Origin of the sequence: Vibrio sp. B4-6 (genome assembly GCF_963888245.1) — a bacterium.
GTDB lineage: Bacteria > Pseudomonadota > Gammaproteobacteria > Enterobacterales > Vibrionaceae > Vibrio > Vibrio anguillarum.
Genome location: NZ_CAWPIM010000010.1, coordinates 1 through 46,897 on the forward strand (window position 1 = coordinate 1; position 46,897 = coordinate 46,897).

Below are 46,897 nucleotides of genomic sequence, written 5' to 3' on the forward strand. Positions count from 1 at the left end.
CATCAATCGACAGCGCGTAACCGCTCAGGTGCAATAAAGAGTAAATCAGCATTGAGCCGTGGCCGTTTGACAGCACAAAACGGTCGCGGTCAGCCCATTGTGGGTTTTGTGGGTTATGGTTTAAGTGGCTACGCCAAAGCACTTCAGCGATATCCGCCATACCCATCGGTGCACCAGGGTGACCAGAGTTAGCTTGTTGAACACCGTCCATACTAAGAGCACGGATGGCATTGGCGAGTTCTTTATTAGAAACAAGGTTACGGGAAGACATGTCTGCTCCTGAGTGCATTAAGCGAATTCAAATTAACGGAAATGGGCTGAAAATAGCGCGGCTATTCTCTCAAAGCACTTTTCTCACTGCAAACGTTTTACTGGAGAAATAGTGCTCTTTAGCGCTTATTTTTAGGATAAAAAACCAAACTCCAATTTTTCATCTAAATTTAAGCAAACGTTTGGTTTACAGACAGGCGTAAAAATAACTTGTAATTCGACCATTCAAAACTAGAATAGACGTCTAGATGTAGAAACACCTACATAAACTAATGAATAACGATGGTGAGCGAAGCTTGCCATAGTCCAACGATTAAAAGTGGAGCTCTCATGGTTAAGCACCTGTTTACTTCTGAATCCGTTTCAGAAGGCCATCCAGATAAAATTGCAGACCAAATTTCTGATGCAGTTTTGGATGCGATTCTAGAACAAGACATCAAAGCGCGCGTTGCTTGTGAAACTTACGTGAAAACCGGCATGGTCATGGTTGGTGGTGAAATCACTACCTCTGCATGGGTGGACATTGAAGAGCTTACTCGCCAAACCGTTCGTGAAATTGGTTACGTCAACTCAGAGATGGGTTTCGATGCCAATTCTTGCGCCGTTTTGAATACCATTGGTAAACAGTCACCTGATATCAACCAAGGTGTTGATAAGGCCGATCCTAAAGAACAAGGCGCCGGTGACCAAGGTATTATGTTCGGTTACGCGACCAACGAAACTGAAATCCTGATGCCAGCACCGATCACCTACGCTCACCGCTTGATGCAAAAACAAGCAGAAGTGCGTAAAAATGGCACGCTTTCTTGGCTACGTCCTGATGCAAAATCTCAAGTTACCTTCCAATATGACCAAGGTAAAATTGTCGGAATTGATGCAGTCGTTCTTTCAACGCAACATTGCGACTCTATCTCGACAGCTGACCTACGCGAAGGCGTCATGGAAGAGATCATTAAGCCTGTGTTGCCAGCCGAGTGGCTTAGCAAAGAGACCAAATTCTTCATCAACCCAACCGGTCGTTTTGTGATTGGCGGCCCAATGGGTGACTGTGGTTTAACTGGTCGTAAGATCATTGTTGATACCTACGGCGGCGCAGCGCGTCACGGTGGTGGTGCATTCTCTGGTAAAGATCCATCAAAAGTAGACCGTAGTGCAGCCTACGCGGCGCGTTATGTAGCGAAAAACATCGTGGCGGCTGGCCTTGCTGACCGTTGTGAAATTCAGTTGTCATACGCCATTGGTATCGCAGATCCAACCTCAATCATGGTCGAAACCTTTGGTACTGAAAAAGTATCACAAGAGATCATCATTGAAGCGGTACGCCAGCACTTCGACCTACGCCCATACGGCTTACAAGAAATGCTCAATTTACTGCAACCGATCTACAAGAAAACCGCCGCTTACGGTCACTTCGGCCGTGAAGAGTTTCCTTGGGAAGCGACTGACAAAGCCGCCATCCTGCGTGACTTTGCTGGCTTGAAGTAATTTTCAACCTAGTTTAAATTTGTAAGCCCTTGCTCATTCGCAAGGGCTTTTTTCTAGGAATGAATCTGTGCCTAATTTTGAGCTACATTACCGTGCGCAAGTAAAAGCAAAACAGTGCATCACAACCGCTCGTCACTATTTTCAACACGACTTCCCTATGCCGAGTATCAGCTATCAGTTACGGGGAAAGGCGGCAGGTAAGGCTTATTTACAACGTTGGGAAATCAGACTGAATCCAGTGCTGTTTGCTGAAAATCAACGCGCCTTTCTCGATGAAGTGATCCCACATGAAATCGCCCACCTAATTACCTACCAGCGCTATGGTCGCGTTCGTCCACACGGTAAAGAGTGGCAGGGTGTGATGAATCAAGTGTTTCATTTACCAGCCAATACCACTCATCGCTTTGAAGTCTCTTCTGTGCAAGGCAAAACCTTTGAATATCACTGCGCTTGTGCGCATTATCCGCTCACTGTCCGTCGTCACAATAAAGTGATGCGCAATCAAGCCACCTACCGCTGTCAACACTGTGCACAAACGCTCCATTTTACTGGCGTGCAGCTTTCATAAATAAACTTTGGTTGCTGCTACTTGAATCCACAGCGGTGTGGTTACACCCATCTACAATTAACAACAAAAACATCATTTATTATTCTTTAATCTGAGTGTTAGACTAATAAAAACCATACTTATATCAGTCTAAATGATGTCCTATTTTCGCTTATTGCTTGTGAATAGCAGCTTAGCTTTGTTCTCGTTTTGTGCCCTAGCTGCGCCTCCCGCTTCCTTTTCTCAAGCTAAAAAAGAAGCATTGAAAATCTATCATGATCATCCAGTGAGCTTTTACTGCGGTTGTGACATTGCATGGCAAGGTAAGAAAGGCACGCCCGACTTACAAACTTGTGGTTACCAAGTTCGCAAACAACAAACTCGCGCCAGCCGTATTGAATGGGAACACGTCGTCCCTGCTTGGCAATTTGGCCACCAGCGTCAGTGCTGGCAACAAGGTGGGCGTAAAAATTGCACCAAAAATGATACTATTTTTCGTTCGATGGAAGCTGACCTCCACAACCTGACGCCGGCGATTGGCGAAGTCAACGGTGACCGTTCAAACTACAATTTCAGTCAGTGGAATGGCGTAGAGGGTGAAAGCTATGGCCGTTGTGAAATGCAGGTCGATTTTAAACAACGCAAAGTCATGCCACCCGATAGAGCACGTGGCTCAATTGCTCGTACCTATCTGTACATGAGCCAAAACTATGGCTTTCAGTTATCCAAGTCCCAAACACAACTAATGCGAGCTTGGAATCGCCAATACCCAGCCGATGAGTGGGAATGCAAACGCGATCAGCGAATTGCCAAAGTTCAAGGCAATCACAACCCATTTGTGCAGCAACAGTGCCGTTCATGAGGTACTTTTTGTGGGCCATTTTCGTGATTGAAACTCGCCCTTGCCCCTTGTTTTTTCAGTGTAAAGCATCCATGTTAATGGCTATTCAACGTCAGGTAGGAACTATCCATGCGTATCCCTAGAATTTATCATCCGACTCCTCTTCAACCCTCAAGCATTATTGCTCTCAATGATGATGCGGCTGGGCATATTGGCCGGGTGTTACGCATGCAAGCGGGCCAAGAAGTACTGCTTTTTGATGGCAGTGGCGCGGAATTCCCAGCGGAAATTACCGAGGTCAGCAAAAAAAATGTGCTGGTCAATGTGTTGAAAAGAGTCGAAAGCAGCTGTGAGTCGCCTCTTAATTTACACCTTGGGCAGGTGATCTCGCGTGGAGACAAAATGGAGTTCACCATTCAAAAATCGGTCGAACTTGGCGTCAATACCATCACGCCTTTGATTTCTGAACGTTGCGGCGTGAAATTAGATGCCAAACGTTTTGAGAAAAAACTGGAACAGTGGCAAAAAATTGCAATCAGCGCTTGTGAGCAGTGCGGCCGCAATATAGTGCCGCTGATCCGCCCAATTATGCAGTTGGAAGAGTGGTGTGCCGAACCCAGTGATGCGCTCAAGCTCAACTTACATCCACGTGCGAAGTATTCGATTAATACCCTGCCTCAGCCCATCAATAAAGTCCGTTTGTTGATTGGCCCTGAAGGGGGCTTATCAGAATCAGAAATTAGCATGACTGAACAGTACCATTTTGAAGAAACCTTGCTAGGCCCACGCGTACTGCGTACTGAAACTGCGGCCTTAACGGCTATTACTGCTCTTCAAGTTCGCTTTGGCGATCTTGGCTAACCGGAGAAAAACAATGATTAAACTTGGTATCGTCATGGACCCTATCTCGTCCATTAACATCAAAAAAGATTCCAGCTTTGCCATGTTGCTAGAAGCGCAGCGTCGTGGTTATGAAATCCACTATATGGAGATGAATGATCTACACTTAGATCAAGGTGTCGCTTTTGCCGATACCAAAGTGGTGACATTGAAAGAAGATCCGAACGGTTGGTATGAGTTTTTATCTGAGCAAACAATTCCACTGGCTGATCTCGATGCAGTGTTGATGCGTAAAGATCCGCCGTTTGACACTGAATATATCTACGCAACCTACATTCTAGAACGAGCAGAAGAAGCAGGAACATTAATCGTCAATAAGCCGCAAAGCTTACGTGACTGCAATGAGAAACTGTTTACGGCATGGTTCCCTGAACTAACGCCAACCACCATAGTGACGCGTAAAGCGGAAAAAATTAAAGCCTTCCGCGCGCAACATGGTGATGTGATTTTAAAACCGTTAGACGGTATGGGCGGGGCATCTATCTTCCGCGTTAAAGAGGGTGATCCAAACGTATCTGTCATTATCGAAACATTAACTAACCACGGCCAAAACTACTGTATGGCGCAAACTTTTGTACCTGACATCAGCAACGGTGATAAACGTATTTTAGTGGTCGATGGTGAACCAATGCCTTACTGCCTAGCGCGAATTCCGGCACAAGGTGAAACCCGTGGCAATTTGGCAGCTGGTGGCCGTGGTGAAGCGCGTCCGCTAAGCGAAACCGATAAAAAAATTGCTCAAACTATTGCTCCAACATTGAAAGAAAAAGGCTTAATCTTTGTCGGACTCGACGTTATTGGCGACAAGCTCACTGAGATCAACGTGACGAGCCCTACGTGTATTCGTGAAATAGAGGCCGCCTTTGATATCTCAATTACCGGTAAGTTGATGGACGCGATTGAGCGTCGAATCAACAAGTCATGCTGAACTGGGCAAACTCTTGCCCAGTAATTTGCGATAGGTTGGAGGCAGTATGAATCTTACAAATCATTTTTTAGTCGCCATGCCAAGTATGAGAGACCCTTACTTCAAGCACAGTGTTATTTACATCTGTGAGCACAATGAGGAGGGGGCGATGGGCTTGATGATTAATGTGCCGATTGATATCACCGTGGGCGGCATGTTAAACCAAGTCGATGTTGAGCCAAGCTACCCGAAGCTTCAACTTGATAGCCTAAAAAGGCCTGTATTGAATGGCGGCCCTGTTTCTGAAGATCGCGGTTTTATCCTACATCGACCGAAAGATCATTATGAATCCAGCATCCGTATGAGCGATGACATTGCCGTCACCACATCGAAAGATATTTTAGCGGTACTGGGCACGGATGCCGAACCAAGTCACTATCTTGTGGCTCTGGGTTATTCAGGCTGGGAGCCGGGTCAGCTTGAGTTAGAGCTGGCTGAAAATTCTTGGTTAACCATTGAGGCCGATCCAGATGTTATCTTTAATACGCCCATTCACGATAAGTGGAATCAGGCGATTAAAAAACTCGGCATTGACCCCATCCAACTCTCAGCACAAGCTGGGCATGCTTAACTTTTACGGCTCTAACCTTTACGGCTCTAACTAGGTAACGCGCCTTTTTAGAGCCTTCGTTGCACCATTCAAGATACTGATTATGACATCCAGAACCATTATGGCTTTTGACTTTGGCACCAAAAGCATCGGCAGTGCGATTGGCCAAGAAGTTACAGGCACCGCATCGCCACTTAAAGCCTTTAAAGCCAATGACGGAATTCCACATTGGGAAGAGATCGAAAAGCAGATCAAAGAGTGGCAACCCCATTTATTGGTGGTAGGGCTACCAACAGATTTGCACGGCAAAGCATTAGAAACCATTACCCCACGAGCCAAAAAATTTGCGCAGCGTTTACACGGGCGCTTTGGCTTAGCCGTCGAGATGCATGACGAACGGCTTTCAACCCGGGAAGCCCGCGCCGACTTGTTTGCCATGGGCGGCTATAAGGCGCTGAGCAAAGGCAATGTCGATTGCCAATCAGCTGTAGTGATCTTAGAGAGCTGGTTTGAAGCGCAATGGGGCGCGTAACTTAACCTCGTGTAACTTAACTTTAATACAGCGGTGCAGCACAATCCCGAATCGAGTTCGGGATTGTTCGTCTTAAACTGCGACTATTCCATATCAATCTGCACGTTATCCAATGTGCCACTGCTGATCCCTTCGCCACGCTTTGTTTTTAACATTAAACGTAAATCGTTAGCCGAGTCAGCGCTGTGCAGTGCATCTTGTTCACTGATTTTGTCCTCAACGACCAGTTGATATAGTGCTTGGTCAAAAGTCTGCATCCCCACTTCTTTTGATTTGCCCATCGTCGCTTTCAATTCGTGCAGATCACCGCGGCGGATCAAATCGGAAATTCGAGGGCTGTTGAGTAAAATCTCAAACACACCATGTCGTCCCTTGCCATTTTTATCGCGGATCAACTGCTGCCCCACGACGCCTTTGAGGTTCATCGACAGATCAAACAAAAACTGCTCTTTTTGCTCTTTAGGAACCAAATGCAAAATTCGCTCAAGCGCTTGGTTGGCATTGTTAGCATGTAACGTTGCCATACATAAATGACCGGTCTCGGCAAAGGTCATCGCATATTCCATCGTTTCACGTGAACGGATCTCACCAATTAAAATCATATCAGGGGCTTGGCGCAGAGAGTTTTTCAGAGCCACTTCGTAACTCTCGGTATCCAACCCTACTTCTCGCTGGGTCACAATGCAACGCTGATGCTCGTGCACAAACTCAATCGGATCTTCCACTGTTAAAATATGCCCAGTTCGGTGCGAGTTACGATAACCCGTCATGGCCGCCATGGTGGTCGATTTGCCCGACCCCGTCGCGCCGACCACCAGCACCAGCCCACGCTTTGCAATCGAGAGATCTTGCAACACGCCCGGTAACTTTAATTCTTCAAAAGTGGGGATATGAGTTTCAATACGGCGGATCACCGCACCGGGCAGCTCACGCTGAAAAAAAGCACTGACACGAAAACGGCCAATCTCTCTCACCACTGCAAAATTGGCTTCACGTGTGCGTTGAAATTCACGGCGGCGATCCTCATCCATCATGGCATCTAACAACGCCATCACCTGCGTTTGGGATAACTTTTCGCCATGAGCTCTTAACTCTCCATCGACGCGAAATAACACTGGCGCTCCTACGGTGAGGTACAAGTCGGAAGCTTTTTGAGTCAACATACCCTCAAGACATTGGTTCAGTTCCATGAGCTCTCTCTTAAAATGGTGATGAATTGACTTCCAGTTTTTTCTGCACTTCTTCTTGATCGACAATACCTTGCGCAATCAACTGTTTGGAATTCTGTTCCATGGTTTGCATGCCATGCGCCGCACCCGTTTGGATAATGGAGTACATCTGCGCAACCTTATCCTCGCGGATCAAGTTACGAATCGCTGGAGTGGCAAGCATAATTTCATGACATGCGACGCGGCCCCCACCTAAACGTTTTAGCAACTTTTGCGCAATCACGGCTCGCAATGATTCAGAGAGCATTGAACGAACCATCTCTTTATCACTACCGGGAAACACATCAATGATCCGGTCGATGGTTTTCGCCGCAGAGCTGGTATGTAACGTGCCAAACACTAAATGCCCGGTTTCAGCCGCGGTTAACGCTAAGCTGATGGTTTCTTGATCGCGCAGCTCACCGACCAAGATTACATCCGGATCTTCGCGCAGCGCCGAGCGTAGCGCCGCTTTAAAACTGTGGGTATCTCGGTGTACTTCACGTTGGTTAACCAAACATTTATTGTTGCTATGCACAAACTCAATGGGGTCTTCAATGGTTAAAATGTGTTTGTTGTGATGAGAATTAATGTAATCAACCATTGCTGCCAGTGTGGTCGACTTACCCGACCCTGTTGGCCCAGTCACCAGCACCAATCCTTTCTCATAATTGGCGATTTTATTAAAAATGTCAGGCGCTTGTAGTTCTTCCAAGGTTGGGATCACCGTAGGAATCGTCCGGAAAACCGCAGAGCAGCCACGAGATTGATGGAAAGCATTGACACGAAAACGCCCTACATTAGGCAGCTCAAATGAGAAATCCACTTCCAGTTTCTCTTCAAATTCACTACGCTGAGCATCGTTCATGATCTCAAAAATCAAACGATGCACGTCAGCATGAGTAAAAGCAGGCACTCCGAGCTTTCTTACTTCACCATCTATCCGTACCATAGGTGGAACACCTGCAGATAGGTGTAGATCCGAAGCGTTGTGCTTTACACTAAAATCCAGTAGCTCAGCGATATCCATTTAATTTCCTTAGTAAAGTCAGGCTATGAGTAGTATTCAACAAAACATTGAACAGATCACTTCACAAATTGAAAGTGCACAACAAAAGTGTGGACGCGCTCGAGAGAGAGTGCAACTTTTAGCGGTCAGTAAGACCAAACCTGTCGAGGCGATTCTAGAAGCAGCGCGCGCTGGGCAACGTTTATTTGGTGAAAACTATGTGCAAGAGGGCGCGGATAAAGTTCAATACTTCAATACCTTGCACCCCGAACTGGATTTAGAATGGCACTTTATCGGCCCAATTCAGTCCAATAAATCGCGCATTGTGGCCGAGAACTTTGCTTGGGTGCATACGGTGGATCGAAGTAAAATTGCCCAGCGTTTAAATGATCAACGCCCAGCGGGCATGCCACCACTACAGGTCTTGATTCAAGTCAACACCAGCGGCGAAAGCTCGAAATCGGGCATTGGTGAACACGAAATAGTTGAGTTGGCAGAGTTGATATCCGCGTTACCCAACCTCACGTTAAGAGGACTGATGTCTATTCCTGAGAATGTCCCCGATTACGCTGCGCAACTTGCCGCATTTCAAAAACTGGCGAGCTTACAAGCGCAATTGTCTGAACGGTTTTCAGGGTTAGATACGCTCTCAATGGGCATGAGTGGCGACATGCAAGCGGCGATTGAAGCTGGTAGCACTATGGTGAGGATCGGCACCGCTATTTTTGGTGCGCGTGATTACGCTTAGCACTGGCTTATCTATCAACCACATAATAATCAATCAGCGACAAGCAATTAGAGGTCAGCAGATGCAGCAGAGAAACATCACTTTTATCGGTGCAGGCAATATGGCCAAAGCAATTATTGCAGGCTTAGTCGCCAGCGGTTATCCAGCTGATAGAATTACCGTGACCGCACCGTCAGAAACAAGACGCAAACCACTGGAAAGTGCTTATGGCATTCACACCACCAGCGATAATCTTGCCGCAGCGCAGCAAGCCGATGTGGTGGTACTGGCGGTCAAACCGCAGTTGATGGCCAGTGTCTGTCAACCTTTGCAATCCATTGATTTTAGAAATAAGTTGGTGATCTCCATTGCAGCAGGTGTTTCTGCGGCGCGCCTTAATGAGATGCTGGCAACCGAACTACAACTAGTACGCGCCATGCCCAATACACCTTCGCTGATCAATCGAGGCATGAGCGGTCTATTTGCCGCTCCAAGCGTATCAGAGCAAGACAAACGCTTTACCGCACAATTGCTACAAGCCGTTGGTGAAGTATGCTGGGTTGAAAACGAGTCCGCCATTAATGGCATCATCGCCGCCGCAGGCAGTGCGCCTGCCTACTTCTTTTTGTTTATGGAAGCGATGCAAAATGAAGCCATCGCTCAAGGCTTTGATAAAGAAACGGCCCGTTTGTTAGTACAACAAGCAGCGTTAGGCGCAGCCGAAATGGTGGTGGCAAACCCTGAGATTGAGCTCTCGACATTGCGTGAACAAGTGACCTCCAAAGGCGGCACCACCGCCGAGGCGATTCGCACCTTTAACGAGCATCAGCTTGCCAATATCGTTGCACAAGCGATGCAAGCGGCCGTAACTCGCGCACAAGAAATGGAAAAACTGTTTTAATCCTAGTGGCGTTTCACTAAGCTATAGCGCAAAAGCGCAAACGACACTCTACTCATATTAAGGGCTAGCTATGAATTCAATGAGTTTTTTGATCTCCACCCTGTTTGATCTGTACATCATGGTCGTAATTTTACGTATCTGGTTACAAGCAGCGCGTGCCGATTTCTATAACCCATTCTCCCAGTTTATCGTCAAAGCAACACAACCTGTGGTTGGCCCACTGCGCCGAGCGATTCCATCCATTGGCAGCCTAGATTTGGCCACGGTTCTCTTTGCGTACGTGCTGTGCGTATTGAAATTTATTGCCTTAATGCTGGTGGCATCAGGTGGTGCGGTTAGTTTTAGCGTCTACTTTTTATTCTTAGGCTTACTCTCGTTAGTCAAAGCCGCTGGCGGTTTACTGTTCTGGGTACTGTTGATCCGCGCCATTCTCAGTTGGGTTAGCCAAGGCCGAAGCCCGATTGAATACGTATTTCATCAATTAACCGAGCCGATGCTTGCGCCGATCCGTCGTATTCTACCAGCGATGGGTGGTTTTGATTTAAGTGTATTGGTGCTGTTTATTGTGCTGCAGTTTGCGAACTTCCTAATGGGCGATTTTATTGGCCCAGTATGGTATCAGTTGTAATGTCATCTGCTGTTTGGCAAGAGGGAGAGGATCTAATCCTCAAGCTCTACATCCAACCCAAAGCAAGCCGCGATAGTATCGTCGGCTTGCATGGTGAAGAGCTCAAAATTGCCATCACCGCACCGCCTGTTGATGGCAAAGCCAACGCGCATTTAACCAAATTCTTGGCTAAACAATTTAAAGTCGCCAAAGGTTTAATCGAGATAGAAAAAGGGGAATTGGGACGTCATAAACAAGTCCGAATTCATTCACCTCAAGTGATACCACAGCCGATTGAAGCCATCTTGTGATGGCTTTTTATTTAGCCCACTCTGTTTTGTAAGGAGCACCACATGCGTAAATGGATGATAGCGTTTGTTATAGCCTTTATTTCGCTACCCACACTCGCCGAGCAGTTTCAAACCATCAAGAATGTTGAAGTTCACTACTCAGCTTTCAACTCAACATTTTTAACGCCACAAGTGGCGCGCAGTTATCAGTTAAAACGTAATGGTTACTCGGCTATTTTAAACATCAGCGTATTAGATAACTCGGCCTTAGGTAAACCAGCTATGGAAGCGACACTCAAAGGCAATGCGAAAAACCTAATCGGTCAGGTACGTGAACTTGAATTTAAACAATTCAAAGAGGGCAACGCGATTTATTACCTCGCTGAATTCCCCATTACTAATGAAGGGAATTTGAGTTTTGACATTGAGGTTGATGCGGGCTTAAAAGGTACCGGTAAGCTTAAATTCACCCAAAAATTCTACGTCGAAGAATAGAGAAATAGTGCAATGAAAAAAATAGTATTAGCCACAGGAAACAAAGGCAAAGTGCGCGAAATGGCTGATCTGCTGGTTGATTTCGGTTTTGATGTGGTGGCGCAAACAGAATTAAACGTCCCAGAAGCCGAAGAGACTGGCACCACCTTTATTGAAAATGCGATCATCAAAGCACGACATGCTGCCAAAATCACTGGCTTACCTGCGATTGCCGATGACTCCGGCTTAGAAGTGGATTATCTGCAAGGTGCTCCGGGAATTTACTCGGCGCGCTACGCTGGTGAAAATGCCAGTGACCAACAAAACCTAGAAAAATTATTAGCGGCAATGGAAGGCGTACCAGACGAACAACGCACCGCTCGTTTTCATTGCGTGCTGGTTTTCATGCGTCACGAAAATGACCCAACACCATTGGTCTGCCATGGTACGTGGCAAGGTCGCATCTTGCACCAAGCTCACGGCTGTAACGGTTTTGGTTATGATCCGATCTTCTTTGTCCCTGAAGATAACTGCGCTTCAGCTGAACTGCTACCTGCACGTAAAAAGCAGCTTTCACATCGTGGCAAAGCGCTAAAAATGCTATTTAAAACCTTAAGCGAGCAAAATTCATAATGTTGCAACCACCCGCGCTGAGTTTGTACGTGCACATCCCGTGGTGTGTACAAAAATGCCCCTATTGTGATTTTAACTCTCACGCGCTAAAGCACGATATTCCTGAACGTGAATACATTGATGCGCTATTGGAGGATCTCGATACCGATATCGCCAAATACCGCCTTGTAGACCATCCTCGCCCATTGCATTCCATTTTTATTGGCGGTGGTACACCGAGTCTTTTTTCTGCTGAAGGTATTGCTCGCCTGCTGCAAGGCATTGAAGCGCGTATTGCGTTTAAGCCTGGGATTGAAATCACCATGGAAGCTAACCCGGGCACGGTAGAGGCTGACCGTTTTGTTGGATATCGACAAGCAGGGGTGACGCGCATCTCGATTGGTGTACAAAGTTTTGAGCCACAAAAACTGGCACGTTTAGGGCGAATTCATGGTCAGCAAGAAGCGGTTAATGCCGCTCAATTAGCTCATCAAATTGGCTTAAACAGCTTCAACTTAGATTTGATGCATGGCTTACCCGATCAAAACTGTGAACAAGCGCTGGCCGATTTAGACAAAGCGATTGCACTAAACCCACCTCATCTTTCTTGGTATCAACTGACCATTGAACCTAATACGGTTTTCTACTTTAAACCGCCTACTTTGCCAGATGATGACGCACTGTGGGATATTTTTGAGCTGGGTCACCAAAAATTGGCCGCCGCTGGGTACGTGCAGTATGAAATTTCTGGCTATAGCAAACCCGGCTATCAATGCCAACACAACTTAAATTACTGGCGCTTTGGTGATTATCTGGGGATTGGTTGTGGCGCGCATGGCAAGCTCAGCTTTAACGACGGGCGTATTGTACGCACCACTAAGGTGAAGCATCCGCGTGGCTATCTCAATTTACTCAAACCTTACTTGGATGACGAATTTGAAGTCGCCGCTGCGGATCGCCCTTTTGAATTCTTCATGAACCGCTTTCGCTTGATGGAACCTTGTCCGAAACAAGATTTTGTTGAAACAACGGGATTAAGTTTAAGCGTGATTCAGCCAACGATAGATTGGGCACTAGCCGAACACTATTTAACGCAAACCGAAAGTCACTGGCAAGTCACAGAAAAAGGAAAACTGTTTCTTAATGACTTGCTCGAAGCCTTTATGGCTGACGACTAAAAAGATAAACCCAAGAGATTGGCTAACCTAATCGGTAGCCAATCTTTTGCCAAAAACACGGGCTGTCAGAGAATATTAAACTTAAAAGATAGAGCGACCAATACGCTCAGCCAAGAGTTCTAACATCTTAGTGCCCGCTAAAGAATTACCTGACGCATCAAGCTCTGGCGACCAAACCGCAATCGTCATCTCCCCAGGAACAACAGCAATAATACCGCCACCTACGCCCGATTTACCCGGCATGCCAACACGATAAGCGAACTCTCCTGCGCCATCATACAAACCGCAAGTCGCCAATAAGGCATTGATCTGCTTACTTTGTGTCGGCGTTACTATCGCTTCCTTGGTATGCACGGACACCCCTTTATTCGCCAGATAACTGAAGGTTTTCGCTAATTGAACACAGCTCATTTTAAGTGAACAAGCGTGAAAATAGTTGTGCAGCACCGGGATAACGTCATTATCAAAATTACCAAACGATCGCATCAAATAGGCGATGGCAGCATTGCGATCGCTGTGCATCATTTCTGAAGCCGCTACCACTTTGTCGTACACGATGCCCTCTTCACCCGACAACTGACGTACAAACTCCAGTAAGCGCTGCCGAGGGGCTGATAAACGGCTATGCAGCATATCCGCCACCACAATAGCTCCAGCATTGATAAAAGGGTTACGCGGAATGCCCTGCTCCATTTCAAGCTGGATCATCGAATTAAACGCTTGGCCTGAGGGTTCTTTTCCGACACGAAGCCATAGCTCTTCTGGTTTATAAAGCATCATAGCAAGCGTTAAGCTCAAAGCTTTAGAGATGGATTGAATTGAGAATCCTTCCGTGGCATCTCCAGCCGAAATCACTTCACCTTGATTGGTGTAAACCGCGATCGCCAGCTTGTTATTCGGTACTTTAGCTAAAGCAGGAATGTAATCGGCGACTTTTCCTTTGCCGATCAGTGGGCGAACCTCACACAAAATATCAGCAAGTAGATTGGGTGTTAGCTTCATGGGTGACCTTACCTCGGGTGAGAAATGTTTTTCTCTATTTTTATAATGATTTTCGTAGGGCGCTAAGGCCGAAAAAGCCAACATTACAACAATGTTGGCTTTTCTTTAATCGCTAATTTTGTTGCAGCAACAAAAGTGAGTCGTTACGCGGTGCGTTTGTATTTTATATCCCACACACCATGACCTAAACGGTGACCACGCGCTTCAAATTTAGTCAAAGGACGCTCTTCTGGACGAGGAATATAGTCACCTTCTGCGGCAATATTGGCAAAGCCCGGCGCTTGATTCATCACTTCAATCATATGCTCAGCGTAGTTTTCCCAATCGGTCGCCATATGAAAGATACCCTCTTCCATTTTTAGTTTTTGACGCACCATTTCCGCAAATTCTAACTGCACAATACGGCGCTTATGGTGACGTTTTTTGTGCCAAGGATCAGGGAAGAACAGTTGCAGTGTATGCAGGCTACCATCAGGGATCATGTGTTCAAATACTTCCACTGCATCATGGCACATCACGCGTAAATTAGTCACGCCAGCATCACGAGCGGCTGACAAACAGGCGCCAACACCTGGGCTATGCACTTCAATACCAAAGAAGTTTTTTTGCGGTGCATTTTTAGCCATTTCAACTAATGAAGCGCCCATACCAAAACCGATTTCTAAAACCACCGGGTTATCGTTACCAAAAACCGCCGCCCAATCGAGCAATTGTGGCTGGAAATCAATACCCATTGTTGGCCAACATTCATTCATTGCCGCTTCTTGGCCTTTGGTTAATCGACCCTCACGACGAACGAAACTACGGATTCGACGCAGTATTTTGCCTTCTTCGGTATATTCGTTGGTGGTTACTTCACTCATTGATCTTGCCTGCACATTGATTAATCAAAGCGGGGATTATCCAAAGAATTATTCTCGGTGCAAGTGTTATCGAAATAAACTTGTTGGATAAATCCACACAATTTGTCCGTTTTACAACGTCACATTTATGTGGTGCAATTTTGCTCCACTAAAACTATAAACCAAAGAGCCTGTCGTGACACCTTTCGCTAACGCCATTTTAAAATGGTATGACGCCTATGGGCGCAAACATTTGCCGTGGCAACAAAACAAAACGGCCTACAGCGTTTGGCTGTCGGAAATTATGCTCCAACAAACTCAAGTCGCAACGGTAATCCCTTATTTCGAACGCTTCATGCAACGTTTTCCAACCGTGATTGATTTGGCCAATGCAGAACAAGACGAGGTACTGCACCTATGGACCGGCCTTGGTTATTACGCACGTGCGCGCAATCTACACAAAGCAGCCAAAATAGTGGCCAGCGAATATGGCGGTGAGTTTCCCCTTGATATCGAACAGATGAATGCTCTACCGGGTATTGGCCGATCAACCGCTGCGGCGGTGCTTTCTTCGGTTTATAAGCAGCCGCACGCCATTTTAGATGGTAACGTAAAGCGTACTTTAGCCCGCTGTTTTGCTGTCGAAGGCTGGCCGGGGCAAAAAAAAGTTGAAACTCAATTGTGGCAACATGCCGAACAAAATACGCCAGCGCAAGATGTTGATAAATATAACCAAGCCATGATGGATATGGGGGCGATGGTCTGCACACGCAGCAAACCGAAATGTACGCTCTGCCCAGTTGAATCTTTTTGCATTGCCAATAAACAAAATAACCCACTCGATTATCCGGGTAAAAAACCAAAAACAGACAAACCAACCAAACAAACCTGGTTTGTGATGCTGCACCATAACCATCAAGTATGGTTAGAACAACGCCCTCAAAGTGGAATTTGGGGTGGATTATTTTGCTTCCCTGAAAACCCCAATAGCGCCATCGAAGATCAACTTGATCACAGAGCCATCAAAGAGAGCGCTATCCGCTCTATTCGCCCACTCATCGCTTTTCGCCACACGTTTAGCCATTATCATTTAGAGATCACACCGATCTTGGTGGAGTTATCTCAACAACCGAACATCATCATGGAAGCAAGCAAAGGTCTTTGGTATAACTTAGCCCAACCGGAACAAATCGGCTTAGCCGCTCCTGTAAAACAGTTGCTAGAAAGCCTTCCATTTGAAATTAACCCTTAAAACACCGAAGAGGAAGTGACCATGAGCCGCACTGTATTTTGTGCTCGACTAAATAAAGAAGCCGACGGTTTGGATTTTCAACTGTACCCAGGTGAATTGGGTAAACGTATTTTTGACAACATCTCAAAAGAGGCTTGGGCACAATGGCAGCATAAGCAAACCATGCTGATCAACGAGAAAAAACTCAATATGATGGACCCTGAACATCGTAAATTGCTGGAAACCGAAATGACCAACTTCCTATTTGAAGGAAAAGAGGTCCATATCGAAGGCTACACGCCACCAAGCAAATAAGAGATACCTTATTTATTTCGAGGATAATCAATGACATCATGGTAAACGCTCTGATGTCATTTTTGTATTGGGAAGATAATGAGAAAGCTGACTTACTTTTTTATTGCAATGCTACTGGCCGGTTGTAGCCGAGAATTAGTTGAACGCATATACAGCGTCGACTATGAGCCGACCAACCGTTTTGCCAAAAACTTAGCGCAATTACCCGGGCAATTTGTCAAAGATACCGCCGCCTTAGATGCACTGATCAGCAGTTTTTCTGGCAACATTGAGAAACGTTGGGGCAGTAAAGAGATCAAAGTGGCCGGTAAAAGCAACTATGTAAAATACATCGATAATTACCTGAGTCGTTCCGAAGTCAATTTCTCCACGGGAACCATTATTATCGAAACAGTTTCCCCAACTGACCCCAAAAAACATCTGCGCAATGCCATTATTACCACCTTGCTCACGCCTGATGATCCCGCACACGTTGACCTTTTCTCTTCACAAAATATCGAATTGAATGGTCAGCCATTTTTGTACAACCAAGTGCTTGATCAAGATAAACAACCGATCCAGTGGGGTTGGCGCGCGAATCGATTTGCTGATTATCTTATTGAAAATAAATTAAAAGTTAAGAACGTTGATTTCAAAAAAGCCTACTATGTGGAAATTCCTATGGTAGCGGATCATGCCTCTAAACGAGGTTATAAATACGCCGACATCGTGCACCGAGCCTCGAAAAAATATAACATTCCCGAAGATCTGATCTACGCGATCATAAAAACTGAAAGTAGCTTTAACCCCTACGCCGTCAGTTGGGCCAATGCGTATGGCCTGATGCAAGTGGTTCCTAAAACCGCAGGTCGAGATGTCTTTAAACTGGTCAAAAATAAATCTGGTGAGCCCAGTCCTGAATATCTGTTTGATCCCGAAAAAAATATTGATACGGGAACGGCCTATTTTTATATTCTGAAAAACCGCTACCTCAAAGAGGTCAGCCATCCAACGTCACTCGAATACAGTATGATTTCGGCCTACAACGGCGGCACAGGAGGAGTACTGAATACCTTTAGCAAAGATAGGAAACGAGCGATGAGGGACTTAAATTCACTGCAACCCAATCAAGTCTATTGGGCGCTGACCCAAAAACACCCTAATGCTGAATCGAGAAGGTACTTAGAAAAAGTAACAAAATTCAAAAAGGAATTTAACGCAGGTGGATAAAAAAGCGCAGCTTTGTCTAAATTCGCAGCAAACAAACCGTTTTTTCAAAATATTTCCAAAAAGCAGTTGACGATTGAAGGGAAAATCCGTTTAATAGCGCTCCGTTGCCCGGATAGCTCAGTCGGTAGAGCAGAGGATTGAAAATCCTCGTGTCGGTGGTTCGATTCCGCCTCCGGGCACCACAAATTAAATTGTTGGTGCTTTTGTTAAAGTAGCAGCAAGCAATAAATAAAGTGCGCCGACTTAGCTCAGTAGGTAGAGCAACTGACTTGTAATCAGTAGGTCACCAGTTCGATTCCGGTAGTCGGCACCATTTATTGCCTCGATAGCTCAGTCGGTAGAGCAGAGGATTGAAAATCCTCGTGTCGGTGGTTCGATTCCGCCTCGAGGCACCATTATTTGGTGCGAAGTCTTAGACTTACACAGATAATTCCCCCTTAGTTCAGTCGGTAGAACGGCGGACTGTTAATCCGTATGTCGCAAGTTCAAGTCTTGCAGGGGGAGCCACTTTTAAAGCCAAGTCTAACGACTTGGCTTTTTTATTGTCCGTCATATTTATCCAATCCCCTCTACCTCTACAACGATTGAATTATGGGTCAGTCCATTTTCCGTCGAAAACTAAAACCAGTCTGGTGAGTTTGCTCCTTTAGTGTAACCAAGCGGATAAACGTGTGTTTTTCAACGCGCTTTTATTCGCTATTTGCTCCATTCAAAGCTCCTATTTTCTTTTCAACACCTCTTTCCCTATCTAATCTGACACTAATTTTTAACGAAAATGGGCAAAAACGAGTCACTAAGTATAGAAAAACAACAAACGACATTTTTTTTGCATTTTACTGTTGACGTTAAATGCGAAAAACCTTTTAATACACCCCGTCGCCCGGATAGCTCAGTCGGTAGAGCAGAGGATTGAAAATCCTCGTGTCGGTGGTTCGATTCCGCCTCCGGGCACCACAATTTCTAAATTGTTGGTGCCTAGCACAGACAATAAATTTAAAGATAAAAATGTGCCGACTTAGCTCAGTAGGTAGAGCAACTGACTTGTAATCAGTAGGTCACCAGTTCGACTCCGGTAGTCGGCACCATTCTTTAAAACCTGTTCCCCCTTAGTTCAGTCGGTAGAACGGCGGACTGTTAATCCGTATGTCGCAAGTTCAAGTCTTGCAGGGGGAGCCACTTTTCATCAATGAGCACTGCTTATTGATTCGGCGCCGACTTAGCTCAGTAGGTAGAGCAACTGACTTGTAATCAGTAGGTCACCAGTTCGATTCCGGTAGTCGGCACCATTTATCTGCATAAGATAAGCAAACATTCTGTTCCCCCTTAGTTCAGTCGGTAGAACGGCGGACTGTTAATCCGTATGTCGCAAGTTCAAGTCTTGCAGGGGGAGCCACTTTCTAAAGCCAAGTTTTCAAACTTGGCTTTTTTTGTGTCTTGCGTATGCTCATAATAAAAAGAGCCAGTTTGCACCAGCTCAATCGATTGGAACGTTCGCGGTAATTCACGATAGCCGGTTACTTAAAACCCTTCTCTTTCTTAATCAAATCGTACGCATTTTGGATCTCTTGCGATTTTTCTTTCGCAACGTTCATCATCTCTGGTGGTAAGCCTTTGGCCATCAATTTATCTGGGTGATGCTCATTCATCAATTTGCGATAGGCACGTTTAATCTCTTTAGCATCCGCATCTTCACTCACGCCTAACACATCATAAGCATCAGTTAGGCGTTCAGCTTGCGCGGCTTGTTGCCACTGCCCAGATTGCTGGTAGCCTTGCTGTTGGCCACCAAAATTTCCGCCTTGTTGAAAACGAAAGGCCGCTTCTTGCATACGTAAGCGTCTTTCCAGTTGATCGGATGAGAAACCTAAACTACGAGCGATTTTGTGCAGTACATTGCGCTCGCTAGGGTGAACATCCCCATCGGCAAACGCGGCTGATATTTGCAATTCGAGGAAAAATTGCAACAAGTCAAAGCGTCCACCCGTCGAAAGGCGCACACGCTCCAACACTTCCTCTAAAGGAAAGCCACTCTCTTTCCCCTCACGAAACGCATCTTGAGCCGCTTTACGTTGCTCACCATGTAAGTTCATACGCTCCATCATGATGGTAGCTAGCTGGATCTCTTCTTTGGTAACTTGCCCTTTCGCTTTAGCAACATGGCCCATGACCGCGAAAGCGGCTTTAAAAAATTCGTCTTGTCGCTCAGTTTGGCTTGGCCCAGAACCAAATGAGCTAGTTTTAAACCCCGCTTGATTCAAACGACGAGCTTTATCAAATTGATGCCCGAGAAACAAACCAAAAAATGCGCCAAACGGTCCTCCAAATAAGAAGCCAAAAAAAGCGCCAAGAATTTTGCCAAAAATATGCATTATGTGCTCTCAATCTATGAATTTTTCAGGAGTAAAGCGGTCTGATAGTGCCGGGAGCTTCAATTTCCTTTATGATAAGAAACGTTTTATTTTACATTCGGCCATCCATCTTCCGAATCAATCAAGTTCAAACAGGATAGTACAACTCGATGTCATGTTTTTCCCGCACCTTGTTAGCCGCTTCAATTAGCGCAGCTCTTTTTGTGCCACAGACTCAAGCAGAAGCTATGTTAGACAATAGTGTGCAGGAAATGCCCGCTATAGATCAATGTTTGATCAACGAACCTGAAGCAGAAAACTCAAGTCAGCAACCGATTAATGTCGAGGCTGATACGCTAGAAGCCGTGAACGGTGAACGCGCAAACTACTCAGGCAATGTGGTCGTTGTTCAAGGTAAAAAACGCATTCTAGCGGATACCGTTACCCTGCATCAGAAAGATAATATTGTGGTTGCGCAAGGTAATGTCAACTTCAGTGACGGTGAAGTAAGGACCATTTCTGACAAAGCCACCAACAATCTTAATACGGATTTAATGACATTAGAGAACACAAAATATCAATTTTTGTGTGAACCCGGCCGTGGTGAAGCTGTGTATATTTCCAAAACGGGTAAGGCTATTTATGAGATAGAAGATGGTTCGATTACCTCTTGCCCTGAAGGTAATAATGCATGGCGATTGAAAGCATCCAGCATTGATATTGACCAAAATGAAGAGCAAGCCACTTTTTATAATCCGCGCTTCGAGATTCAAAATATTCCGATTTTTTATCTGCCATTTCTTACGGTGCCGATTGGCGACACACGTAAAACGGGATTTTTATACCCTACCGTTTCTTACGGTTCTAGCGATGGTTTTGAAGCCCAAATCCCTATTTATTGGAACTTAGCGCCAAACTATGACCTAGAAACGACCTTTAAATATATGCAAGAACGCGGTACGCAATTAAACAGTGAATTCCGTTATCTGAATGATTTTGGTACAGGTAACATTAAATCTGAATATTTACCTGATGATCAAAAACATCCGGAAAAGGGCAGCCGCTGGGGCTTCCAATACCAACACAGTGGTATTTTCAACCAAGCTTGGAAGTTTGAAATTGACTACTCTCAAGTCAGTGACATTAGCTACTTTAGTGATTTAGACTCAGGTATCGGTAACCGAGAAGATGGTCAGCTTATCCAAGAAGGTAAAGCCACCTACCGGACCCACAATTGGGATTCATCGATACTGGTTCGCGACTTTCAGCTGCTTACAGAAGACAAAACTAGCACCAACCAACCCTATCGCTTGATGCCACAGATTGCGTTTAATTACTATGCGCCCGAATTATTACCGTATTTGAACTTTGATATGGTGAGCCATCTGTCGCGTTTTGAAACCGATGCAAGAGGAAAACCTGCAGCCACCCGAGCGCACATTGAACCGGGCTTTACTATTCCTCTCAGTAACACCTGGGGCACTTGGACAACCGAAGCGCGAGTGCTTGGTACTTATTACCAACAAGATCTCAGCGGTGTTGACCTCAATTCGGATAATTATAAAGACCTAAAAGAGAGCGTTTCACGCATCATTCCGGAATTTAGAACTCATGCGGGATTAGTACTGGAAAGAGATACGGTTCTGTTTGATGATTATACGCAGACACTTGAGCCGCAGATTCAGTACCTGTACGTACCGAGAGAAGATCAGCGCAATATCGGGCTGTACGATACAACGCTACTGCAAACCGATTATTATGGTTTATTCCGCAGCCGTAAATACAGTGGTGTCGATTATATTGCCCCAGCAAATCAGATCAGCTACGGTGCCTCTTCACGGTTTTTCGACGATCAGTATAAAGAACGTTTAAATATCTCTTTTGGCCAGATTTTTTACCTCAAAAAAGATCTCAAGAATTCCTCCCCTAATGAGGGAGATAATTCAGCCAACACTTCCAACTATTCGGCTTGGGCCGTCGAAATGGACTTCAACTATGATGATTTACTCTTCTATCATGGCGGGGTTCAGTACGACATTGACAGCAGTACGATGCAGCTCGCCAATAGTACTCTAGAGTACAGAGTGGGTTCTGGATACATTCAAACTAACTATCGTTACGTCACCAAAGAGTATATTGATAATACCGTTGGCGATACAATTACCAATATCAATGCCATTACCAAAGATGGCATTTCACAAGCCGGTTTACTGGCTGGGTATCAGATCTCCAAAAAGTGGAATGCTAGCGGACAGTACTTCTACGATTTAACCACGGAAAAGAGCCTGGAGTGGCTGGCTAACCTAAGCTACACCTCAGATTGTTGGTATATTGGTTTTACTTATAGTAATCAACTGCGGAAATGGGATGGTGATTTTGTTACTGACCCTAATGCTACGCCACTCTACGAAAATAACTTTAGTTTGAACTTTGGTATTGTCGGTTTTGGCACCACGATTGGTGCAGGTTCCGGAATGACGGGCGTAGACAGCGCTGGAAATTCATTAAGTTATGGTCGTCCATTTTTCCTAAACAACTAATTTATTCGGCCTTTGCTTAAGCGTAAAGGCCCTTGCTCATTTTGATAGGACTACAAATGAAATTGTGGAAACACACACTGATTGGATTGATGGCAACATTAAGCCTAAACACCGCATACGCTGCTCCTGTTGAGCTCGATCGCGTCGCCGTCATCGTCAATAGTGGCGTTATTTTACAGAGTGACATTGATGGTGCATTAAAAACCTTGACCATTAATGCAAAGAAAAATGGTCAAACGCTACCCGAAGACACAGTGCTACGTGAGCAAGTGGTTGAAAAATTGATTATTGATACCATTCAGCAACAAGAAGCACAACGCATTGGCGTTCGCATTGACGATAACCGACTCAGTGACGCGATCGCCGACATCGCGAAAAACAATAATCAAACCCTGGAACAGCTTAACGCTTCTGTTACTGCTGAAGGGCTGACTTATGCCGAATTTCGCGAACAAGTACGTAAAGAAATTGCAGCAAGTGAAGCGCGCAATGCTTTAGTTCGTCGCCGGATCAATATATTACCGGACGAAGTGGACAACTTAGCCAATATTCTTGCGCAAGAAACCAATGCAACGGTGCAATATAAAATCAGCCACATCCAACTGCGTGTTGACGACACTCAAGATAAGGCCGCAGTAGAACAGCAAGCCAAAACCTTAGTCGAAAAACTCAACCAAGGAGCGGATTTCAGCACCATGGCTTATACCTATTCAAAAGGTCCGAAAGCGCTGCAAGGTGGTGATTGGGGCTGGATGCGCAAAGAAGAAATGCCGACAATTTTTGCCGACCAAATCAAAATGCAAAACAAAGGCTCTATTATTGGGCCATTTCGCAGTGGCGTCGGTTTCCACATTCTTAAAATTGATGACGTCAAAGGATTAGAAACCGTCGCGGTCACGGAAGTTAATGCACGCCATATTTTAATCAAACCCACGGTCATTTTAAGCGATGACGGCGTACAAAAAGAGCTACATGACTTCATTCGTCGCATTAAGGCAGGTGAAGCGACCTTTGGTGAATTGGCGCAGCAATACAGCCAAGATCCCGGCTCTGCGGCGCAAAATGGCGAATTGGGTTATCAAACACCGGATCTGTACGTGCCGGAGTTTCAACATCAAATCGAAACATTATCGGTTGGACAAATCAGCGAACCCTTTAAAACCGTTCATGGTTGGCATATTGTCGAAGTGCTTGATCGCCGTGAAGTCGACCGCACCGACTCTGCACTGAAAAACAAAGCTTATCGCATTCTTTTTAATCGAAAATTCAATGAAGAAGCCAGCGCATGGCTACAAGAAATGCGTGCCAGTGCCTTTGTCGAAATTATACAGGACAACCAAGATGACAATTAAACGCATCGTGGTTACCGCTGGCGAGCCCGCGGGTATTGGCCCAGATTTGGTGCTGGCCTTATCAAAAGAAGATTGGGCACATCAACTGGTGGTATGCGCGGACAAAAGCTTGCTTGCAGAGCGCGCTAAAGAGCTCAATATTGACGTTATATTGGAAGACTACTCAGTCACCTCTGCACCAAAACCACAGCAAGCGGGACGGTTAGTAGTGGATCATATTCCCCTCGGCGCACCGGTGATAACGGGGAAACTGAATGAAGCCAATGGACATTATGTATTAAATACATTAGAAAGAGCCGCTTTAGGCTGTATGAATGATGAATTTGATGCTATTGTCACCGGCCCTGTGCACAAGGGGGTGATCAACCGAGCTGGCGTTGCATTTAGCGGCCACACTGAATTCTTTGCAGAAAAGTCTAATACTCCACTGGTGGTTATGATGCTCGCAACAGAAGGGTTGAGAGTCGCGCTAGTGACAACACATATTCCACTGGCTTATGTATCAAAGGCAGTAACGGTCGAGCGGTTAGAAAAAATCATCACTATTTTGCATAAAGATTTGGTGGAAAAATTTGCTATTGCTCAACCCAAAATTTATGTGTGTGGTTTAAACCCACACGCAGGAGAAGATGGCTGTCTGGGCCGTGAAGAGATAGAAACCATCACTCCAACACTAGAAAAAATTCGTCAGCAAGATGGCATTAATTTGATTGGCCCACTACCAGCCGACACCATCTTCAATGACAAATACTTGCAAGATGCCGATGCTGTTTTAGGCATGTATCACGACCAAGTCCTGCCCGTATTAAAGTACAAAGGCTTTGGTCGTTCAGTAAATATTACTCTTGGTCTACCCTTTATAAGAACATCGGTCGATCATGGCACCGCACTCGAATTGGCAGGGAAAGGGCTTGCGGATACAGGGAGCTTTAGAACAGCACTCGCCTACGCGATTGACTTGGTAGAAAAGAAACCTAATTAATTTCGAGAAAACTATGAGAAATGATGTCCACTTAGGGCACAAAGCGCGTAAACGTTTTGGTCAAAACTTCCTAAACGATCCATACATTATTGATGGCATCGTCTCTGCGATTAACCCTCGTCCGGGACAAAATTTGGTTGAGATCGGCCCCGGTCTTGGAGCGATAACTGAGCCAGTCGGCCGCGAAGTGGATAAATTCACTGTTATTGAGCTAGACCGTGACTTAGCTGAGCGCCTGCGAAACCACCCAGAATTATCGAGTAAATTGACGATTCACGAAGGCGATGCGATGCGCTTTGACTTCACGCAGTTGGTGAAACCGAATAATAAACTGCGCATTTTCGGCAACTTGCCATACAACATTTCAACGCCATTAATGTTCCACTTATTTGAATTTCATAAAGATATTCAAGATATGCACTTCATGCTGCAAAAAGAAGTGGTCAACCGTTTAGCTGCCGGTCCCGGCAGTAAAGCTTACGGGCGCTTAACGGTTATGACGCAGTATTTCTGCAAAGTGGTTCCTGTGTTGGAAGTTCCGCCAACGGCCTTTGTACCGCCACCGAAAGTTGATTCAGCCGTGGTGCGCTTGGTGCCTTATGAAGTACTGCCGCATCCAACGACAAACATGAAGTGGTTAGAGCGTGTCTGCCGAGATGGTTTTAACCAACGTCGTAAAACCGTACGCAACTGCTACAAAGGTTTGATTGAGGTGGAAACGCTAGAAGAACTTGGGGTCAACCCTGGCATGCGCCCGGAAAACCTAACACTTGAACAGTTTGTTGCTATGGCAAACTGGTTAGACGCTCATCACGCCTAATAACGATTGAGCGATAAACGGCCAATGTCTATCGCTCATCTATAAAAACAAGGAGTTAACATGGATATCTCTGAACCTTGTATCAAAATCCAAGTCCATACCCAGTATCTCCCCGAGCAGTCCAATCCCGATTTACACCGCTATATCTTTGCCTATGTGATCACCATCCGTAATCTCAGCAACCAGCAGGTACAGCTGATGAGCCGCCGTTGGTTAATTACCGATGCGAATGGCAAACAGATGTCTGTGGAAGGTGATGGCGTGGTCGGGGAACAACCGATTATCTTGCCCAATGATGAGTACCGCTATAACAGTGGTACGGCGTTGGAAACGCCAGTCGGTGTGATGCAAGGTCATTACATTATGTTAGATGAAGCGGACGCTGAATTTATTGTTGAAATTGAACCGTTTCGTCTCGCTATTCCTAATGTTTTAAATTAAAAGAGGTAGCCGTGGCGAACTATATTGTCGGCGACATTCAAGGCTGTTTTGACGAACTACAGTGTTTATTGGCTCAAGTGCAATTCCAACCACAACAAGACACACTGTGGGTAGCTGGCGACTTAGTAGCAAGAGGCCCTAAATCTCTAGAAACGCTACGTTTTATCAAACAATTGGGTAGTTCGGCGCGTATCGTTCTAGGCAATCACGATCTTCACCTACTGGCCGTCTCGCTGGGCATCCACCCATGTAAACCTCGTGATAAAACCTTACCCATATTACAAGCGAACGATGCAACAGAGCTGCTCACTTGGTTGCGCCATCAACCGCTCCTCGCTGAACATGCTGACTTTGTTATGTGCCATGCGGGGATTTCTCCTCTGTGGGATCTTGAAACTGCACGTCAAGCAGCAAAAGAAGTCGAAAGTATTTTGCAAAGTGATCGTTGGCGTTGGCTTATCGAGCAGATGTACAGCAACACACCTGATATGTGGAGCTCGAAGCTAGAAGGGATTGACCGCTATCGCTATACCATCAATGCCTATACTCGGATGCGTTTTTGCTTTGCTGATGGGCGTCTTGATATGGCGTGCAAACTTCCCCCTCAAGAAATAAAAGATGAAGAATTGTTACCGTGGTTTGCCCTACCCAAACGCCTTAAACTCGATAAAACAGTCCTCTTTGGCCACTGGGCTGCATTAGAAGGTTACCGCAGCGACGAAGTGATAGGGCTTGATACTGGCTGTGTGTGGGGAGGATGTTTGACCATGCTACGCTGGGAAGATAAACACTACTTCACTCAACCAGCGTTAACCCATAAAGGCTAACGAATAAAAAGATCCGGATCGTTGCTTAATATCGATCCGAAATCCTCTATTGCTTATCAAAAACCACAAACTGCATGTTGTGAGCATTTTTGTCATCCGCTTGATACATTTCACGATGAACTTCTTGCCACTCACTCCCCCACTCGGGAAATTGTGTATCTCCCTCAATATTTAAGTCAATAAAGGTGAGGTATAGTTTATTGGCCTGTGGCATACAGGCTTGATAGATAGAGCCGCCACCAATGATCATCACTTCATCCACATGACCCGCAACCTCAATGGCTTCTTCAATCGAAGAGACAATACTCACCCCTTCAATTGCCAATGAAGCATCACGACTGATCACGATATTATGGCGACCAGGTAACGGGCGACCAATAGACTCATAAGTTTTTCGCCCCATGATCACTGGTTTGCCCAACGTACAGCGTTTAAACCATGCAAAATCTGCCGGTAAATGCCATGGCATTTGATTGTCTTTACCAATAATCCGATTGTCTGCCATCGCGGCAATCATGCTGATGATCATAAATAAGATCCTAAAGTGTCATCACGAAAGATAGCCCATGCCCTTACACTATGGGTTTGCGCCGATAGAATAACAAACCCGGCACCGCAAGGCCAACCGCTAAGCCCGCGATAATAAACATCGCTTTTAAAAAATTATCCATCAGTATCGCCAGCAGCTCTGGCGTAAAACCAAGATGGTTAATTTCAACCATTGCAATCATCGCTTTAAAGGCAAAAACCCCGGGAACCATTGGGATCAAAGCCGCTACCGTAAACACTTTAGGGTGAGCTAAAAATTTACGCGACCAACGCACGCCAATCATTCCAACGATAGTTGCAGCAAAAAAAGTCGCCCACTCAATGGGAATTCCAAATTGCATCATTAAGTAACGTGAGCCATGACCAATCGCACCACCTAACGCACAATATTTTAGGGCTGGTACAGGAACATTAAACACCAAAGCAAAACCAACGGCTGGGATTGCAGCAAAAAACATGTCATTGGCTAAACCGAGTAATAAATTCATCCAATCCATCGCTACCATCCCCATACACCCGTCACGCTCATCGCCGCAACGATGCCCAAACTCGTTGCCAACGTAAGCAAACTTGCCATCACAAAACGGGCAATACCCATATTGATATAACCTTTAAGCATATCCGCGACCGCATTAATTAAAGGAAAACCGGGGACTAACATCAGTACAGAAGAAGCCATCACAATGGTTGGTTTATTGCCTAGCTGGTAGATGATAGCTTGCGCTGAAATGATCGAAGTGACAAATGAGGTCACCGTAAAGTTGACGAGCGGATTAAATTGGCGATGCCCAATCTCTTGGCGCACAATCATACCCGCCGCAGAAGCAATGAACGTCATCGTAAACACCGTCCAATCTCCGCCAGCTAAACGAGCAAATGCAGCACAAGAAAGACCAATCATCACCACAACCAACCAACGGTTGTAGCGTTCAGGGCTGATCTGATTGAGTTTTTTCTGCGCAAGGGAATAATCTAAAATCCCTTTTTCCATCATGATGCAGATGCGCTGGACTTGCGTCACTACCCGCATATTGATCCCACGATCAGGACAACGGCGCGCAGTCGTAATGCAATGGCCATCATAAACCGTGGTTAGCACAAGTGAACTCGCCGAGAGCGATACTTCCACTTCACTCATGCCACACGCCGCTCCCATGCGACGCATAATATCGCCCACCAGTGTACTTTCCGCACCATGAGCCAACAACATTTGCCCAGCCTGGGCGATCAATCGAGAAACAAGCCTCTGGTTGGATGTCATGATTCCTTTCCGAACGTCCTAAAAGCCCAATAGTGTGCCCGAAATTGGGTGCTTTAAATATGATTTAGCTATAAAAAAGCCGCAATAATTATTGCGGCTCAATCCATTCAGGAACATTAATCACGAACATAGATAACGTGACCGTCATCTTCTTCGTCGTCCCAATCATCCCAGTCATCACCATCTTCAGTGATCACATTTTGGCTGTTCATCTCATCTTTATGGTAATCATCCCACATGAAATCGACTTTCTGAGCTTCACTGAGCTCTTCCTGCTCACGAGGTAACGTTTCCATATAGTCAGCCAACTCACGGCACAAATCCGCCGTACCTTGTTGGTTTACTGCCGAAATTTTGAAGTATCGCCCTTCCCAAGCTAGCGCATCTAAGATCTCTTGGATCTTTTCATCGGCTTCTTCTTCAAGCATCAGATCAACTTTGTTGAACACCAACCAACAAGGTTTTTGTGACACTTTTTCACTGTATTGCTCTAGCTCATCAAAGATGGTCAGCGCATTTTGCGCAGGATCACTTTGATCAACAGGAAGGATGTCGATCATATGCAGCAACACTCGGCAACGTTCTAAGTGCTTTAAGAAGCGAATACCTAAACCAGCACCATCGGCCGCGCCTTCAATCAAGCCCGGAATATCAGCGATCACGAAACTTTTCTCAGGAACCACACTCACGACACCCAAACTTGGGATCAGCGTAGTGAAGGGGTAATCAGCGACTTTTGGCTTCGCTGCTGAAACAGAACGAATAAAGGTTGATTTACCCGCATTCGGCAAGCCAAGCATACCCACGTCAGCTAACAGTAAAAGCTCAAGGCGTAATTCGCGCACCTCACCTTTTTTACCCATGGTTTTTTGGCGTGGTGCACGGTTAACGGATGACTTAAAGCGAGCATTACCTAAACCATGCCAGCCACCTTTAGCGACCATCACTTTTTTGCCATGCTCTGCAACTTCACCTACAACTTCATTGGTGTGAATGTCAACCGCTCGAGTCCCAACAGGCACCTTCAAAGTAATGTCTTTACCGCGCTTACCTGTACAGTTAGCACCGCCACCATTTTGGCCGCGCTCAGCAGCGTAAAAGCGTTGGAATCGGTAATCAACCAAGGTATTTAAGTTTTCATCGGCTTGGATATAAACGTCGCCGCCATCGCCGCCATCGCCGCCATCAGGGCCGCCTTTCGTCACGAATTTTTCACGCCAAAAGCTCACGACACCGTTACCGCCATCACCCGCTTCGACTTTAATTATCGCTTCATCAACGAATTTCATTTGTTACTCCACGCTCTTTGCGTTGCGATATCATTGTCACACAATGATATAAATTCTAGCAGATACACATTCAGGATCGACCGTGATCATCCTTCGTTTTATCCACAATTGGAACACATAAGGAGAAACTCTAGTGATTAGAGTGTCTTCTTTTCTGTTCGGCTGATAAATAAAAAACCCCACCGTAACGGCAGGGCTTTTGAGTTCAGTTAGGTATAAATTTATTCAGCGTCGATGTCGATGCTAACAAATTTACGGTTTTTAGGACCTTTAACTTCAAATTTCACTTTACCTTCAGTAAGAGCGAAAAGAGTATGGTCTTTACCGATACCAACGTTAGTGCCTGCGTGGAACTTAGTACCACGTTGACGAACGATGATGTTACCTGCAAGAACAGATTCACCACCGAAACGCTTAACACCAAGACGTTTGCTTTCTGAATCGCGGCCGTTACGAGTAGAACCGCCAGCTTTTTTGTGTGCCATTGTTAAACTCTCCTAAATTACTTAAGCGTTGATGCCAGTGATTTTCACTTCAGTGAACCACTGACGGTGGCCTTGTTGTTTACGAGAGTGTTTACGACGACGGAACTTAACGATTTTAACTTTATCGCCACGACCGTGTTGTACTACTTCAGCAGTAATTTTACCGCCTTCAACAAGAGGTGCCCCAACAGTGATTTGCTCACCGTTAGCAACTAGTAGAACTTTATCAAATTCAACAGTTGCACCAGTTTCAACGTCTAATTTCTCTAAACGAAGAGTTTGACCTTCGCTTACACGGTGTTGTTTACCACCAGATTGGAAAACAGCGTACATATTTTACTCCGCTCTTTCCGCACAGCCGTATGCTTTTTATTTGAGCAATTTGGGTGTGCGCTAAACTAATCATCAATAGGGCGCAGATTCTACGCGAATGAGTACCCCAAGACAAGCCATATTTTGAAAAAATTGGCGAAAAGCTAATCGCCAATGAAAAGTGGCGCAATCATGCCTTTAAGCCTTGTATTAATCAACGTTTTTTAGTGTATTATTCGAGAATTATAGAAGAACACAACACCTTATAGGTTCTAACTTCAGCCGGATTAACCATGGATTTTAAAGCTATCCAAACGCTTACTGCCGATGACATGGCAAAAGTGAATGAAACGATTCAAGCTCAGCTCAACTCTGATGTATCTTTAATCAATCAATTAGGATTCTACATCGTCAGCGGAGGTGGGAAACGCCTGCGTCCTTTGCTGGCTATTTTGTCGGCTCGAGCCCTTGGTTATCAAGGTGAAGCGCACACGACTGCCGCTGCATTTATTGAATTCCTCCACACGGCAACCTTGCTGCATGACGACGTTGTCGATGAGTCGGATATGCGCCGTGGCAAGGCAACAGCGAACGCGGCATTTGGCAATGCAGCGAGCGTGTTAGTGGGGGATTTCATCTACACGCGTTCCTTCCAAATGATGACTACACTAGGATCGTTAAGGATCCTTGAGCTGATGAGCGATGCGGTGAACGTTATCGCTGAAGGCGAAGTGCAACAATTGATGAACTGTAATGATCCAAACACTACCGAGGAAAATTACCTACAGGTGATCTACTCGAAAACGGCGCGTTTGTTTGAAGCAGCGACCCAGATTGGTGCGATATTAAGTAACGCTTCTCCTGAAATTGAAACGGCACTACAGAACTATGGTAAGTACCTTGGCACAGCTTTCCAACTCATTGATGACGTGATGGATTACACCTCTGATGGCAGTGAAATGGGCAAAAATGTGGGCGATGATTTAGCGGAAGGCAAACCAACACTTCCTCTATTGTACGCAATGCAGCATGGTACACCCGAACAAAAAGAGATGATCCGTGAGGCCATCGAAAAAGCCAATGGCATGGAACAGCTTGATGAGATTCTAGCGGCAATGAAACAGACAGGCTCGCTTGAATACACAACCAACAAAGCGCTAAAAGAAGCCGATAAAGCGATCAATGAGCTGTCTATCCTGCCAGAAAGTGAATATAAACAAGCACTGATAGCTCTAGCTCATATGGCTGTGAATAGGACAAAGTAGAACAGCAGCTAGCTTGGACGAAGAATCGACCTTTGCCTAGAAATGCACCGCTACAAAAAGAGCCTCAATTGAGGCTCTTTTTGATTCTAAGCGTTATTTAAAACCCGCCTTGCCAAATCATGCCAAATGCAAAAACAGCCACGATCGTTAAAGCACAAGCTCCTAACTTTTCTTTGCCTTGAAAAGGATGAATGCCCTGCTCTCGTTTGGCTTTCATGTAGAAATAGAGCCCAGGTAAGTAGAGTAGCGCGGAGAGCATCAAATAGTGCAAGCCAGAGGCATACAAAAGCCAAATCCCATAAATGGTGGCACAAGAACCTATCACCAGAAGTTTGCCTTTATTCTTCTGTTCAATCGCGATCTTTAACGTAAAGGCGCCGATCAAAAAATAGGGAACAAGGATCATTTCTGAAGCGAAGATCAGCAGCGTATCGTAGGTACTGCCTGCGTACATCACCAGAATCAGTGAGACCTGAATGCAAATATTGGTTAGAGTTAACGCTTTTACTGGGCTCCCCGCTTCGTTTTGCTGGGCGTAGATGGCAGGAAACATCTTATCTCTAGCACATAAAAATGGCGCTTCGGAGGCCAGGACCGTCCAGCTAAGAAAAGCACCGCACACCGAAATAATTAATCCAACACCGATAATGTACTCACCCCAAGGACCAAGAATAGTCGTCAGCACTTTGGCCATTGAAGGGTTCTGATATTGCGCCAATTCAACCGGTTTAATCACGCCCATCGACAATAAGGTGACCAATACATAAATGGTCAACGCCGTAAGCAAACCGAGAATAGTCGCTTTACCGATATCAGCACGGTGGCGAGCGCGGCTTGACACAACAACCGCTCCCTCTATTCCGATGAACACCCATACCGTGATCAACATGGTGCTTTTTATTTGATCCAGCAGATCATGGCCAACACCGAAGTGTAAGCCTGTAAAATCCAATGTGAATTTGTCCCAAGAAAAAGCAAAAGCGGCACAAATGATGAACAACACTAGAGGGATCATTTTAGCAAAGGTGGTAATTAGATTAATGAATGCGGCCGTTTGTACTCCTTTTTTGACCAACGCATGCACCAACCAAAGTAATAGCGATGCACTCCCAATGGAAAGCCACGTATTACCCGCCCCAAACATCACGTTATCTGGTGTATCAAACAGCATACCTAAGGTACTAAAAACAATTACCAGATAAGAGACATTAGCCACCATGGCGCTAAACCAGTAACCCCATGCGGAACAAAAACCCGCAAAGTCACCAAATCCTTCTCGAGCAAAACCAAATACGCCACTATTAATATGAGGTTTATGAATGGCAAGTTGTTGAAAAGAGAGCGCGAGAAAGATCATACCAACGCCGGTGATCCCCCAACCGATCATTACCGCCAAAGGGCTGGCGACTGAGGCCATGTTTTGTGGCAGGCTAAAAACACCAGCGCCAATCATTGAACCAATGACCAGTGCTGTCAGTGAGCCCAAACCAAGCTTATTATCCATGGGAACTATCCAGTGAGTGTTTACACATTAGAGGAAGGCGCTATTTTAGAGAACATATTTACCAGACATCAATCCCTATGTGATCGCGGTCACTGAGATAGTGAGTCAATAGTCAAATTCATTGCTAGGGATCAAAAAGTTTGTAAGTTCACGACGAAAATAATGCACTGCTCAGTAAAAAAAACCGCATATTACACAGTTCAAAGCATCATCATACAAAAATATTGGTAAAAACCATAAAAAATGCCGCTTGGATGAGCAAGCGGCATTTTTGTATAAGATAAGGTTATTCTTTATTTGGCGAAATCAACACCTAGCTGAATATCACCTTTCAGTGTTGTCAGCATTCCATCTAACGCGGCTTGTTCATAGGCACTCAATGCACCATAGCTCAACACTTCTTCGACACCCTCCTTACCGAGTTTAATCGGTTGTGCAAAGAATGAGGCATGCTCACTACCACCGTCAACGTAGGCACATTCCACAACACCTGGTTCACCTTGTAGTGCTTTGACTAATGATAAGCCAAAACGGCAAGCCGCTTGACCCATTGACAGTGTTGCACTGCCGCCACCCGCCTTCGCTTCCACCACTTCGGTGCCTGCGTTTTGAATGCGCTTAGTTAGTGCTTCCACTTCTTCAGCCGTGAACTCAACCCCTTCAATTTGCGAAAGCAAAGGAAGGATAGTGACGCCTGAGTGGCCGCCAATCACAGGCACAATAATCTCACTAGGGTTTTTATCTTTTAGCGCCGCGACAAACGTTTCTGAGCGGATCACATCCAACGTTGTCACACCAAATAGCTTACGCTTGTCGTAAACGCCTGCTTTTTTCAAGACTTCCGCTGCAATAGGTACTGTTGTATTGACAGGGTTGGTGATAATGCCCACACAGGCTTTCGGACAGACAACCGCAATCTTTTCAGCCAATGCTTTCACAATGCCAGCGTTAACATTAAACAGATCTGCGCGATCCATACCCGGCTTACGAGCGACACCAGCAGAAACAAGGACTACATCCGCACCTTCAAGCGCAGGTGTTGGATCTTCGCCAGCATAGCCTTTGATCGATACGGGAGTAGGAATGTGGCTTAGATCGGCAGCAACGCCCGGAGTCACCGGTGCGATGTCATACAGCGCCAGATCGGAACCAGCAGGAAGATGGTTTTTAAGTAGAAGTGCTAGGGCTTGACCGATGCCACCAGCGGCACCAATAACAGCTACTTTCATCGTAGTTCTCCTTGAGAATAAATCTCTTATAAATGTTTTTGTGTAGGGTATTTTTAAGCTAGAAAACTATAGCAATCACAATATGATTACAATCAATTAACGCTAGCTTTGCGACCTCGCGCAATTCGCTAAAATCGTGCTACAGCACCGATGGCAATTATGACCTTGTTTATCTTTACCGACAAAGAGTTAAGTTGCCATTCGACCAAAGTTTTACATAAAAGTTTACAGTGACCTTTTAGACACTTTTGGACGATAATTTGGCGATGACTGCATAGCTATGCGAGAATATGCAGCAATAAATGGCTAATCGAAGACGATAACTATGCGCAACAATAATGATAAGCAAGATAATCTGGTTCGTGCTTTTAAAAATCTATTAAAAGAAGAACGTTTTGGATCTCAAGGTGACATTGTCGATGCCCTGCGTAATGAAGGGTTTGATAATATCAACCAATCCAAAGTATCTCGCATGCTGACTAAATTTGGCGCGGTACGCACTCGCAACGCAAAAATGGAGATGGTCTACTGCCTTCCTGCTGAACTCGGTGTACCAACCGTATCAAGTTCACTGCGCGAATTAGTGCTAGATATAGATCACAATGCCGCGCTGGTAGTGATTCATACCGGACCAGGGGCGGCGCAGCTTATTGCTCGGTTACTTGATTCTCTGGGCAAATCAGAAGGCATCTTGGGTGTGGTGGCCGGTGACGATACCATTTTTATCACACCGACACTGAACGTAACGACAAAGCAGCTGTTTGATTCAGTCTGTGATCTGTTTGATTACGCAGGGTAATTTGTCACTAAACGCATTTCATCTCACTCTCTAGTAGAATCACACTGAGTCAAGTCGGCGTGATTCTCTTCACATCTTCAGCAATAAGTTGTCACAGCAGAAAGAGGAATAACTCCTTGATAGGCAAGCTATTGCCATATTTTGGCTCTGACAATGACGCTTATTGATAGCCAATTTCGCTACATTTTTTAACATTCCTGTAATTATGTGTCGATTTTTTGGTATTATTTAGCCACTTTTTCAACATACGGATTGAAAAAGATGCCGTTTCTAGATGAGGAAACTCCCCCGATACCCAAACAACTTGAAGTTGCGGGTAGGCGGCAAGTGAGTCAGTCGTCATAAGCATGGATAATTCTGTGATTGGGGTGAACGAACGTAGCCAACACCACAGCAACTTCAGGTGGGAAGGGTGTAACAACAATTATCTATGGGGTTAATAATGAATAAGGAAGGAAAATTCATGGCATTGAATAAATTGATTAAAGTTGGAATTATTGCAGCAGCGGTCATGGGTACAGGTACGTTAAGCGCACAAGAGTTCATTACGATTGGTACAGGATCCGTCACTGGTGTTTACTACCCGACAGGTGGTGCTATTTGTAAGCTGGTTAATAAAGGGCGTAAAGATCACAACATTCGCTGCTCAGTAGAATCAACGGGCGGATCGATCTACAACGTGAACACGATTCGTGCAGGTGAACTCGATTTCGGTATTGTTCAATCTGACTGGCAGTACCATGGTTATAACGGTACCAGTGAATTTGCCGAGCAAGGCCCGAATAAAAAACTGCGCGCAGTTTTTTCCCTTCATACCGAACCTTTTAATATCATTGCCCGCGCGGATTCTGGCATTGAAAACGTGGCTGACTTGAAAGGTAAACGTGTCAACATTGGTAACCCAGGTTCTGGTGACAGGGCCACCATGGCAGTGGTGATGGATGCATTTGGTTGGACCAATGACAGCTTCAAATTGGCTTCTGAGCTCAAAGGCTCTGAGCGCTCTCAAGCATTGTGCGACAATAAAATAGATGCCTTTATTTATATGGTTGGCCATCCAAATGGTTCAATCAAAGAAGCAACGACCTCATGCGATGCAAAACTCGTCTCTGCTACTGGCCCTGAAATTGAAAAAATTGTTGCCAATAACCCTTACTACGCTTACAGCACGATTCCTGCTGGCATGTACCGTGGAACAGATAAAGATGTAACCAGTTTTGGTGTGGCTGCGACCTTGGTATCAAGCACTGATGTGTCTGATGAAGTCGCATACAATTTGGTCAAAGCGGTATTTGAAGATTTTGATACCTTTAAACGTCTTCACCCTGCCTTTGCTAACTTGAAAAAAGAAGACATGGTGAAAGCGGGGATCTCCATTCCTCTTCACCCTGGCGCAGAAAAATACTACAAAGAAATCGGTCTGCTAAAATAATTTCGCATCGCGAAAACCAACAATAGCGATACCGAATCAAAGGAGGCTGAACGTCTCCTTTGATTGCCCTTTCAGTCACGAGCGATATGCCCTTTATCCCTTGGCGTTATGGTCAGCGATGATGGCCTGTCCTCTTACGTTTACAACGACTCTCTGGGCACATTTGGGTTTTAAATGATTTAACAACCCACCTTTTGTTCTGTTCCGCAATAGCCCACTTCTCATTAGCAGTGAATTGACCCTGTGACCAACCGAGACGTAGGCAGCCAATAATAAGGATAACGTACATGACGAAGACACTTACTCCGTCAACCGATGTGCAGGAAATGGTAGCGCAATCTGATACCGGCGCAAGAAACCCTCACGGCTTGCCGGGGCGCATTTTGTGGTTTGTCCCACTATGTTGGTCACTATTCCAACTTTGGTATGCTTCACCGCTGCCCTTTATTTTTAACTTTGCCATCTTAAACGATACGCAAGCACGAGCCATTCACCTCACATTCGCTGTCTTTCTCGCCTTTACTGCCTACCCTGCGTTAAAGAACTCACCACGCGATCGCATTCCATTGATTGATTGGATTTTGGCATTGGCGGGCAGTTTCTCTGCTGCTTACATCTATTTATTTTACAATGAGTTGGCTGGTCGCTCTGGTGCGCCAACCTTGATTGATATAGCGGTCTCCGTCACAGGAATGGTGCTATTACTTGAAGCAACACGTCGAGCGTTAGGACCACCGCTAATGTTGGTCGCAGCACTCTTTTTGCTCTACACCTTTGGTGGCCCCTACATGCCGGATGTGATCGCTCATAAAGGAGCGAGCCTAAACAAAGCGATGTCTCATTTATGGCTGACCACTGAAGGGGTTTTTGGGGTGGCTCTTGGGGTTTCCACCTCTTTTGTGTTCTTGTTTGTTCTATTTGGCGCAATGCTTGAACGAGCTGGCGCAGGTTCCTATTTTATCAAAGTAGCCTTTTCACTGCTGGGCCACATGCGAGGCGGTCCCGCGAAAGCAGCGGTTGTAGCCTCAGGCTTATCGGGGCTAGTGTCTGGCTCATCGATTGCAAACGTAGTTACCACCGGTACTTTTACCATTCCCTTGATGAAACGTGTCGGCTTTCCCGGAACAAAGGCGGGCGCTGTTGAAGTAGCCGCTTCCACCAATGGCCAATTAACCCCGCCTATCATGGGTGCTGCCGCATTTTTAATGGTGGAATATGTCGGTATTTCCTATGTTGAAGTGATCCGTGCGGCGCTACTGCCAGCGCTTATCTCTTATATTGCCTTAATTTATATTGTCCATTTGGAAGCCTGCAAAGCAGGAATGAAAGGCCTACCTCGCCGTCATACACCGACATGGGTGCAAAGCTTACTTTCATTTACGGGTACTATTTTAGGGCTTTGCGTTCTCAGCGCTGTTGTTTACTACGGCATTGGTTGGACCAAAGAGGTGTTTGGTGACGCCGCTACTCCAATTGTTACGGTCGCGCTTTTACTGACTTATGTCGCTCTGATTAAAATTTCGTCTCGCTACGCCTCAGAAAGTGCAATGGATATGGATATCCAAGAAGTACCCGACCCTGGGCCGACGGTAAAATCAGGGCTTCATTACCTGCTACCTATTGTGGTGCTAGTATGGTGTTTGACGGTCGAGCGCTTCTCGCCTGGATTATCCGCCTTTTGGGCCACGATATTTATGGTCTTCATTTTGATCACTCAGCGGCCAATCATGTCGTTACTCAATAAGAGCAACGATTTGAACACGCAAGTGAAGGCTGGGTTTGTTGATCTTGCCGAAAGCTTGGTTTCGGGCGCGCGGAATATGATTGGCATTGGTGTGGCAACCGCAGCCGCAGGAACCGTCGTTGGTGTCGTCACCTTGACTGGCATTGGCTTAGTGATGACCGATTTTGTTGAGTTTATCTCCGGTGGCAGCGTCATACTGATGCTGATTTTTACCGCTGTGATCAGCCTCATTCTTGGTATGGGCTTACCGACTACCGCCAACTACATCGTCGTATCAACCTTAATGGCTCCCGTCATTGTGACACTGGGAGCCGCTCATGGTCTTATCATCCCATTGATTGCCGTACACTTATTTGTGTTCTATTTCGGCATTTTGGCAGATGACACCCCACCAGTTGGCTTGGCGGCATTTGCCGCAGCCGCTATCGCTAAATCAGACCCTATTCGTACAGGTATTCAAGGGTTTGCTTACGATATTCGTACCGCCATTTTGCCCTTTATGTTCGTATTCAACACTCAACTACTGCTAATGGGAATTGATACATGGTGGCACTTAGCGTTAACCATTTTCTCGGCAATTACCGCAATGCTGCTGTTTTCTGCTGCGACTCAAGGTTGGTGGCTAACTCGCAATAAGTGGTGGGAAACCGTCTTGTTGTTGGTGCTGACGTTCTCGTTCTTCCGACCCGGTTTTTGGTGGGACATGATTTATCCTGCGACCGAACTGCACCCAGGCACAGAGATAGCGCAAATTGTAGAAAACCTCGATGTGGGTCAATCGATAGAGCTTATCGTCGCTGGTGAAACCATTGAAGGTGATTACTTATCAAAAACAGTACTACTCCCTTTTGATGATCAAGCGTCAACGGCAGAACAGCGTATTCAATCAATGGGGCTAGCCCTGAAAGAAACCAGTAATCGTATGCTGGTGGATATGATTGAGTTTGGCAGTCCAGCTGAAGCTGCAGGCATAGATTTTGATTGGGAAATCCGCTCTGTTGTGTTGGAAAGCCAACGGCCAATGAAAGAGTGGGTTTTCTTACCTGCATTATTATTAGTGCTGACGCTAGCTTGGAATCAAAAACGCCGTATGAGAACACAAGAAATACGCGCTTAATCAATATGCCTAGCACGAGCTAGGCATATACTTTACGGAAACAAGGTGCTCTAAAGCACCCTATCGTAGATGAGATAATCCATAATGTATAAACACATCCTTGTTCCAGTGGACCTTAATGAAAAAGGCTTTTCTGACAAAGCCGTTGAACTTGCTGTTTGGCACGCGACACATTCCAATGCTGAAATTCATCTTTTAAATGTATTACCTGGTATCCACATGTCGATGGTCGCCACATACTTCCCGAAAGATGCCGCGGCGAAAATGAAAGAAGACGTCAAGCAACAGCTAAAACAGTTTGCTGATCAACATATCGCTGACGAAATAATCTACAAACTGCATGTAGCGGAAGGTAAAGCCTACACCACCATTTTAGATTACGCAGAAAAGCTCGGAGCTGATTTGATTATCATGCCAAGCCATAAACGATCGAAGATCGATAAAGTGATGCTGGGATCGGTGGCCAGTAAAGTAGTGCAAAACTCGCCAATCAATGTACTGGTTGTCAAACCGCAAGGATAGAAACCCTGCATCGTCATAAAAAAAAGCGCATGAGGCGCTTTTTTTTATGCCAACGACAAGCGCCTCAGTTAGGAATTGGCTATCAAACTAATAGGCTCAATTACCTTTACTTGTTGAGAATAATTATCAATAATGTTTACATCAACCCGATAACCGTTTAGGTGAACATTATGAAAAAAACGCTTAGCTTTGCCGCGATCCATTTCAGTATTGCGTTTACCGTCGTTTATCTACTTACGGGCGACATTATTCTTGGTAGTCTGATTGCCATGCTTGAGCCGATGGTCAATACCGTTGCTTTTTACTTTCACGAAAAAGTATGGGCGCACTACACCCCACTGCGCCGCTACTCACAATCGGCCAAAATTAAAACAGGTAGCTTTGCTGTAGTGCACTTCAGTGTTGCATTTTGCGTGGCATATATCATGACCGGAAGTTTTGTCATTGGTGGTGTTTTAGCCATGATCGAACCGAGCATTAATACGTGTGCTTACTACTTCTACGAGAAGTTCTGGCAAAAGAGGCATCCGCAAGAATGGTCACCAATGAAATGCTCTCATTAACTGTACGTTGATCAGATAGGAAAATGGGTAACACAGAGATCTTCGCTTAACGCGATATGGAAGGATTGCTGCTGGCCATCAAGTTGCACCGATAAGGTATACAAATCATTCGGGTTAAGCTGTGTAAGATCTGCGTACTTCGGCGCTTCCACTTGAAATAAAGCACTGGCGTGCTGATGACGCACATCAATAGGTAACTGATAGCTCATACCATTAAATTTCACCACCGCGGAAACTAATCCTGGTGCGTAAGTTTGATAATGTAAGTGAACCAAAAACTCACAGCCACCACCATAGTGCCAGATTTGCTCAGTGGTAACATGCTCTAAACGAACATGACGAATGCATTGCAGATAAGGCTCTTGCCAAATACCCATTCGCTCATCGTATTTCTTCACCGAGTGGTGTCCCAATGGGCATAATTGCGGTAAATCTTGATCCTCCAGCAACCACTCTTCTTCTTGCTCAACAAACAAAATTTCGAATCGATTGCGGCCGAGTTGCAGCAAAGGCCGAATGTCTTTTTTATACACCGCTTGACTGCCATCACAATCAAATAGTGCCACACCGTTTAAACGTATTTCCGCATAAAAATCGATCCCCTCAAGCACAAGATCAATTGCAGCAAAACCAAGCATCACTTCATCCACCTCAACATCATGCATCAAATGCCACTCTTGCTCGGCAATGTGTGCTTCTGTCATATCGTGAGGTAATACTTGGCTAAGAGGCGCAGGAAAACAAAGATCATCTTGCGGGATCGATAAATCAGTCAACGGTGAAAGCTGCCAAAAGCCAGCAAGAGAAATTCGCATAATAAACTTGAGCTAGATCAATGTTGAGCGATTATATACAAAATAAATAAAGATGTGCTGACAAAAATAATGATTCGTCACTAAAGTGCCCCGTTAGCTTTGCATAGCTAAAAAAATACCAGCCAAAGGGCTGGTATCTCACATTAAGGTAAATAACGCCTAATCACTCTTGGTCGTCTTCATCTTCTTCATCGTCGTATAGAGCATCTTCGCCTTCGTAGTAAGTGCCCCAGCCGTCGTAAATAATGTCATATTTTTCAGCAAGTTGAATAAGCTTCTCTGCCTGTTCATCGATCGCTTCGGCCTTCAGTACCGATTGCATAGTCGCGTCACAGCACAATAGTTTATTGCCGTCTTCATCTTCTGTTTCTTCTGCTTCAAGCACTTCAAAGCCCATTTTAAAGGCTTCAACAACCGCTTTTTCTAGCGTGTCAAAATCTTCAGCAAATAGGTGGTGCTCTATCTCATATAACGCATCTGGATCACTGCCATCTTCGAGCAGGGCTTGAATGATGTCGCGAGTATCTTCTTTTTGAATTTCGATTAACTCTTCAACGGATACGTAGTCATCTTGCTGAGGTTGAGACATAAGGTGCTCCAGATTTGGCTAAATGTAGACTATACTCCATCAACTTGGCGTTGCAGATAGGCGGCAAGTGAGTTCATCCCCATGAACATAGATAAACTATGTGACTGGGGTGAGCAAACGTAACCAGAACCGCTGCAACTTCACGTCGGAAGGGTATAAATGAATTTCGACGAAATATGGCATGGTTCGCCTAAAATTGCCACCAACAACGTACCGCGATCTTTATCTTTCTAAAGGATCACTGCTCAATCAAGTACAGACCAAAGAAAAAACACTTTAATTTAACAATTTATTTTCATTTTGCTAATTCAGTAGATTATCTGCCTGATGATTTGCTCTTTCACCGCATTAAACTGCCTGTTTATCAAACATTCATGCATAGCGAAAAAGGTCGTTTTGGCTAAACATGCCCACATTATGCACTTTTTATGTAAATAACCGCATAGAAAATCACTTATTCTTCATGCTTAATTCACCCTCCTCTGAGCCAAAAACGCATAACAAAGCACTTTGTCGTTATTAGGCTTATTTGGCTGGTTTTGGAGTTATTTTTTAATAAGCACATACTTTAAAGCATACACAACTATAAGTTCACAAAATAACAGCTAATATCACCACCAAGTAGACTTGCATCGTTCGCTTAAGCTTGTCATAAAGAACATGAGAAATAAGAGTAGGGATACAAAATGAATAAGCTGTACGTTGGATCTGAAGTTGGGCAACTGCGCCGAGTATTACTCAATCGGCCAGAGCGTGCCTTAACTCATCTCACACCGTCGAACTGTCATGAACTGTTATTTGATGATGTGCTTGCCGTAGAAGATGCAGGAAAAGAGCATGATGCCTTTGCCAACACATTGAAGGACCAAGATGTTGAAGTGCTGTTGTTGCATGATCTCTTAGTCGAAACCTTAGCCGTTGCCGATGCCAAAGCGTGGTTGCTCGATACGCAAATTTCTGATTTTCGCTATGGTCCCACTTTGGCGCGCGATCTGCGCTGCTATTTAGCTGACATGGATAACGAACACCTCGCCACTCTGCTACTCGGTGGTCTTGCTTATTCCGAACTGCCCATCCACTCCTCTTCGATGCTACCTAAAATGCATCGTCCGTTAGATTTTGTGATTGAACCGTTGCCTAATCATCTCTTTACCCGCGATACCTCTTGCTGGGTGTATGGCGGCGTATCGCTTAATCCGATGATGAAACCAGCACGCCAACGTGAAACCAACCATTTACGCGCCATTTATCGTTGGCATCCTGTATTTGCAGGAGAGAATTTTATCAAGTATTTTGGTGATGAAGATCTGCACTACGATAATGCCAATATTGAAGGGGGCGACGTACTGGTGATCGGTAAAGGTGCGGTGTTGATTGGTATTTCCGAACGCACGACGGTGCAAGGGGTAGAAAATTTTGCTGCGAGTTTATTTAAACATGGGCAGGCCAAAGAGGTGATTGCCGTTAACCTGCCTAAACACCGCTCTTGTATGCATTTAGATACGGTGATGACACATATGGATGTCGACACCTTTTCTGTTTACCCCGAAATTATGCGTCATGATTTAGAAACATGGCGTTTAACGCCAAAAGGCGATGGCGGGATGAACGTCGATTCAATGCCAAGTTATGTTAATGCGATTGAACGCGCGTTAGGTTTGGACAAACTCAAAATCATCACCACTGGTGGTGATAGCTATGAGGCTGAGCGCGAGCAATGGAATGACGCCAACAACGTGCTAACGGTTAAACCCGGAGTTGTGATTGGCTACGAGCGCAATGTCTACACTAACGAGAAATACGATAAGGCGGGCATCAAAGTATTAACCATCCCCGGCAATGAACTCGGCCGAGGCCGAGGCGGCGCGCGCTGCATGAGCTGCCCGATCGAGCGAGATGATATTTAACCTTCTCAATTCAACGCAGTGAATAAAAGAGATAAAAAAGCGGCGCATCAAAACGCCGCTTTTTATTTGCTTACGCTGCGCGATACAAACCACGTCAGCTCTGAGCGAGTAACAACGTTATTCGGTGCCACCAACAGTGAGTGAATCTAGCTTAAGCGTAGGTTGCCCTACTCCAACAGGCACACTTTGTCCTGCTTTACCGCACACTCCAACGCCGCGATCAAGGCTCAAATCGTTACCCACCATCGAGACTTGTTGCATTGCCTCAATGCCAGAACCGATCAAGGTTGCACCTTTGATTGGATAAGTAATTTTTCCGTTTTCAATCATATAGGCTTCAGAGGCAGAGAACACAAATTTACCCGAGGTGATATCCACTTGGCCACCGCCAAAGTTGGGCGCATAAACGCCTTTCTTCACTGTTGAAATGATCTCTTCTGGCGTATGTTCACCCGGCAACATGTAAGTGTTGGTCATGCGCGGCATCGGTAAATGTGCGTACGATTCACGACGCCCATTACCCGTAGGATTCACCCCCATCAAACGTGCGTTGAGTTTGTCTTGTATGTAGCCTTTCAACACGCCATTTTCAATTAAGGTGTTGTATTGACCATTGACACCTTCATCGTCGACATTGAGCGAGCCACGCAGATCTTTCAGTGTGCCATCGTCAACAATCGTACAAAGCGTTGAGGTTACTTTCTGGCCAATTTTACCGGAGAAAACAGAAGATCCTTTGCGGTTAAAATCACCTTCTAAGCCATGCCCTACCGCTTCGTGAAGCAAGACGCCCGGCCAACCAGAACCGAGCACAACAGGCATCGCGCCAGCGGGAGCTGCGACAGCTTCAAGGTTGACTAAGGCTTGTCGGATAGCTTCATCGGCAAACTGAAACGCAACTTTACGGCCATCTTGTTCGGTGAGGAAAAAGTCATAACCAAAACGACCACCACCACCAGAGCTGCCTCGCTCGCGGCGATCACCTTTTTGTGCTAACACGCTGATCGACAAACGGACCAACGGGCGGATATCGCCTGCGTAAGTCCCATCGGTTGCAGCAACTAACATCTGTTCATGCACACCACTTAAGCTCACCGAGACTTCTTGGATCAACGGCTCTTTGGTACGAATGTAAGCATCCAGCTCTTGCAGTAATTCTGTTTTTTGCTTTTTTTCCCAACTGGCTAGTGGGTTATCCGCCGCATAATAGGCTTGATTATCGCTACGTTTAAAGGCTTGAACACAACCACTTTTGCCTTGCTGCGCAATGCCTCGTGCGGCTATTGCACTCTGTTTCAAACCTTCTAGTTGGATTTGATCTGAATAAGCAAAACCCGTTTTTTCACCTGTGATGGCACGCACACCAACACCGCAATCGATATTAAATGAGCCGTCTTTAATAATGCTGTCTTCGAGCACTAAAGATTCATGCCAGCTCGACTGAAAATAGATATCGGCATAATCAATTTGACGAGTGGCAATTGTCGCTAGTGTATCCGCAATATCTTGCTCGGTTAATCCTGCAGGTTTTAATAGTGCATCTTCAATGCGGTTAATACTCATAGTTTGCTCTTATTATCTATAAACTGATTGGTGAATCGGGTGTGTGCAGCAATGGGCATTTTTTGTCGAACTTGCTCAACGTAAGCCAAGTCAATATCGGCGACTAAATTCCCCACTTGCTGGTTTAAGCTTGCAATAACCTCACCCCACGGGCTGATGACCATCGAATGACCCCATGTCTCGCGCCCACATGGATGAAGCCCAGTTTGCCCAACCGCAACAACCCAACACTGATTCTCTATCGCCCGGGCTCTTAACAAGACTTCCCAATGTGCCTTTCCGGTCACCGCCGTAAAGGCCGCAGGAACCACTAATATCTGGGCACCCTGCATTCTTAATTGGGAATAGAGGTGCGGAAAGCGCACATCATAGCAGATGGAAAGGCCAATTTGACCAAATGGCGTCGACGCAACACTCAGCTTTGTGCCGCAGGTAAAAGTTTCCGATTCTCGATAGCGCTGGTGGCCGTCAGCAACATCTACATCAAACATGTGTAATTTGTCGTAGTGCGCGACAAGATCGCCATTGGCATCAAACAGCAAGGAGGTAGTCGTTACCCCAACCTCACGACGGATAGGCATGCTGCCCACCAACAGCCACACCCGATGAAAGCGAGCCATAGCAGCCAATTGGCTCTGCAAGGGCCCTTGCCCCAATGGCTCGGCATGTTGGTGGTACTGTTGTCGCGTGCCAAACACCAGTGCATTTTCCGGCGTGACAATCCACTTCGCACCTTGCGCCACAAGTAGTGACACTTGCTGTTCGATATAGGCCAAATTCTGCGCAGGTTCAGAGCTTGACGTCATTTGAATAAGTCCAACGCGATCCATGCCTACTTCCCTATTTTTCAGTCAATTTTCTCAACTTTTCTGGCAATTTAAACTCGCCTCGACTACGCGAAAGCTCTTTAACAACCGGTGAATTAATTGGCCCTTTGACCTCATA

Annotated in this window: 47 protein-coding genes, 9 tRNA genes and 1 pseudogene; 39 read left to right on the forward strand and 18 right to left on the reverse strand. The window is 45.5% G+C overall.

What is annotated here, in order from left to right; translation table 11 throughout:
* Window positions 1–271 (reverse strand): annotated as a pseudogene (locus AACV20_RS02660) (transketolase); the annotation flags it as partial.
* A gap of 329 nt (window positions 272–600) precedes the next feature.
* On the opposite strand from AACV20_RS02660, the gene metK reads away from it, so the two are divergent.
* From metK to ruvX, 7 genes are all read left to right on the forward strand, one after another.
* Window positions 601–1,755 (forward strand): methionine adenosyltransferase, encoded by a 1,155-nt coding sequence (metK, locus tag AACV20_RS02665; RefSeq protein ID WP_026027375.1) that lies wholly within the window; start codon window positions 601–603, stop codon window positions 1,753–1,755.
* 67 nt (window positions 1,756–1,822) lie between these two features.
* The gene (locus AACV20_RS02670; RefSeq protein ID WP_019282289.1) at window positions 1,823–2,323 is read left to right on the forward strand and encodes a SprT family zinc-dependent metalloprotease; all 501 of its coding nucleotides are present in this window, start codon (window positions 1,823–1,825) and stop codon (window positions 2,321–2,323) included.
* Between the two features lie 133 nt (window positions 2,324–2,456).
* Complete coding sequence (endA, locus tag AACV20_RS02675; protein ID WP_170907927.1) at window positions 2,457–3,164, forward strand: deoxyribonuclease I; 708 nt, start codon at window positions 2,457–2,459, stop codon at window positions 3,162–3,164.
* A 108-nt stretch (window positions 3,165–3,272) separates the two neighbouring features.
* Window positions 3,273–4,004 (forward strand): 16S rRNA (uracil(1498)-N(3))-methyltransferase, encoded by a 732-nt coding sequence (gene rsmE / locus AACV20_RS02680; RefSeq protein WP_013857814.1) that lies wholly within the window; start codon window positions 3,273–3,275, stop codon window positions 4,002–4,004.
* Window positions 4,005–4,017: 13 nt separating this feature from the next.
* Window positions 4,018–4,971 (forward strand): glutathione synthase, encoded by a 954-nt coding sequence (gene gshB / locus AACV20_RS02685; protein ID WP_040122940.1) that lies wholly within the window; start codon window positions 4,018–4,020, stop codon window positions 4,969–4,971.
* A gap of 46 nt (window positions 4,972–5,017) precedes the next feature.
* Window positions 5,018–5,581: a YqgE/AlgH family protein gene (locus AACV20_RS02690; RefSeq protein ID WP_013857816.1), complete on the forward strand. Its 564-nt coding sequence runs from the start codon at window positions 5,018–5,020 to the stop codon at window positions 5,579–5,581.
* Window positions 5,582–5,663: 82 nt separating this feature from the next.
* Window positions 5,664–6,092: a Holliday junction resolvase RuvX gene (gene ruvX / locus AACV20_RS02695; protein WP_017045508.1), complete on the forward strand. Its 429-nt coding sequence runs from the start codon at window positions 5,664–5,666 to the stop codon at window positions 6,090–6,092.
* Window positions 6,093–6,175: 83 nt separating this feature from the next.
* On the opposite strand, the gene AACV20_RS02700 is transcribed toward ruvX, so the two are convergent.
* Both AACV20_RS02700 and AACV20_RS02705 read right to left on the reverse strand, forming a co-directional pair.
* On the reverse strand, window positions 6,176–7,282 hold the full coding sequence (locus AACV20_RS02700) for a PilT/PilU family type 4a pilus ATPase (protein ID WP_017048293.1): 1,107 nt from the start codon (window positions 7,280–7,282) through the stop codon (window positions 6,176–6,178).
* A 10-nt stretch (window positions 7,283–7,292) separates the two neighbouring features.
* Window positions 7,293–8,330, reverse strand: coding sequence for a type IV pilus twitching motility protein PilT (locus AACV20_RS02705; RefSeq protein ID WP_013857819.1), 1,038 nt, complete (start codon window positions 8,328–8,330; stop codon window positions 7,293–7,295).
* A 25-nt stretch (window positions 8,331–8,355) separates the two neighbouring features.
* On the opposite strand from AACV20_RS02705, the gene AACV20_RS02710 reads away from it, so the two are divergent.
* The 7 genes from AACV20_RS02710 to hemW all read left to right on the forward strand — a co-directional run bounded on the left by AACV20_RS02710 (window position 8,356) and on the right by hemW (window position 13,098).
* Window positions 8,356–9,057 (forward strand): YggS family pyridoxal phosphate-dependent enzyme, encoded by a 702-nt coding sequence (locus AACV20_RS02710; protein ID WP_017048292.1) that lies wholly within the window; start codon window positions 8,356–8,358, stop codon window positions 9,055–9,057.
* Window positions 9,058–9,118: 61 nt separating this feature from the next.
* Window positions 9,119–9,937, forward strand: a complete 819-nt coding sequence (gene proC / locus AACV20_RS02715; protein ID WP_081245025.1) for a pyrroline-5-carboxylate reductase — start codon at window positions 9,119–9,121, stop codon at window positions 9,935–9,937.
* A 70-nt stretch (window positions 9,938–10,007) separates the two neighbouring features.
* Complete coding sequence (locus tag AACV20_RS02720) at window positions 10,008–10,565, forward strand: YggT family protein (RefSeq protein WP_010320643.1); 558 nt, start codon at window positions 10,008–10,010, stop codon at window positions 10,563–10,565.
* A complete protein-coding gene (yggU, locus tag AACV20_RS02725; protein WP_026028229.1) occupies window positions 10,565–10,855 on the forward strand; it encodes a DUF167 family protein YggU in 291 nt (96 codons plus the stop codon). Before AACV20_RS02720 ends, yggU begins: the two co-directional genes overlap by 1 nt.
* A 42-nt stretch (window positions 10,856–10,897) precedes the next feature.
* Window positions 10,898–11,329: a DUF4426 domain-containing protein gene (locus tag AACV20_RS02730; protein WP_170907928.1), complete on the forward strand. Its 432-nt coding sequence runs from the start codon at window positions 10,898–10,900 to the stop codon at window positions 11,327–11,329.
* Between the two features lie 12 nt (window positions 11,330–11,341).
* Entirely contained in the window at window positions 11,342–11,941 is a 600-nt protein-coding gene (locus tag AACV20_RS02735; RefSeq protein ID WP_017050639.1) for an XTP/dITP diphosphatase, read from the forward strand.
* On the forward strand, window positions 11,941–13,098 hold the full coding sequence (gene hemW / locus AACV20_RS02740; protein WP_170907929.1) for a radical SAM family heme chaperone HemW: 1,158 nt from the start codon (window positions 11,941–11,943) through the stop codon (window positions 13,096–13,098). The genes AACV20_RS02735 and hemW overlap by 1 nt, the downstream gene beginning before the upstream one ends.
* 81 nt (window positions 13,099–13,179) lie before the next feature.
* Here hemW and glsB read toward each other — a convergent pair whose 3' ends face one another.
* Window positions 13,180–14,100, reverse strand: coding sequence for a glutaminase B (gene glsB / locus AACV20_RS02745; protein WP_026028230.1), 921 nt, complete (start codon window positions 14,098–14,100; stop codon window positions 13,180–13,182).
* A 143-nt stretch (window positions 14,101–14,243) separates the two neighbouring features.
* Entirely contained in the window at window positions 14,244–14,963 is a 720-nt protein-coding gene (gene trmB, locus AACV20_RS02750) for a tRNA (guanosine(46)-N7)-methyltransferase TrmB (protein WP_026027213.1), read from the reverse strand.
* A 175-nt stretch (window positions 14,964–15,138) separates the two neighbouring features.
* On the opposite strand from trmB, the gene mutY reads away from it, so the two are divergent.
* The 12 genes from mutY (at window position 15,139) to AACV20_RS02810 (ending at window position 19,090) form a co-directional block, all read left to right on the forward strand.
* Entirely contained in the window at window positions 15,139–16,194 is a 1,056-nt protein-coding gene (gene mutY / locus AACV20_RS02755) for an A/G-specific adenine glycosylase (protein WP_013857828.1), read from the forward strand.
* Window positions 16,195–16,215: 21 nt separating this feature from the next.
* Window positions 16,216–16,488, forward strand: a complete 273-nt coding sequence (locus AACV20_RS02760; RefSeq protein ID WP_010320634.1) for an oxidative damage protection protein — start codon at window positions 16,216–16,218, stop codon at window positions 16,486–16,488.
* Window positions 16,489–16,566: 78 nt separating this feature from the next.
* On the forward strand, window positions 16,567–17,697 hold the full coding sequence (gene mltC / locus AACV20_RS02765) for a membrane-bound lytic murein transglycosylase MltC (protein ID WP_013857830.1): 1,131 nt from the start codon (window positions 16,567–16,569) through the stop codon (window positions 17,695–17,697).
* Window positions 17,698–17,803: 106 nt separating this feature from the next.
* Window positions 17,804–17,879, forward strand: a tRNA-Phe gene (locus AACV20_RS02770).
* A gap of 55 nt (window positions 17,880–17,934) precedes the next feature.
* Window positions 17,935–18,010: transfer RNA gene (locus AACV20_RS02775), tRNA-Thr, on the forward strand.
* A gap of 6 nt (window positions 18,011–18,016) precedes the next feature.
* Window positions 18,017–18,092: transfer RNA gene (locus AACV20_RS02780), tRNA-Phe, on the forward strand.
* A 36-nt stretch (window positions 18,093–18,128) separates the two neighbouring features.
* Window positions 18,129–18,204: transfer RNA gene (locus AACV20_RS02785), tRNA-Asn, on the forward strand.
* A gap of 371 nt (window positions 18,205–18,575) precedes the next feature.
* Window positions 18,576–18,651: transfer RNA gene (locus AACV20_RS02790), tRNA-Phe, on the forward strand.
* Between the two features lie 55 nt (window positions 18,652–18,706).
* Window positions 18,707–18,782 (forward strand) — tRNA-Thr (locus AACV20_RS02795).
* A gap of 15 nt (window positions 18,783–18,797) precedes the next feature.
* Window positions 18,798–18,873, forward strand: a tRNA-Asn gene (locus AACV20_RS02800).
* Between the two features lie 34 nt (window positions 18,874–18,907).
* A tRNA-Thr gene (locus AACV20_RS02805) sits at window positions 18,908–18,983 on the forward strand.
* Window positions 18,984–19,014: 31 nt separating this feature from the next.
* A tRNA-Asn gene (locus AACV20_RS02810) sits at window positions 19,015–19,090 on the forward strand.
* A 121-nt stretch (window positions 19,091–19,211) separates the two neighbouring features.
* On the opposite strand, the gene djlA is transcribed toward AACV20_RS02810, so the two are convergent.
* Window positions 19,212–20,066: a co-chaperone DjlA gene (gene djlA, locus AACV20_RS02815; RefSeq protein WP_017050643.1), complete on the reverse strand. Its 855-nt coding sequence runs from the start codon at window positions 20,064–20,066 to the stop codon at window positions 19,212–19,214.
* Window positions 20,067–20,215: 149 nt separating this feature from the next.
* On the opposite strand from djlA, the gene lptD reads away from it, so the two are divergent.
* From lptD to apaH, 6 genes are read left to right on the forward strand one after another with little or no spacing between them, the layout of a single operon-like run.
* Window positions 20,216–22,585 carry an LPS assembly protein LptD gene (gene lptD, locus AACV20_RS02820; RefSeq protein WP_170907930.1) on the forward strand — a complete coding sequence of 790 codons (2,370 nt, stop codon included), beginning with the start codon at window positions 20,216–20,218 and terminating at the stop codon, window positions 22,583–22,585.
* Between the two features lie 56 nt (window positions 22,586–22,641).
* The gene (gene surA, locus AACV20_RS02825; RefSeq protein WP_064624316.1) at window positions 22,642–23,937 is read left to right on the forward strand and encodes a peptidylprolyl isomerase SurA; all 1,296 of its coding nucleotides are present in this window, start codon (window positions 22,642–22,644) and stop codon (window positions 23,935–23,937) included.
* Window positions 23,927–24,919, forward strand: a complete 993-nt coding sequence (gene pdxA / locus AACV20_RS02830) for a 4-hydroxythreonine-4-phosphate dehydrogenase PdxA (RefSeq protein ID WP_017050645.1) — start codon at window positions 23,927–23,929, stop codon at window positions 24,917–24,919. The genes surA and pdxA overlap by 11 nt, the downstream gene beginning before the upstream one ends.
* A gap of 13 nt (window positions 24,920–24,932) precedes the next feature.
* Window positions 24,933–25,739, forward strand: a complete 807-nt coding sequence (gene rsmA, locus AACV20_RS02835; RefSeq protein WP_013857835.1) for a 16S rRNA (adenine(1518)-N(6)/adenine(1519)-N(6))-dimethyltransferase RsmA — start codon at window positions 24,933–24,935, stop codon at window positions 25,737–25,739.
* A gap of 60 nt (window positions 25,740–25,799) precedes the next feature.
* Window positions 25,800–26,180, forward strand: coding sequence for a Co2+/Mg2+ efflux protein ApaG (gene apaG / locus AACV20_RS02840; RefSeq protein WP_013857836.1), 381 nt, complete (start codon window positions 25,800–25,802; stop codon window positions 26,178–26,180).
* Between the two features lie 11 nt (window positions 26,181–26,191).
* Window positions 26,192–27,007 (forward strand): bis(5'-nucleosyl)-tetraphosphatase (symmetrical) ApaH, encoded by an 816-nt coding sequence (apaH, locus tag AACV20_RS02845; RefSeq protein WP_013857837.1) that lies wholly within the window; start codon window positions 26,192–26,194, stop codon window positions 27,005–27,007.
* A 46-nt stretch (window positions 27,008–27,053) separates the two neighbouring features.
* Here apaH and folA read toward each other — a convergent pair whose 3' ends face one another.
* The 6 genes from folA to rplU form a co-directional block, all read right to left on the reverse strand.
* Complete coding sequence (gene folA / locus AACV20_RS02850) at window positions 27,054–27,536, reverse strand: type 3 dihydrofolate reductase (protein ID WP_017045398.1); 483 nt, start codon at window positions 27,534–27,536, stop codon at window positions 27,054–27,056.
* 43 nt (window positions 27,537–27,579) lie between these two features.
* Window positions 27,580–28,068, reverse strand: a complete 489-nt coding sequence (locus AACV20_RS02855) for a threonine/serine exporter family protein (protein WP_017050647.1) — start codon at window positions 28,066–28,068, stop codon at window positions 27,580–27,582.
* Complete coding sequence (locus AACV20_RS02860) at window positions 28,056–28,817, reverse strand: threonine/serine exporter family protein (RefSeq protein WP_170907931.1); 762 nt, start codon at window positions 28,815–28,817, stop codon at window positions 28,056–28,058. The genes AACV20_RS02855 and AACV20_RS02860 overlap by 13 nt, the downstream gene beginning before the upstream one ends.
* 116 nt (window positions 28,818–28,933) lie before the next feature.
* A complete protein-coding gene (gene cgtA, locus AACV20_RS02865) occupies window positions 28,934–30,106 on the reverse strand; it encodes an Obg family GTPase CgtA (RefSeq protein ID WP_017050648.1) in 1,173 nt (390 codons plus the stop codon).
* A gap of 221 nt (window positions 30,107–30,327) precedes the next feature.
* Window positions 30,328–30,591, reverse strand: coding sequence for a 50S ribosomal protein L27 (gene rpmA / locus AACV20_RS02870; RefSeq protein WP_170907932.1), 264 nt, complete (start codon window positions 30,589–30,591; stop codon window positions 30,328–30,330).
* 21 nt (window positions 30,592–30,612) lie between these two features.
* The gene (gene rplU, locus AACV20_RS02875) at window positions 30,613–30,924 is read right to left on the reverse strand and encodes a 50S ribosomal protein L21 (protein ID WP_010320620.1); all 312 of its coding nucleotides are present in this window, start codon (window positions 30,922–30,924) and stop codon (window positions 30,613–30,615) included.
* A 272-nt stretch (window positions 30,925–31,196) separates the two neighbouring features.
* Between rplU and ispB the strand changes: the two genes are divergently transcribed.
* The gene (gene ispB, locus AACV20_RS02880) at window positions 31,197–32,168 is read left to right on the forward strand and encodes an octaprenyl diphosphate synthase (RefSeq protein ID WP_094128145.1); all 972 of its coding nucleotides are present in this window, start codon (window positions 31,197–31,199) and stop codon (window positions 32,166–32,168) included.
* Window positions 32,169–32,265: 97 nt separating this feature from the next.
* Here the strand turns inward: ispB and AACV20_RS02885 are convergent, their stop codons facing one another.
* A complete protein-coding gene (locus tag AACV20_RS02885) occupies window positions 32,266–33,672 on the reverse strand; it encodes a basic amino acid/polyamine antiporter (RefSeq protein WP_017047085.1) in 1,407 nt (468 codons plus the stop codon).
* 293 nt (window positions 33,673–33,965) lie between these two features.
* Entirely contained in the window at window positions 33,966–34,901 is a 936-nt protein-coding gene (gene mdh, locus AACV20_RS02890) for a malate dehydrogenase (protein ID WP_017043806.1), read from the reverse strand.
* Window positions 34,902–35,226: 325 nt separating this feature from the next.
* Here mdh and argR point away from each other — a divergent pair, with 325 nt between their 5' ends.
* The 5 genes from argR (at window position 35,227) to AACV20_RS02915 (ending at window position 41,078) form a co-directional block, all read left to right on the forward strand.
* Entirely contained in the window at window positions 35,227–35,700 is a 474-nt protein-coding gene (gene argR, locus AACV20_RS02895) for a transcriptional regulator ArgR (protein ID WP_013857844.1), read from the forward strand.
* Between the two features lie 463 nt (window positions 35,701–36,163).
* Complete coding sequence (locus AACV20_RS02900) at window positions 36,164–37,132, forward strand: TAXI family TRAP transporter solute-binding subunit (protein WP_026027829.1); 969 nt, start codon at window positions 36,164–36,166, stop codon at window positions 37,130–37,132.
* Between the two features lie 287 nt (window positions 37,133–37,419).
* Window positions 37,420–39,993: a TRAP transporter permease gene (locus tag AACV20_RS02905; protein WP_170907933.1), complete on the forward strand. Its 2,574-nt coding sequence runs from the start codon at window positions 37,420–37,422 to the stop codon at window positions 39,991–39,993.
* A gap of 84 nt (window positions 39,994–40,077) precedes the next feature.
* The gene (locus AACV20_RS02910; RefSeq protein WP_013857847.1) at window positions 40,078–40,515 is read left to right on the forward strand and encodes a universal stress protein; all 438 of its coding nucleotides are present in this window, start codon (window positions 40,078–40,080) and stop codon (window positions 40,513–40,515) included.
* A gap of 170 nt (window positions 40,516–40,685) precedes the next feature.
* Window positions 40,686–41,078: a DUF2061 domain-containing protein gene (locus AACV20_RS02915; protein WP_170907934.1), complete on the forward strand. Its 393-nt coding sequence runs from the start codon at window positions 40,686–40,688 to the stop codon at window positions 41,076–41,078.
* An 11-nt stretch (window positions 41,079–41,089) separates the two neighbouring features.
* Here the strand turns inward: AACV20_RS02915 and AACV20_RS02920 are convergent, their stop codons facing one another.
* Window positions 41,090–41,893: a glycosyl hydrolase 2 galactose-binding domain-containing protein gene (locus tag AACV20_RS02920; RefSeq protein WP_064624306.1), complete on the reverse strand. Its 804-nt coding sequence runs from the start codon at window positions 41,891–41,893 to the stop codon at window positions 41,090–41,092.
* Between the two features lie 163 nt (window positions 41,894–42,056).
* Window positions 42,057–42,482, reverse strand: coding sequence for a ribonuclease E inhibitor RraB (rraB, locus tag AACV20_RS02925; protein ID WP_017046663.1), 426 nt, complete (start codon window positions 42,480–42,482; stop codon window positions 42,057–42,059).
* A gap of 686 nt (window positions 42,483–43,168) precedes the next feature.
* On the opposite strand from rraB, the gene arcA reads away from it, so the two are divergent.
* Window positions 43,169–44,389 carry an arginine deiminase gene (gene arcA / locus AACV20_RS02930; protein ID WP_017047087.1) on the forward strand — a complete coding sequence of 407 codons (1,221 nt, stop codon included), beginning with the start codon at window positions 43,169–43,171 and terminating at the stop codon, window positions 44,387–44,389.
* Window positions 44,390–44,506: 117 nt separating this feature from the next.
* Here the strand turns inward: arcA and tldD are convergent, their stop codons facing one another.
* Together tldD and AACV20_RS02940 are read right to left on the reverse strand one after the other, a co-directional pair.
* The gene (gene tldD, locus AACV20_RS02935; protein WP_013857867.1) at window positions 44,507–45,952 is read right to left on the reverse strand and encodes a metalloprotease TldD; all 1,446 of its coding nucleotides are present in this window, start codon (window positions 45,950–45,952) and stop codon (window positions 44,507–44,509) included.
* Entirely contained in the window at window positions 45,949–46,782 is an 834-nt protein-coding gene (locus tag AACV20_RS02940) for a carbon-nitrogen hydrolase family protein (RefSeq protein ID WP_094147747.1), read from the reverse strand. Before AACV20_RS02940 ends, tldD begins: the two co-directional genes overlap by 4 nt.
* Window positions 46,783–46,897 lie beyond the last annotated feature (115 nt).

Excerpts from the sequence above, each read along its gene's own strand:
- AACV20_RS02690 (WP_013857816.1), top strand. The coding sequence starts at position 5,018 with ATGAATCTTACAAATCATTTTTTAGTCGCCATGCCAAGTATGAGAGAC.
- apaG (WP_013857836.1), top strand. The coding sequence starts at position 25,800 with ATGGATATCTCTGAACCTTGTATCAAAATCCAAGTCCATACCCAGTAT.
- AACV20_RS02860 (WP_170907931.1), bottom strand. The coding sequence starts at position 28,817 with ATGACATCCAACCAGAGGCTTGTTTCTCGATTGATCGCCCAGGCTGGG.
- folA (WP_017045398.1), bottom strand. The coding sequence starts at position 27,536 with ATGATCATCAGCATGATTGCCGCGATGGCAGACAATCGGATTATTGGT.
- djlA (WP_017050643.1), bottom strand. The coding sequence starts at position 20,066 with ATGCATATTTTTGGCAAAATTCTTGGCGCTTTTTTTGGCTTCTTATTT.
- AACV20_RS02710 (WP_017048292.1), top strand. The coding sequence starts at position 8,356 with ATGAGTAGTATTCAACAAAACATTGAACAGATCACTTCACAAATTGAA.
- tldD (WP_013857867.1), bottom strand. The coding sequence starts at position 45,952 with ATGAGTATTAACCGCATTGAAGATGCACTATTAAAACCTGCAGGATTA.
- AACV20_RS02720 (WP_010320643.1), top strand. The coding sequence starts at position 10,008 with ATGAATTCAATGAGTTTTTTGATCTCCACCCTGTTTGATCTGTACATC.
- trmB (WP_026027213.1), bottom strand. The coding sequence starts at position 14,963 with ATGAGTGAAGTAACCACCAACGAATATACCGAAGAAGGCAAAATACTG.
- proC (WP_081245025.1), top strand. The coding sequence starts at position 9,119 with ATGCAGCAGAGAAACATCACTTTTATCGGTGCAGGCAATATGGCCAAA.
- AACV20_RS02920 (WP_064624306.1), bottom strand. The coding sequence starts at position 41,893 with ATGCGAATTTCTCTTGCTGGCTTTTGGCAGCTTTCACCGTTGACTGAT.
- yggU (WP_026028229.1), top strand. The coding sequence starts at position 10,565 with ATGTCATCTGCTGTTTGGCAAGAGGGAGAGGATCTAATCCTCAAGCTC.
- pdxA (WP_017050645.1), top strand. The coding sequence starts at position 23,927 with ATGACAATTAAACGCATCGTGGTTACCGCTGGCGAGCCCGCGGGTATT.
- rsmA (WP_013857835.1), top strand. The coding sequence starts at position 24,933 with ATGAGAAATGATGTCCACTTAGGGCACAAAGCGCGTAAACGTTTTGGT.
- rpmA (WP_170907932.1), bottom strand. The coding sequence starts at position 30,591 with ATGGCACACAAAAAAGCTGGCGGTTCTACTCGTAACGGCCGCGATTCA.
- ispB (WP_094128145.1), top strand. The coding sequence starts at position 31,197 with ATGGATTTTAAAGCTATCCAAACGCTTACTGCCGATGACATGGCAAAA.
- rsmE (WP_013857814.1), top strand. The coding sequence starts at position 3,273 with ATGCGTATCCCTAGAATTTATCATCCGACTCCTCTTCAACCCTCAAGC.
- AACV20_RS02940 (WP_094147747.1), bottom strand. The coding sequence starts at position 46,782 with ATGGATCGCGTTGGACTTATTCAAATGACGTCAAGCTCTGAACCTGCG.
- AACV20_RS02760 (WP_010320634.1), top strand. The coding sequence starts at position 16,216 with ATGAGCCGCACTGTATTTTGTGCTCGACTAAATAAAGAAGCCGACGGT.
- rraB (WP_017046663.1), bottom strand. The coding sequence starts at position 42,482 with ATGTCTCAACCTCAGCAAGATGACTACGTATCCGTTGAAGAGTTAATC.
- AACV20_RS02705 (WP_013857819.1), bottom strand. The coding sequence starts at position 8,330 with ATGGATATCGCTGAGCTACTGGATTTTAGTGTAAAGCACAACGCTTCG.
- cgtA (WP_017050648.1), bottom strand. The coding sequence starts at position 30,106 with ATGAAATTCGTTGATGAAGCGATAATTAAAGTCGAAGCGGGTGATGGC.
- AACV20_RS02700 (WP_017048293.1), bottom strand. The coding sequence starts at position 7,282 with ATGGAACTGAACCAATGTCTTGAGGGTATGTTGACTCAAAAAGCTTCC.
- AACV20_RS02910 (WP_013857847.1), top strand. The coding sequence starts at position 40,078 with ATGTATAAACACATCCTTGTTCCAGTGGACCTTAATGAAAAAGGCTTT.
- mltC (WP_013857830.1), top strand. The coding sequence starts at position 16,567 with ATGAGAAAGCTGACTTACTTTTTTATTGCAATGCTACTGGCCGGTTGT.
- AACV20_RS02855 (WP_017050647.1), bottom strand. The coding sequence starts at position 28,068 with ATGGGGATGGTAGCGATGGATTGGATGAATTTATTACTCGGTTTAGCC.
- arcA (WP_017047087.1), top strand. The coding sequence starts at position 43,169 with ATGAATAAGCTGTACGTTGGATCTGAAGTTGGGCAACTGCGCCGAGTA.
- mdh (WP_017043806.1), bottom strand. The coding sequence starts at position 34,901 with ATGAAAGTAGCTGTTATTGGTGCCGCTGGTGGCATCGGTCAAGCCCTA.
- metK (WP_026027375.1), top strand. The coding sequence starts at position 601 with ATGGTTAAGCACCTGTTTACTTCTGAATCCGTTTCAGAAGGCCATCCA.
- AACV20_RS02885 (WP_017047085.1), bottom strand. The coding sequence starts at position 33,672 with ATGGATAATAAGCTTGGTTTGGGCTCACTGACAGCACTGGTCATTGGT.
- argR (WP_013857844.1), top strand. The coding sequence starts at position 35,227 with ATGCGCAACAATAATGATAAGCAAGATAATCTGGTTCGTGCTTTTAAA.
- AACV20_RS02905 (WP_170907933.1), top strand. The coding sequence starts at position 37,420 with ATGACGAAGACACTTACTCCGTCAACCGATGTGCAGGAAATGGTAGCG.
- hemW (WP_170907929.1), top strand. The coding sequence starts at position 11,941 with ATGTTGCAACCACCCGCGCTGAGTTTGTACGTGCACATCCCGTGGTGT.
- surA (WP_064624316.1), top strand. The coding sequence starts at position 22,642 with ATGAAATTGTGGAAACACACACTGATTGGATTGATGGCAACATTAAGC.
- ruvX (WP_017045508.1), top strand. The coding sequence starts at position 5,664 with ATGACATCCAGAACCATTATGGCTTTTGACTTTGGCACCAAAAGCATC.
- lptD (WP_170907930.1), top strand. The coding sequence starts at position 20,216 with ATGTCATGTTTTTCCCGCACCTTGTTAGCCGCTTCAATTAGCGCAGCT.
- endA (WP_170907927.1), top strand. The coding sequence starts at position 2,457 with ATGATGTCCTATTTTCGCTTATTGCTTGTGAATAGCAGCTTAGCTTTG.
- AACV20_RS02900 (WP_026027829.1), top strand. The coding sequence starts at position 36,164 with ATGGCATTGAATAAATTGATTAAAGTTGGAATTATTGCAGCAGCGGTC.
- AACV20_RS02735 (WP_017050639.1), top strand. The coding sequence starts at position 11,342 with ATGAAAAAAATAGTATTAGCCACAGGAAACAAAGGCAAAGTGCGCGAA.
- rplU (WP_010320620.1), bottom strand. The coding sequence starts at position 30,924 with ATGTACGCTGTTTTCCAATCTGGTGGTAAACAACACCGTGTAAGCGAA.
- AACV20_RS02915 (WP_170907934.1), top strand. The coding sequence starts at position 40,686 with ATGAAAAAAACGCTTAGCTTTGCCGCGATCCATTTCAGTATTGCGTTT.
- gshB (WP_040122940.1), top strand. The coding sequence starts at position 4,018 with ATGATTAAACTTGGTATCGTCATGGACCCTATCTCGTCCATTAACATC.
- AACV20_RS02730 (WP_170907928.1), top strand. The coding sequence starts at position 10,898 with ATGCGTAAATGGATGATAGCGTTTGTTATAGCCTTTATTTCGCTACCC.
- glsB (WP_026028230.1), bottom strand. The coding sequence starts at position 14,100 with ATGAAGCTAACACCCAATCTACTTGCTGATATTTTGTGTGAGGTTCGC.